Origin of the sequence: Pseudomonas sp. BSw22131 (assembly GCF_026810445.1) — a bacterium.
GTDB lineage: Bacteria > Pseudomonadota > Gammaproteobacteria > Pseudomonadales > Pseudomonadaceae > Aquipseudomonas > Aquipseudomonas huanghezhanensis.
In genome coordinates this window covers 5197501-5254366 of sequence record NZ_CP113949.1, presented here as the reverse complement: position 1 = coordinate 5254366, position 56866 = coordinate 5197501, and the positions used below count along the sequence as shown (strand labels likewise).

Sequence of the window (56866 nt, the reverse complement as noted above, 5' to 3'; positions counted from 1 at the left end):
GCAGCTTCCAGTGCGCGCCATGCGGCATTGCGGCCAGCCTGATCGCCATCGAAACAAAACAACACGTTCGGTACGACCCGAAACAGCTTTTTCAAGTGATCTTCGCTGGTAGCGGTACCTAGCGTTGCAACTGCGTTACGCAGGCCTTGTTGGGCGAGCGCGATGACATCCATGTAGCCCTCAACGACAATGATCTCGTCAAGGTTGCGGTTGTACTTTCTTGCCTCGAACAGGCCATACAGCTCCTGACCCTTATGGAACACCGGAGTCTCCGGAGAGTTCAGGTATTTTGGCTTGTCGTCCCCAAGAACCCGACCACCGAACGCAATCACACGGCCACGGCTGTCGCGGATAGGAAACATCACGCGGTCGCGAAACCGGTCATAGCGCTTGCCGGTTTCCACGTTTTCGATCAGCAAGCCAGCATCAATCATCGCTTTCTGTTGAAGCGTGTCGCTGCTCAGGTGCTTGTAAAGATTGTCCCAGCCTGGTGGCGCAAAGCCTAGACCGAAGTCCCGCGCGATTTCACCTGACAGGCCTCGGCCCTTCAGATACTCCACAGCGGATTTGCGCGTCGGGTGGCGCTTTAACGCAGCACGGTAAAAGTCGGCTGCGGCGGTGAGTAATGGGTAGAGCGGAGAGTCAGTAGGCTGTCTTGGCTTTTGGCCTTTGACACTTTGTTCACGCGGTACCTCCATGCCAGCTGCTTTCGCCAAGTCCTCAACCGCCTGGGGGAAATCCAGGTTGTCGTGGTCCATGAGGAAACCAAGCGCATTGCCGCCCGCGCCACAGCCAAAGCAATAGTAGAACTGCTTGTCAGGGCTAACGCTGAACGATGGGGTTTTTTCTTTGTGGAACGGACAGCAGGCGCTGAAGTTCTTGCCGGTTTTTTTTAATTGAACGCGTGAGCTGACAACATCGACGATGTCGGTGCGGTTCAGTAAGTCGTCAATAAAGCCTTGAGGAATCAGTCCAGCCATGGCGTTCTCATCATCAGGCGCTTCGCCAGAGAAATCGTGGCGAATCCAAAGCGTAACGACGGTTGCTTGGGCAGTGTAGACGTGGTCAACGCGGCCTGAGTCAGGCAAGACAGGTTTGACGGGGTTTGTCTAAGTCGCATCTGCGTCATCGACAGCCTCTGTCGGTGTTGCTTGAGGCTAAAACTGCAACTGCCGACAGCCCGGCTTTGAGGCCGGGCATGGCAGAAGCTTGCGACAGACGTCTGTATTAGTACAGGCGAACGGCGCGGCGCTGTTCGCGCTGAACTTTCTTGGCGTGACGCTTAACAGCAGCAGCTGCTTTACGCTTACGCTCCGAAGTCGGCTTCTCGTAAAATTCGCGGCTACGAACTTCAGCCAGAACACCGGCTTTTTCGCAGGAGCGCTTGAAACGACGCAGAGCTACGTCGAAGGGTTCGTTCTCTTTAACTTTGACGGCTGGCATCCAGAGCTACCTTCATTCATTACCGGGGTCAACGCTTGGTGCAAACACTGCACTAAGTACGTCGGTTTTTAAGGGTTGCGGATGTTAACCCCTCATTGCGCGGAATGCAAAGCCTCTGATCGAAAACCGCTGGTCGCAGGGATGAGCGGCGACTATTATGCGCGCCTTCGAATCTAGCCCCAACAAGGCGTACCCCATGTTAGTACTGGGATTGGAAACCTCCTGCGATGAAACCGGCGTAGCCCTGTACGACAGCGAACGCGGGCTTCTCGGCGATGCGCTGTTCAGTCAGATCGAGCAGCACCGGGTCTTTGGCGGCGTAGTGCCGGAGCTGGCATCGCGCGATCACGTCAAGCGCATGCTGCCCTTGATCCGGCAAGTGCTGGCTCAGGCGGACTGCGCCGTGACCGAGATTGATGGCATCGCCTACACGGCCGGGCCAGGGCTGGTGGGCGCATTGCTCGTGGGGGCTTCCTGCGCGCAGGCGTTAGCGTTCGCATGGGGCATCCCGGCCCTCGGCGTGCACCACATGGAAGGCCACTTGCTGGCGCCGATGCTTGAGGAAAACCCGCCCGAGTTTCCGTTCGTCGCTTTGTTGGTGTCAGGCGGCCATACACAGCTGGTTAGAGTCGACGGCATCGGTCAGTACGAGCTGTTGGGCGAGACGCTGGATGACGCGGCAGGTGAGGCGTTTGACAAGACCGCGAAGATGATGGGGCTGCATTATCCGGGCGGACCGGAAATCTCCCGCCTTGCTTTGAGCGGTGTGCCCGGACGCTTCCTTTTTCCTCGGCCGATGACAGATCGTCCCGGGCTGGAGTTCAGCTTCAGCGGCCTCAAGACCTCTGCCCTCAATACCTGGCAGCAGTGTCAAAGCGCTGGGGACGACGGTGAGCAAACCCGTTGCGACATCGCCTTGGCATTCCAGCAGGCGGTGGTGGACACGTTGACCATCAAATGCAAGCGTGCGCTCAAGCAGACAGGTCTCAAAAGGCTGGTCATCGCTGGCGGAGTTAGCGCGAACAAGGCGCTACGCCTGTCGCTTGAGGCAGTGCTCGGCAGCATGGGCGGCAATGTGTTTTATGCGCGTCCCGAGTTCTGCACCGACAACGGCGCGATGATCGCATTCGCTGGCTGTCAGCGGTTGCAGGCCGGCCAGCGAGAGAATTTGAGCATTACCGTGCAGGCACGATGGCCGATGGAGCAGTTGCCAGCGCTTTGATACGTATTGCTGATTGGGTGTGATGAGGGATTCAGAAATGCCGTTCGCGCCCGGCGAAGAGGTCGCGTAGATTGCTCCGATGGCGCCAGACGATCAGTAGCGTAAGCACGGTCATCGGCACCAATGCTCGCGGTTCTTGCCAGGCAAGCAACGGCAAAGTCAGTGGCGTGGCGATCAGCGCGGCCAGCGAGCTTGTTCGGGTCAGGTAGAACGTCAGCAACCAGGCCGCAAGTGCAAGCAGGGCAGCTGGCAGATACAGGCCTAGCAACACGCCGGCGGCCGTGGCGACACCTTTACCGCCGCGAAAGCGAAAGTACAGAGGGAACAGATGCCCGACCACCGCACACAAGCCGATCCAGGCTTGAAGCCGAGGGTTCAGGCCTGCCCAGCCTGCAATCAGCACCGGGATCAGACCTTTGCACAGGTCGCCGATCAGCGTGAGGATGGCGAGTTTTTTCCCCGCGAGGCGCAGCATATTAGTCGCGCCCGCGTTGCCTGAACCGCTGGCACGCGGGTCCGGGCTGCCAGTCAGGCGGCTCAACAAGATGGCAAAGGACAGGGAGCCAAGCAGGTAGGCAAGGAACGCAAGTAACCAAAACATGCTAACCATTCCGGGCGATGAAGCCCTGATTCTAACGGCGCATTGCGCCCTTGTCGTGCAGCGGAGAGAGCGGGTTGGACAGAGTGTTTATTGAAGGCCTGGAAGTCGACACGGTGATTGGCGCGTACGACTGGGAGCGCGGCATCCGTCAGTGCTTGCGACTGGACCTGAGCTTTGCCTGGGACAACCGGCCTGCCGCTGCGGGCGATGATCTGAGCAAGGCGCTCGATTACGCCAGCGTTTCGGCACGTATTCAGGCGTTCGCCGACGTTTCTCAATTCCAGCTGGTCGAAACCTTCGCCGAGCGCTTGGCTGAGGTGTTGATGAGTGAATTTCATATTCCCTGGCTACACCTCAAGCTGACCAAGCCTGGCGCCGTCCCGGCTGCCAAAGGCGTGGGCGTGGAGATCGAGCGCGGATGTCGCTGACACGGATTTATCTGGGCCTGGGTAGCAATATCGAGCGAGAAAAGCATCTGTGCGCAGGGCTCGATGCGTTGAGCGGCTTTTTGAAAGATGTCAGCTGTTCGCCGGTGTTTGAAAGCCATCCGGTGGGCATAAAAAGCGGTCCGTTCATCAATCTGGTTGTGTCGGCATTGACCGACATGCCACTCAACGAGCTGGATCGTCACCTGAAACTCATCGAAGCCGATAATGGGCGTTACGCCCCGGACCGCAGAGGTTTGCCGCTGGACATTGATGTGCTCTTGTACGGAGAGCAGGTCGGAAATTTCGACGGGCTGGTCTTGCCGCGTGCTGAAATTGTCAAAAACGCTTTCGTTTTGTGGCCTTTGTCGCTTGTTGCCCCTGACCTTGAACATCCGGGATTAGGAATCAGCTGCCATCAATTATGGGCCGAAGCGCAGATCGATCAGAAGCTATGGCCGGTGCCTTTCACTTGGCGGGGCGAGCAATTGACGCCGTCAGAGCTGATTGCCGAGATTAAGGACTAGCGAGGCAGGCATTATCGCGATCAAGCGCGTTCCCAGGATGCCTCGCGGTTTCCTGTCGCAGCGCGCTTGCCCGCGAAAGGTTTTGACTCAGTTGCTATAAGTCGCCTTGTAAACCTTCAGCGCATTCAGCCGTTCCAGCTTGAGTGCCTCCCCCAGTTCTTGCCCTTTGAAGCCCTTTTCCAGTAGCGGCTGCACCTGCACTTCGCGTGCGGTGGCGGCCGCGCCGCGCAAATATTCGGCTTGTGGATAACTGCGATCCTCCAGGCCTCTACGACCACGCGCATCCATTTCACAAGCCACGACAAACTCTTCGAAGCGTTGCGGTCTGCGATAGACATCGAATGTCTGAAGCAGATCAAGCAGGGTCGAGGGCTTGAGTTCCAGTGCACGGTGTCCGTGGGTGTGGTACTGGCCCACTAGCAGGGCCAATTCCTGACAGTCTCTCGGCACTTTGAACCGCGCGTTCACCGACTTGATCAGCTTCAGGCCGGTGTACTCATGGGCAATGTGTCTTGGCCAATCAGCCTCGGGTGTCACCCCCTTGCCCAAGTCGTGCAGCAGGCAGGCCCAGCGAACACTGAGGGGCTGGCGATGAATGGCAGATTGTTCAAGCACGCTCAACACATGCAGGCCGGTATCGATTTCCGGATGGTGCGCTTCTGGTTGCGGAACACCGAAGAGTGCGTCGACTTCCGGGATAAGCACTTTGAGGGCGCCGCAATCACGCAGCACGCGGATGAACACTTGTGGCTGGCTTTCCATCAGGGCGCGTGAGATTTCTTTCCAGCTGCGCTCGGGCGTGAGCGCTTGCAGTTCGCCGGATTCGCTCAGCTCGCGCATCAAGTCCAGAGTATCTGGAGCAATGGTGAAACCATCCGGAGCGTAGCGGGCTGCGAATCGGGCAACGCGAAGGACACGCAGCGGATCTTCTGCGAACGCCGGAGAAACGTGACGCAAAATCCGAGCTTCAAGATCTTGTTGGCCGTGATAGGGGTCAGTCAGTTTGCCGTCTTTGTCTTCGGCGATGGCATTGATGGTCAGATCCCGACGTATCAGGTCTTCTTCCAGCGTGACGTCCGGCGCTGCGTGAAACACGAAGCCGTTATAGCCATGTCCGCTTTTGCGCTCAGTGCGCGCCAGCGCGTATTCCTCTCCGGTCATGGGGTGTAGAAACACCGGAAAATCAGTCCCTACCGGACGATACCCTTTGATGAGCATTTCATCAGTGGTGGCGCCAACCACGACCCAGTCGACGTCTGCGACCGGTTTACCGAGCAGGCGATCACGTACAGCGCCGCCGACTTTATAAAATTGCATGAAAAAACCTCCGTGAGCGCGACAGGATAAACCTAACGTCACGCTCGCGGAGGTTAAAACGGCGCTGTTACTGGTTAAAGATGTACGACCGCCAAATCGAGCCTGGGATATTCACTTTCAGCGTGCTCGCTTCGTGGCGGAACATGATGGACTTTCATCACATGATCGCCTTGCAGGGTTTCCAGGTGGATATCGAACCCCCACAGCCGGTGCAAATGCTTGAGAACCTCGTCTGTGGAGTCGCCGAGCGGTTTGCGATCATGTTGTTGATGGCGCAGTGTCAGTGACCGGTCGCCCCGCCGGTCGATGCTGTAAATCTGCACATTGGGTTCCCGATTGCCAAGGTTGTACTGGGCCGCGAGGGTTTCGCGAATGATCTTGTAACCCGGCTCGTCATGGATCGCAGGCACCAGCAAGTCGTCTTTCTGGTCGTCGTCCATGATGCTGAAGAGCTTCAGATCGCGAATCACTTTTGGCGACAGGTATTGCAGGATGAAACTCTCGTCCTTAAAGCTGCTCATGGCGAACTTCACGGCTGTCAGCCAATCCGTGCCGGCAATGTCAGGGAACCACTTGCGATCCTCGTCAGTGGGCTTTTCACACATCCGCCGGATGTCCTGATACATGGCAAAGCCCAGCGTGTAGGGGTTAATACCGCTGTAGTAGGGGCTGTCGAAGCCAGGTTGATAGATCACGCTGGTGTGCGACGTCAGGAACTCCATCATGAAACCATCGGTCACCAGACCTTCGTCGTACAGGTCATTCATCAAGGTGTAGTGCCAGAACGTCGCCCAGCCTTCGTTCATGACCTGTGTCTGGCGCTGTGGGTAAAAGTACTGCGCGATCTTGCGAACGATCCTCACCACTTCACGCTGCCATGGCTCCAGCAACGGTGCGTGTTTCTCGATGAAATAAAGAATGTTCTCCTGCGGCTCGGCCGGGAAACGCGCGTTGTCCTCCTTGTTGTTCTTGTCGGCGCTTTTGGGGATGGTGCGCCACAAGTCATTGATCTGCTTCTGCAGATGCTCCTCGCGGTCTTTCTGCCGACGTCGTTCCTCTTCAGCAGAAATCGGGTACGGCCGCTTGTAACGGTCGACGCCGTAATTCATCAGTGCATGACAGGAGTCGAGCAGGTCTTCGACGGCATCGATGCCGTGGCGCTCCTCGCATTGCATGATGTACTGCTTGGCGAACACCAGATAATCGATGATCGAGCTGGCGTCGGTCCAGGTGCGGAACAGGTAGTTGCCTTTGAAAAAGCTGTTATGACCGTAACAAGCGTGCGCCACCACCAAGGCCTGCATGCAGATGGTGTTTTCTTCCATCAGATAGGCGATGCAGGGATCAGAGTTGATGACGATTTCGTACGCCAGGCCCATCTGTCCACGCGAGTAGGACTTTTCGGTGCTGAGGAAGTGTTTGCCGTAGGACCAGTGGTGATAACCCAGCGGCATCCCGACCGACGCATAGGCGTCCATCATCTGCTCTGCGGTGATGACCTCGATCTGGTTGGGATAAGTGTCCAGGGCGTAACGCTCGGCGATGCGACTGATTTCCCGGTCGTACGCCTGGATCAGTTCAAACGTCCACTCGGAACCCGTGGAGAGGGGTTGGCGCTTCTGCTCTCTAGCGGTCATGTCACTAACCTGCGCTGGAAGAGTTCACGGAATACCGGATAGATATCACCGGCAGAAACCAGCTGCTGCTGGGCAAAGGTATCGGCAAAGGCCTCACCGATGCGTTCGTACTCGAACCACAGCGCCTGATGTTCACGCGGTGTGATTTCGACATAAGTGTAGTACTGCACAAAGGGCATGATCTGCTTGATCAGAATGTCACGGCAGATGGGCGAGTCATCGTTCCAGTTATCGCCATCCGAGGCTTGAGCTGCGTAGATATTCCATTCGTTGGTGGGGTAGCGCTCGGCCATGATCTCCTGCATCAGCTTCAGTGCACTGGAAACGATGGTGCCGCCGGTTTCCCGAGAATAAAAAAACTCCTCTTCGTCGACTTCGCGGGCGCTGGTGTGATGGCGTATGAACACGACCTCGATCTTGTCGTAATTACGCTTGAGAAAAAGGTACAGCAGGATGAAGAAGCGTTTGGCGATGTCTTTGGTCGCTTGGGTCATCGAACCCGAAACGTCCATCAGGCAAAACATAACCGCTTTGGAACTGGGGTTGGGCTGCTTTACCAGCAGGTTGTATTTGAGGTCGAACGTGTCAAGAAACGGGACACGGCGAATACGCGCTTTGAGCTTTTCGGATTCAGCCTCCAGCTCTTGAATATCGCCGAAGTTATCGGGCTCTTCGCGCCGCATGCGCTCGAGTTCAGCTGTGACCTCTCTGAGTTTTGCGCGGCTGCTGCCGGACAGCGCAATCCTTCGGGCATGAGCCGAACGCAATGTGCGAATTATGTTGATGCGGGAAGGATTGCCCTCGTTGCTGATACCGGCGCGGACGGTTTTGAACGTGTCGGTGCCGGTGAGATTGCGCTTCACCAGGTTCGGCAGTTCAAGGTCCTCGAACATGAACTCAAGGAACTCTTCTTGAGTGATCTGAAAAGAAAACTCATCCATGCCTTCGCCGGAATTGCCTGCCTTTCCAGGACCTTTCCCACCGCCGCCTCCTTGTGGACGGGCGATATGTTCGCCAGAGGTGAACTCTTTGTTGCCCGGATGCACGACGGTTTGCTTGCCACCGCGGCCATGGTGCAAAACGGGCTCATCGATATCGCGACCGGGAATACTGATTTGCTCGCCATGCTCCATGTCAGTGATGGAGCGGCGACTGACGGCTTCTTCGACTGCTTTTTTGATGTGATCACGGTAACGGCGCAGGAAGCGCTGCCGATTCACCGTGCTTTTGTTTTTGCCATTAAGGCGTCGATCGATCACATAACCCATCTGGAGCCCTCCGGGCAGCTGCAAGTAGAAAACAGCTGCAAGCCGCAAGCGCAGGCCGGTCCGACTCGAAAAGCTGACCGGTCCAGCTTGCCGCTTGAAGCCTGTAGCTTACAGCTGCGTTACTGCGACTTCCGGACGCGCAGGTACCACTCGGAGAGCAGCCGTACCTGTTTGTCGGTGTAACCGCGCTCGACCATTCGGGTGACAAAATCGTTGTGCTTTTGCTGATCGTCCTTGCTCGCCTTGGCGTTGAAGCTGATAACCGGCAGCAGGTCCTCGGTGTTGGAGAACATTTTCTTCTCGATCACCACCCGCAGCTTCTCGTAGCTGAGCCAGGTTGGGTTCTTGCCGTTGTTGTTGGCGCGGGCCCTCAACACGAAGTTAACGATCTCGTTACGGAAATCCTTCGGATTGCTGATGCCTGCAGGTTTCTCGATTTTTTCCAGTTCTTCGTTCAGAGCCACTCGGTTCAGGATTTCTCCGGTTTCAGGATCGCGGTATTCCTGATCCTGAATCCAGAAATCTGCATACAGCACATAGCGGTCGAAAATGTTTTGTCCGTATTCGCTGTAGGACTCCAGATAGGCAGTCTGGATTTCCTTGCCGATGAACTCGATATAACGCGGAGCCAGATATTCCTTGATGAAGCGCAGGTAACGCTCGCGGGTTTCCGCCTGAAACTGCTCTTGCTCGATCTGTTGCTCCAGCACGTAAAGCAGATGCACCGGGTTCGCGGCGATTTCGTGCGGGTCGAAGTTGAAGACTTTCGACAGGATTTTGAACGCAAACCGTGTCGACAAACCGTTCATGCCCTCGTCCACACCCGCGCTGTCGCGGTATTCCTGGATCGACTTGGCTTTGGGGTCGGTGTCTTTCAGGTTCTCGCCGTCGTACACCCTCATCTTCGAGTAGATGTTGGAATTATCCGGCTCTTTCAGTCGCGACAAGACTGTGAATTGCGCCAGCATTTTCAAGGTATCTGGCGCGCAATGCGCCTTGGCCAGCGAGCTGTTGAACAGCAGCTTGTCGTAGATCTTTATCTCGTCACTGACGCGCAGGCAGTAAGGCACCTTCACGATGTAGATCCGGTCAATGAACGCTTCGTTATTCTTGTTATTACGGAAGCTGTGCCATTCCGATTCATTGGAGTGGGCCAGCAAGATGCCGGTAAAGGGAATCGCGCCCAAACCTTCGGTGCTGTTGTAGTTACCTTCCTGTGTAGCGGTCAGCAACGGGTGGAGCACCTTGATTGGCGCCTTGAACATCTCGACGAATTCCATCAGACCCTGGTTGGCCCGGCACAATGCGCCCGAGTAGCTGTAAGCGTCGGCGTCGTTCTGTGGGTACTCTTCGAGCTTGCGGATATCGACCTTACCGACCAGCGCCGAAATATCCTGGTTGTTCTCATCGCCCGGTTCGGTTTTAGCCACAGCGATCTGGTTGAGGATCGACGGATAGAGCTTCACCACCTTGAACTGGCTGATGTCACCTCCAAATTCGGCCAGACGTTTGGTTGCCCAAGGCGACATGATGGTGTTCAGGTACCGGCGCGGGATGCCGTAGTCCTCTTCGAGGATCGTCCCGTCTTCGGTGGGTTTGAAGAGGCCCAAGGGTGATTCGAAAACCGGGGAGCCCTTGATGGCGTAGAAAGGTATTTTTTCGACCAGCGATTTGAGTTTTTCAGCCAGAGACGATTTACCGCCGCCTACCGGACCGAGCAGATAAAGGATCTGTTTCTTTTCCTCGAGGCCCTGAGCGGCGTGGCGGAAGTACGAGACGATTTGCTCGATGCAATCTTCCATGCCGTGGAATTCTTCGAACGCGGGATAGCGCCGAATGACCTTGTTGGAAAAGATTCGTGATAGCCGCGAGTTGGTCGAGGTGTCGAACAATTCAGGCTCACCAATCGCCAGCAGCAGACGTTCAGCGGCCGACGCGTAAGCACTGCGGTCCTGTTTGCAGAGCTCGAGGTACTCCTGTAGCGAGAGCTCTTCCTGGCGTGTCGATTCAAAGCGTTGTTGGAAGTGGCTAAAAATACTCATGACGTCACCTCGCTCGATACGTGGAGCCGGCGGCGGATCGTCAGTTGATGCTGGTTAGCGACTGATCGCTCAGTGGCTAATTACCCCCCAGAACACCCTATAAATAACTACCGATGACCCACGCGCCGGTGTACCGGCTCTCCCCTGATTCGGATGGCCTGCGTCTTAGGATAGTTCGGAATCGAAGAGAGAAAGAAGGAATGCGTGTAATCGAACGCTAGCCGTTCGTCAGTTGGATGCGCGAGCCCACGTAGGACGCGGGATCGCGGGGAGAAAAATATTTTTTGTTTCAGCCTTAAGCGGTTTCGGCAGGAAACGTGGTTTTCCACAGCTCAAAACCACCGTCCAGGCTGTATACATCCGAGAATCCCTGGCCGACCAGATAGGCCGCCGCGCTCTGACTGGAGTTGCCGTGGTAGCAGACCACAACCAACGGTTTATCCAGGTCGGCTTCGCGGATGAAGTCGGCGATGGAGTGGTTATCCAGGTGATGGGAGTCGGGGATGTGGTTGCTGTCAAATGTCTGTTGGTCGCGTACATCTACCAGCACTGCGCCTTGTTCGCGCAGGGCTTGAGCCTGTTCGGGAGCGATGCGTTTGAAGTCGGTCATGGGGTAGGCTCCTCGGCCGCAATGATCCCGAGCAGTCGGGATCTGTGAAGAATGAATTCTAATGCCTGATTGCGTTTTGTTCCTGCGTGGTCAATGTACGAACCTTGCCCAGCTCGGCGTTGCCCTTGGCGTCGCATTCGCAGCGGTGCATCTGGCGCGTGTCGACATTGAGCATCGAAAGCGCGGCGCCCCATACGCAGCCGGTGTCCAGCGCATAGATGCCCGGCTCATCGCAGCGTCCCTCGAGGGCTGCCCAATGGCCAAAAATAATACTCAGGCCCTTGGTCTTGCGATCTTTGTGGCGGAACCAGGGTGCGTAACCCGGCGGCGCGGCATCGATGCCTTCTTTGGCTTTGAAGTCGAGTTTGCCGTCGCTGGTGCAGAACCGCATGCGTGTGAAGTAGTTGGTAATCACCCGCAGACGCGCAACGCCGTGCAGATCTTTGTCCCACTTGGCGGGCTCATTGCCATACATGCCATCGAGGAAAGGCTCAAACCGGTTATCGTCGCGCAACGCTTCTTCGACTTCTTCGGCGCACCGCAGCGCTTTTTTCAGGGTCCACTGCGGCGGGATGCCCGCGTGCACCAGTGCAATGTCGCGTTCAGCATCGTAATGCATCATTTTTTGCCGGCGTAGCCATTGGAGCAGCAGTTCTGCATCCGGGGCTTCGAGGATCTCGCGCAGTGTGTCGCCTTTTTTCAGGCGCTCGATGTTGCGGCCCGCGGCGAGCAAGTGCAGGTCGTGATTGCCGAGCACGCACACCACCGAGTCACGCATCGCGTAGATGTAGCGCAGGGTTTCCAGCGATTGAGGCCCCCGATTGATCAGGTCACCCACCAGCCACAGCTGGTCTTTGCCGGGTTCGAAACCGACGTGTTCGAGCAAGCATTCAAGAGGTGCAAGGCAACCCTGAAGGTCGCCGACTGCGTAAACCGCCATCAGTGCAGAGCCCCGGGCACCGCCAGCCGGAACGGCGCGATCACGGCATCGAAGCGTTTGCCATCTTCGGCAAGCATTTGATAAGTACCCTGCATGTTACCCACCGTGGTGGTCATGACGGTGCCACTGCTGTAGGTATGGCTTTGGCCGGCCTGAATCAATGGCTGCTGACCGACGACGCCGTCGCCGCGCACTTCTTCGACGTTGCCATCGCCATCGGTGATGACCCAGTGTCGGGCCAGCAACTTGGCAGGCAGCGAGCCGTTGTTGTGGACCGTGACGATGTAGGCGAAGGCAAAGCGGTTCTGCTCAGGCTGCGACTGTTCTTCAAGGAAGCGGGTAACGACGCTGACGTCGACCTGATAACGGGAATCGGACATGCAAGAGGCCTTAAAAGCGAGAGCGGAAAAAGCCGGAAAGAAGCCCGGTGTAGAGTCAGTCTAGGACATGTCGCGGCTAAAGAAACAATGAGAGCCGGGTGCTGACATCTCCTGACCCTCTTACTCGACCGCAGGCTTCTCGCTAAGTTTATCGGCCAGACGGACAAAAGCGGCAAGGTCCAGCTGTTCTGGACGCAATCCACCATCAACCCCGGCTTCGGTGATTTCTTCGCTGGTCAGCAGGGCTTTGAGTGTATTGCGCAGGGTCTTGCGGCGCTGGTTGAACGCTTCACGAACCACGCGCTCAAGCACTCGATGGTCCTTGGCCGGGTGGGGCAGGGTTTCATGGGGCACCAAACGGACGATGGCCGAATCAACTTTCGGCGGGGGGTTGAACGCTCCCGGACCCACGTTGAACAGGTGTTCCACGCGGCAGTGGTACTGAACCATGATCGACAGGCGGCCATAGTCTCCACCGCCGGGGGTCGCTGCCAGACGCTGGACGACTTCTTTTTGCAGCATGAAGTGCATGTCGCGGATCAGGCTGGCGTTTTGCAACAGGTGGAAAATCAGCGGCGTCGAGATGTTGTACGGCAGGTTGCCCACCACGCGCAGGCTGCCTGGCACGGCGTTGAGGCTGGTGAAGTCGAACTTGAGCGCGTCGCCCTGATGCAGATTGAAGTTCGGTTTGCTGCCGAATTGGTGCATCAGGATCGGGATCAGGTCCTTGTCCAGTTCCACTACGTCGAGTTGAGCGGTGCTGTTGAGCAGGCCCTCGGTCAGTGCGCCCTGGCCCGGGCCGATTTCCAGCATGCGGTCCTCAGGCTTGGCACGGATCGCGCGCAGGATCTTGTCGATCACACCTGCGTCGTGCAGGAAGTTTTGCCCAAAGCGCTTGCGCGCCTTGTGTTGGAATTGCTCGCTCATTAATGCGTCTCTGCCATCTGGTAGGCGGTTTCCAGTGCGACCTTCAGACTACCCGTGTCGATCTTGCCGCTACCCGCCAGATCCAGCGCGGTGCCGTGATCGACGGAGGTGCGGATGATCGGTAAACCCAGGGTCACGTTGACCGCTGCGCCGAAGCCTTTGTACTTGAGTACGGGCAGGCCCTGATCGTGGTACATCGCCAGCACCGCATCGCAGTGCTCCAGATATTTCGGGGTAAACAGAGTGTCGGCAGGCAGCGGGCCTCGCAAATCAAGGCCCTCGCTGCGCAGGCGCTCCAATGTAGGTTCGATAATGTCGATTTCTTCGCGGCCCAGATGCCCGCTTTCGCCAGCGTGCGGGTTGAGTCCGCAGACCAGAATCCGCGGATGCGCGATGCCGAACTTGTTCACCAGGTCGGCATGCAGGATACGGGTCACCCGCTCCAGACGGTCTGGCGTTATGGCGTCAGCGACTTCACGCAGGGGAAGATGCGTCGTGACCAACGCCACGCGCAGGTCACCGGTGGCGAGCATCATGACCACTTGCTCGGTGCTGGTCAGTTCGGCCAGAAATTCGGTGTGACCCGAGAAGGCGATGCCGCTCTCGTTGATCACGCCTTTATGGACCGGTGCGGTAATCATGCCGACGAAGTCGCCGTTCATGCAGCCTTCACCCGCACGGGTCAATGTCTGCAAGACGAACGAGCCATTGGCCTTGTCCAGCGTCCCTGCCGTCACCGGCGCTTGAAGCGGGGTGTCCCAGACATAAAGGCTGTGAGCAGGGGCGGGCACATCAGGCCAGGCGTCTGGCTTAACCGGCACAAGCGTGACGGCCACACCCAACAGCACGGCTCGCTCAGTGAGCAAGTCGCGGCTAGTGATAGCAATCAGGGGGTAGGGCTGAGGGTGCGCGGCGAGCAGCAAGCACAGGTCGGGACCAATGCCAGCGGGCTCGCCGGGTGTCAGTGCGAAACGCTTTGGTTTCACTGCGCAGCCTGGTCAGCGCCAGGGATTTTGATTTCAACGTAGGCTTCGTCACGAATCTGACGCAACCAGGTCTGCAGCTCTTCGTCGTATTTGCGGTTACGCAGTACGGACATTGCTTGTTGTTCACGCGCCTGATTGGTGCTGTCAGTTGCGCGACGGCCCAATACTTCAAGCACGTGCCAGCCATATTGCGTCTGGAAGGGCTTGGAAAGCGTGCCCTGCGGCGTTTCAGCCATGACTTCACGGAACTCGGGGACCAACGAGTTAGGATCAACCCAGTTCAGGTCGCCACCGTTGAGCGCCGAACCCGGATCTTCGGAGAAGCTCTTCGCCAGTTCGCCGAAGTCTTCGCCATTCTGGATACGGTCGTAAATCTTCTGCGCCAGAAGCTTGGTTTCGGCCTCGGTGCGGATTTCACTTGGCTTGATCAGGATGTGACGCACATGCACTTCGTCGCGCATCTGGGTCTGGCCTTCGCCGCCGCGTTTTTCCAGCAGTTTGAGGATGATGAAACCACCCGGCGTGCGCGCAGGAGGCGTTACTTCGCCAGCGCGCATGGTGCTGAGCATGTCACCGAAAGGCGGTGGCAGTTGGGCAGCTTTGCGCCAGCCCATGTCGCCGCCTTCCAACGCGCTTTCGCTCGCAGAGGAAGCGATTGCCATCTGACCGAAGTCAGCGCCTTGCTGGAGCTTGCCGTAGATGTCTTTTGCCTTGGCAGCGGCTGCCTGGATCTGGGCAGACGTCGCGCTATCAGGCGTAGGAATCAGGATGTTGGCCAGGTGAAACTCTTCGGAAAATTGCGCTTTGCCCAAATCCGAAGCAAGGAAGTTTTTGACTTCCTGTTCCGATACCTGAATGCGCTCGGCAACCCGGCGCTGACGCACCCGGCTGATGATCATTTCCCGACGAACCTGCTCGCGAGCGCTCTGGTACGACAAACCGTCGTGAACCAGAGCGGCCTTGAACTGCTCGATACTCATCTGGTTGCGCTGAGCGATGGTGCCGATGGCCTGGTTCAGCTCCTCATCTGTGATGCGAATGCCTGAGCGTTCGCCGATCTGCAGTTGAAGGTTTTCCAGAATCAGTCGGTCCAGTACCTGCGATTGCAAAGCGCTTGGGGGCGGTACGCCCTGGCCACGCTTGGCAATCGTCTGCTGGACTTCGCGGATACGCTGGTCCAGCTGGCTTTGCATGACCACGTCGTTGTCGACGATGGCGGCAACTTTGTCGATGGAGCGCACTTCAGCGTGCGCCACCGAACCGATGAGTAAAGCGCCCAACATCAGGGGGCGCAGACAATCAGAAAGCTTGGTCTTCACGTTCACGATAACCTTGGATGCCTTGGTCGAGGAAGCTCTCTACTTTCTGGCCAACAACGCCACCAAGTCCCTTCAACACAATTTGTAGGAAAATGCCGCGGTCGCCTTTTTCGTTCTGAGGCGCTTCCTGGGTGTTCTCGTCGTAGTCAACCCAGTAGCGATTGATCAGGCGGAGCTTCCAGCAGCAGTTGTCGTATTCAAAGCCACCAAAGGCTTCAAGGGTACGGTTACGGTTGTAGTCGTACTGCCAGCGGCTGATCGCACTCCATTGAGGAACGATTGGCCAGATGACCGAGAAGTCATGCTGCTGGATCTTGTAGTAGTCCTTGATGTAACCCGGTTGTCCTGGGGTACCAAAGTCGCCACCGCCAACGCTCCAGCGACCTGTGGTCTGGTCGTAGCGAACCTGGTCATTACGGTAGCGATAGCCAGCGTTGATGATCTTGCCCGGGTTGTCTTCAGGCTGGTAGTGAACCATCGCGCTGCCGGAACGGGTGCTGTGGCTATCCGGATCCCAGTTGAAATCCGACGAAGCGCGCCAGTCACGGTTGAAGCGATATTCGTATTCCAGCGCGTACGGCGAAACATTCGCTCTGGCGTCCTGACGGTCTTCGAAGCTGATGCCCGGCAGTTGCACTTTGCGGTCCGCGAAGTACAGGGCTTGGCCGATACTGAATCGCTGACGCTCAAAGCCGTTGTCTTCGATCCAGCGGTTGGTCACGCCCAGCGACAGTTTGTTTTCGTCGCCGATGCGGTCGGAGCCGACGAAGCGGTTGTCGCGGAACAGCGAGGCGTAGTTGAAGGTTGTTTCACCCGAGTCGAAAATCGGGATGTCATCCTGGTTTTTCTCCGGCACGTACAAGTAGTACAGGCGCGGCTCGAGCGTTTGACGATAGTCCTTGCCGAACCATTGAGTGTTGCGGTCGAAATACAGGCCGCTGTCTACGCTGAAGATTGGAACGCCGCGGTCCTGCGAGGTGTTGAACGTTTCACCTGGCAGCAACGTGCTCTTGCCCTGGCTGTCCAAATCAAGATCGTATTTGGTGTAGACGTATTTCAACTTCGGCGTGACAAAGCCGTAAGAGGCGGTCAGCGGCAGGCTCATTGACGGAGCGAGGTTCAGTCGATCGCCATTGGCGCGCGCAAGACCCGCAACGTTTCTGTCCAGGCGAGGGCTGACGATGCCATCCTGGTCGGTGTAATTGCCGGTTCTCAAATCACGATCAAACCGAACGGCTTCCGTTTCGTAACCAAACTTCAGGCCCCCAGGGCTGTAAGGCAGCGTGCCGTCCAGCGTTAACTGAGGCAGCCGGCCGTAAGGGGTGATCTGCGTGACGGTTGCCAGCTCATATTGCTGCGCGTTCAGGCGTGCGACGTAGCTGTCACCCCGGTAAGTCAGGTCAGCTTGCTGATTGACATAGTCGTGAACGCCGATGCCTTCCTGGCCCGTCTTCAAATCCTTGAAGTAGTACGGGTCGCTGATGTCGGTGAAGTCGACATGCGTCGCCCAGCGCGAATCGAGACCGCCCTGGTGCTGCCAGTTGATCATCCAGCGCTTGTCGGTGTAATCAGACTGCAGCTTGCGATCGTCGTCTTCGTCGTTCAGGTAACCGCCGCCGAACTGACCTTCGCTGCTTTTGGTCAGGTAGCGGAACTCGCCTTCCATCAACAAGCCGCGTTTGGCCATGTAGGTGGGGTACAACGTGGCGTCGTAGTTAGGCGCCAGGTTGAAGTAGTAAGGCGTGAGCAACGACAGGCCAGTATCGCTGCTGGCACCGATGGTGGGTGGCAGGAAGCCTGACTGGCGACGGTCGTCGATCGGGAAGTAGATGTACGGGGTGTACAGAATCGGGATGTCTTTGACCCGAAGCGTGGCGTTGGTCGCCGTACCGAAACCGGTGGCCGGGTTCAGCGTGATGTTGTTGCCCTTGATGGTCCAGGCGTTGCTGTTCGGTTCGCACGTGGTGTACGTACCGTCCTTCAGCCGGATGATCGCGTTCTCTGCACGTTTTGCGTACAGCGCGTTGCCTCGGATGTTGGATTTGTGCAGAACGTATTCAGCGTTGTCGATCTGGGCTTCGCCCGTGTCGAGCTGGACCTCGGCATGATCGCCGACGATCAGGGCACCGTTATCGCGCAGACGGACATCGCCGTTCAGCTCGCCACGGTTCTCGGCCTGATGCAGCGAAGCTTCCTGAGCTTGAAGCTGCATGCTGCCCTGACGCATGACGACATCACCGGCCAGGGTCGCGACCTGTGCTTCTTGCTCATAGCGTGAAGCCTTGGCACCGATAAAGGTGGGGGCGTCGCTTTTGGGCGTCTTGTCGTCCATGCCAGGACGAATAGGCTCGATGTAAGCGCCGGAGCAGTACGGACCGGTTTCGGCCAGTTGTGCTGCGGTCAGTCGCTCGCGGGGAACCCAGTCGAGGTGGCTGTAATCGGCACTGCGCGATCTCAGGCCACGGCCCTTGGCCTCGGTGACCAGAGTCGTCTTGGGCACGACTTCACCACCGGAAGCAGTACCGGATTCGATCACTGTGCCATTGGAGCTGACACTGGTCGCGCTGTGCACAGGCCGTGGAGGCAACTGCGCAGCGGTTGCTTTTGGTGCGCAATCCCAGGAGCCTGCGGCGGATACCGAGCAGTCAAACTGTTCTGCCGCCACCGCGTATTGGGTGGCTAAAGGTTGCATGGCCAGCAAACTGCCGGTTACAAGCAACGGAAATTTTTTACGAAACGCGGGGGATTTCAATGCCATCTTATTAATCCGGGCTTCCTGCGCGCCATCTGCCCGCGGGGGGGCCGCACGCCTCTCGATGGGCTGAAAAAGATGTCGGATAATAAAGCATGACCCGCTTGACGGCTAGCGCCGTCGGAGACCCTTGTAATGCCAGATCAAGATGTACGCCTGCAACACCTGAAAGTTTGGCTTGATGAGCAACTTTCAATCCTCTTTGCTGCGCAAAATTGGGGCCCGATACCCCCGGCCACGTTGACTGCGGCCAGTAGCGACGCGAGTTTTCGTCGATATTTTCGGTGGGAGGGCGAAGGCCGGACTTTTATCGTCATGGACGCTCCGCCCCCCCAGGAAAACTGCAAACCGTTCGTTGATATCGCTCATTTGTTGAGCGAGTCAGGAATTAATGTTCCAAAAATTTATGCCGAAGACCTGACACAAGGCTTCTTGCTACTGAACGATCTCGGTCAGAAAACGTTTCTCGACGTGATCAATGAACAGAACGCCGATCAATTATTTGCCGATGCCATTGATGCGCTGCTGGCGTATCAGCAACTGCCCATGGATGCACCGCTGCCCAGCTACGATGTTGCGCTGCTGAGCCGTGAGCTTGAGTTGTTCCCGGAGTGGTACGTGAAGCGTCATCTGGGCATCGAGTTCGATCAGGCGCAGCAAGCGAGCTGGGAGCAGATCAGTAATCTATTGATCGAAAGTGCCCTGGCGCAGCCTAAAGTGCTGGTGCATCGAGACTTCATGCCACGCAATCTGATGCTCAGTGAGCCCAATCCCGGCGTGCTGGACTTTCAGGACGCGGTGTATGGCCCGGTGACTTATGACATCACGTGCCTGTTCAAGGACGCGTTTTTGAGTTGGCCGGAGGAGCGTGTCCAGGGCTGGCTAAAAGGTTACTGGGGGCGTGCTTTGGCATTGGGTTTGCCGGTGCAGGCCAGTGTCGATGAGTTTCTGCGGGCCAGCGATTTGATGGGCGTACAGCGACATTTGAAGGTGATCGGGATTTTTGCGCGCATCTGCCACCGTGATGGCAAGCCGCGCTATGTGGCCGACGTGCCGCGCTTCTTCGCCTATATAGAAGCGGTGCTGACGCGTAGACCCGAATTGGTTGAACTCGGCAATTTACTGACCAGCCTCGGTCAGCCCGAATTACGCCAGCACAAATAACAATCGGCAGGAGGCTCTCGACGTGAGCGAGGCCCGAACTGTTTTAAAGAGGGATGCATGAAAGCCATGATTCTTGCTGCAGGCAAAGGCGAACGCTTGCGTCCGCTGACCCTGCACACCCCCAAACCGCTGGTTCGTGCAGGCGGTGTTCCGCTGATCGAATACCACCTGCGCGCTCTTCGCAGCGCAGGTTTTGAGGACGTGGTGATCAACCACGCCTGGCTTGGCCAGCAAATCGAAGATTATCTGGGTGACGGCAAGCGACTTGACCTGAACATCCATTACTCCCCCGAAGGTGAGCCGCTCGAAACCGGTGGCGGGATTTTCCGTGCGTTGCCGCTGTTGGGCGATGGGCCATTTCTGGTGGTCAACGGCGATATCTGGACAGACTGCGACTTCACTGCACTGAACGCGCCGATCTCCGGACTGGCGCACTTGGTGTTGGTAGACAACCCGGCACATCACCCGCACGGCGATTTCGCCTTGGTGGACGGCCAGGTGCATGACGATGCCGAACTGCCGCGGCTGACTTACAGCGGCATTGCGGTGCTGCATCCGCTGCTGTTTAAAGGTTGCGCAGACGGCGCTTTCAAGCTGGCGCCGTTGCTGCGTGAGGCAATGGCTAAAGGGTTGGTGACCGGGGAGCACTTCACCGGGCGTTGGGTGGATGTCGGGACGCATGAGCGGCTTGCCGAAGTCGAACAACTGCTCGCGGTGAAGCCCTAGATGCTGTGGCCATGCACGCTGATAGGTGGCGGTCTGGGTTATGGCATCGCCAGCATTCCAGGCGCGATGCTCGGCGCCTTGTTGGGACAAGCTCTCGACAGGCGCCTGGCGCTGCACACTTGGGCGCATCTGCGAGAACGGCTTGGGGGACGTGCCGTACCCCGTGACGACGAGCTGATTTTCATCCTGCTAGGGCGGCTGGCCAAAAAAGATGGCCGCGTGGTCGATGGGCACATTCAGCAGGCGCGCGTTGAAATGCGCCGTCTGGACCTGAGTGAGCCTGCGCAACGCCGGGCGATTCAGGCGTTCAATCGAGGCAAGGACGGGCGCGACAATTTGCGCGGTTTTCTGGCGCGCCTCAAATCCCAGCCTCATGCCGCCGAGGGCCTCTTGCGGGCTTGCTGGCGGATGGCGTGGGCGGACGGAAAGGCGTCTCGGGGGGAGCGTGAACTGATTGTGCTCTGGGGTAAGTGGCTGGGCTGGCCGGCTGACAAGGTTCAGGCGCTGTCGGCTTCCGAAGATGGTACACAACCAAAGAAACCGCTCCCCAGCACCGGCAACGAATATCAAGACGCATTGCGTCTGCTCGGGGTCAAGGCAGATGCGGAGCCCGCCCAGATCAAGCGCGCGTATCGACTGCTGTTAAGCCGTCATCACCCCGACAAAGTGGCCGGGACGGGCGCGACGCAGCGGCAGGTGCGTGATGCAACAGAACGCACGCGTGAGCTTCACAACGCCTACGGAGTCATACGGCAACGGCGCGGATTCAGGTGAGTTAAGGCGTTGAATCTGTAGAAGCCAGCGTGTTGGCCAGACGCACTCGTGGCTTGAACCCGATCCGGCGCCTCGCGAATGAATTTGCTCCTACAGAAAGGGGCAGCGATCTATTGACTCTCCAGCCATCCCCGCACGCGTCGGGCAAGTTGTTCTTGCTCGGCGGCAGTGTTTCCCGGAATCGCATTGAGGGTGATTTGGGTGAATTTTCCGCCTTTCACTCGCTTGCTGGCGTTTAGCCGATCCTGCGCCTGCTTGCGTGGGACCGGTCGATCCTTGTCCACAAAGTCTGCGGTGGCGACTTTTAGCGTCGGCAGTATTTCGGGCAGGGTGGGCACATCGCGTCCGGTTTCCTGCGCAGCGACCCATACCAGTTTCTGAACCGCAGGCGATGCCTTTTCACTCATGAAGCGGGCAGCCCAATACGCGCCGCTGCCATGCCCCAACAGCACAATAGTGCGTGCTTTGTTTTGCTGGGCGAACGCAACGGCGCTGTCAATGCGGGCGAAGATGCGATCGGCATTGGCTTTGGATTGCTCGGCAACGGCCGCAGCGTTGGCGGCTGTGGCGGCAGCTTCTGCCTCCGCAGTTGCAGTCGGGTCTGGCGCTTTGTCAGAGGCGCCTTTGGGTTTTTCCTTGTCAGCGGCAGCGTCGCCCGAAGCCGGCGCAGCGTCGGCCGCGCGTGCGATAACGCCGTCTTCCATGGCATCCGGCAGTGTCAGGCTCAAGCTCGCCCAACCCGTGTCTGGCAACTTGCGGCGTAGCGGCCCGACGGCGTTCGGCCAGTCAGCCGTTTCTCCGGTGCCGGGAATCACAATCACCGCGCCTTTGGGATCGTCGGTATTGGCTGGCTTCCATAGCGCAAGGAAGGTTTCGTCACCAGCCTGGAGTTTCTGCTGCTCGCCTTGAGGCAATTGGCGCTCGAGCGCTAAAGCATCTTCCTGACTGCGTGACGGAAACGCCTGACGCTCGGCGGGTGCGTCAGCCGCTGCCGCGTCGGCGCCTGGTGCCGGATCGGCTGCCAGAACTGGCTGCGCAAGCGGTAGTATCAGCGTCAGGCAAATCGCGGGAAACATTGCGCGAATGGTGTAGGACATCGGATATTCCAAAGCCGGAAACAATCCCGGCAGCCTAATGGGTTAGCGAATGTTTGTCAGGTCAGCGTACGGTCAGACCGATGCTGCGCAGCGGACCCAAAAACCCGGCACCTCGAAGGGCCGGTAGAAGGACTCACGCAATGGGAATAACACGTTGATCATCCGCTCGTTGCACCTTTGGGTTATCGGCCGCCGAGGCTGGCTCTTGATGGCGCTGGCTATGCTCGCTGCGCCGCCGTGGGTCATGGCCGAGGCTGAGGCACCGGGTTCCGAAGCATTGACCAGTGCCCAGCGCGACTGGCTGAATCAGCGCGGCTCGCTGCGCATCGGCATCGTGCTGCAAGCGCCCTACGCGCAATTTGACCGGCGTGCACAACAGCTTTCAGGTGCCAACGCCGATGTCATCAACCTGCTGGCGAAGACGTTTCAGACCGAGCTGCTGTGGCGCAATTTCCCCGATCAGTCGGCGCTGGAAGAGGCACTGGTCAGAGGCGAGATCGATCTTGCGCCGGGCCTGATACAGACGCCGGCGGGGTTGCGACTGTGGCTGTTCTCCGACCCGTACATGCGCGTACCGCAATTGCTGGTGGGCGAGCGTGACGGTTCCGGCACCGTGGACCTTGAAAAGCTCGATTCGCGGGTGCGGGTTGCCGTGCGAATGCCGAGCGTGACTGCCGATTACCTGCGTTCCAATTACACGCATCTGAATTTGCAGGGTGTACCGCTTGAGCGTCAGGCGCTGCAGTTATTGTTGAGCCAGCAGGCGCGTTATGCCGTGATCGACGAGGCCCAGCTCAGTCGTCTGTCACGCGAAGGGGAGTTCGCTGGCCTGGCCGTGGTCGGTGATGTCGGCTTCCCGCAGTTACTGCGCATTGCCTCCCGGCGTGATTTGCCGCAACTGTCCGACATCATCAGCCGAGCCCTGAAGCTGATTCCGGCAAAAGATCTGGAGCAGGTCCATGCGCAGTGGCTGCAGCCCAAGTACCCACAGCTGAGTGAATCCCCAGGGCTGTGGAAAAACCTGACGCTTCTTTTGCTGCTGGTGTCGGGCGTGTGCATCGTCATTCTGGTGGGGCAACGCCGCCAGCAGCACACACTGGAGCGGGACTTGCTCGCCGCACGTGAGGACATCACTCAACGTCAGGCTGGCGAGGAGTCGTTACGGCTGGCGCAGTTTTCGATTGATCAAAGTACCGTCGGCATCTTGTGGGTCAACTGGGACAGCCATGTGCGTTACGCCAATCAAGCGGCTGAAAGCATGCTCGGGTACGCGCCGGGCGGCGTCGTCGACCGCCCGCTGATTGACTTCGAACCGGGCCTGAACATGGATCGCTGGCTCAACCTGTGGAAGCGCGCGCGGTCCACCGATGAGGCTCCTCAAACCTTCGAGAGCAACTGCCTCCGGGCTGACGGCAGCACATTACCCGCCGATGTTTCCCTGAGTTTTTTGCGCTTTCGCGAGGCGGAATATCTGGTGGTGTTCATCACCGATGTCACCGAACGGCGTCGTTCCCTGGCAGCGCTGCAAGAAAGCGAGTCGCGCTTGCAGGGCCTGGCTGAGCAATTGCGTGAGCTGTCGGCGCATCTCGAAACCGTTCGGGAAGAAGAAAAGGCGCGCATTGCCCGGGAAGTTCACGACGAGCTGGGTCAGATGCTGACCGTTCTCAAGCTGGAAACGTCGATGTGTGAGCTGGCCTACGCCGATCTGGACCCTGGCCTGCGTGATCGCTTGAATAGCATGAAGCGCTTGATCGCTCAGCTGTTCCAGCTGGTGCGCGATGTGGCGACGGCGTTGAGGCCGCCAATCCTTGATGCAGGGATCGCGTCGGCAATCGAATGGCAAGCCAGGCGTTTCGAAGCGCGCACGCACATACCGTGTCTGGTTGAAGTGCCGGACAATTTGCCCGCGCTGGCGGATGCCACGGCGATTGGTCTGTTCCGGATATTGCAGGAGGCGCTGACCAATGTGATGCGGCATGCCGAGGCGCACACGGTTGAACTCAAGCTACGCCTTGATGATGGCGTGCTGTGCATGACCATCGCCGATGACGGCCAGGGTTTCGAGCAGAGCCTTGAAAGGCCGGTGTCTTTCGGCCTGGTCGGGATGCGCGAGCGTGTGCTGATCATGGGCGGACGATTGCAACTGGACAGCACGCTGGGTGAGGGGACAACCTTGCGCATCTGCATCCCGCTGGAACCGGCCAATCAGGAGCAAGTGAAGTGATTCGTGTATTGGTTGCAGAAGATCACACCATCGTGCGCGAAGGCATCAAGCAATTGATCGGCCTGGCCAAGGATTTACTGGTGGTCGGCGAAGCCAGCAATGGCGAGCAACTGCTTGAGACGCTGCGTCATGTGCCGTGTGAGGTGGTCCTGCTGGACATTTCCATGCCCGGCGTCAACGGGCTGGAAGCGATTCCGCGGATTCGTGCCTTGAACAATCCGCCTGCGATTCTGGTGCTGTCGATGCACGACGAGGCACAGATGGCAGCGCGAGCCTTGAAAGTTGGCGCCGCGGGCTACGCCACCAAGGACAGCGACCCCGCGCTGCTGCTGACTGCGATACGGCGGGTGGCGGCGGGCGGGCGTTATATCGACCCGGACCTCGCTGACCGCATGGTGTTCGAGGTGGGCCTGACCGATAACCGGCCGCTGCATTCACTGCTGTCGGAGCGTGAGTTTTCGGTGTTCGAGCGTCTGGCACAGGGCGCCAACGTCAACGACATCGCGCAGCAGTTAGCGCTCAGTAGCAAAACCATCAGCACCCATAAGGCGCGGCTGATGCAGAAGCTCAACATCACCTCGCTGGCGGAGCTGGTGAAATATGCGATGGAGCATAAGTTGGTGTGATAGCGGGGCGTGCCTGAAAACGACCTTGCGCACTGTCCGTACTGACGTCATCGCGGGCAAGCGCGCTCCTACAGAAAAACGTGCGCCCCTGTAGGAGCGCGCTTGCCCGCGATAGCTTTCGCTCAGTCACCCGAAATCTTCCAGAATAACCATATCCATCCCCGCCATCCGTGTAGGGCAATCCCTACCCCTAACCTTCCGCGCTCCTTAGACGAATCTCTCCTACGCCCCGATTTCCAAGGTCTGTAGCCTAATCTAGGCTCTTTCCCACGGTTGATTAAGCAAAGGTGTGGGAAATGAGCAATGTCGATGCAAGCGCTGGGGCAAGCGATGTGCTGGTCAGCTTTCGTGGTGTGCAAAAGAGCTACGACGGCGAATCCCTGATCGTCAAAGACCTCAACCTGGACATTCGCAAAGGCGAATTTCTCACCCTGCTCGGTCCGTCCGGCTCAGGCAAAACCACCAGCCTGATGATGCTTGCCGGTTTCGAAACGCCTACCGCTGGCGACATCCTGCTGAGCGGCCGGTCGATCAACAACGTTCCGCCGCACAAACGCGACATCGGCATGGTGTTTCAGAACTACGCGCTGTTCCCGCACATGACGGTAGCCGAGAACCTGGCATTCCCGCTGTCGGTGCGCGGCATGAGCAAAACCGACGTCACCGAGAAGGTCAAACGTGCGCTGGACATGGTGCAGCTCGGCACGTTCGCCCATCGCTACCCGGCGCAGTTGTCCGGTGGTCAGCAGCAGCGTGTGGCGCTGGCGCGTGCTTTGGTGTTCGAGCCACAGCTGGTGCTGATGGACGAACCCCTTGGTGCCCTCGACAAGCAACTGCGCGAACACATGCAGATGGAGATCAAACACATCCATCAGCGCCTGGGCGTGACAGTGGTCTACGTGACCCACGACCAGGGCGAAGCGCTGACCATGTCTGACCGTGTGGCGGTGTTCCATCAGGGTGAAATTCAGCAAATAGCGCCGCCGCGCACGTTGTACGAAGAGCCGAAAAACACCTTCGTTGCCAACTTCATCGGCGAGAACAATCGCATTAGCGGTACGTTGTTCAGTCACGACGGCGACCGCTGCGTGGTCAGCCTGGCGCGTGGCGAGAAGGTCGAGGCGTTGGCGGTCAACGTTGGCCAGACTGGCGATGCGGTGACGCTGTCGATTCGTCCCGAGCGCGTGAACCTCAACGGTCGCAGCGAAAGTTGTGTGAACCGGTTCTCTGGTCGCGTCGCTGAATTCATCTACCTGGGCGACCACGTGCGTGTGCGTCTGGAAGTGGCTGGCAAGACTGATTTCTTCGTCAAGCAACCCATCGCCGAGCTTGATCCGGCGCTGAGCGTCGGCGACGTGGTGCCTATCGGATGGCAGGTCGAACATGCCCGCGCGCTCGACCCGTTGCAGGGCGCTCACTGATTTACCCGCTCCAGTACGCAAGAAAAAAGCAGCATCCAGAGGCGAATCCATCGCCCCCCTAACACTTGACCAACACCGCTCGTGGAGAGAACAACACATGTTGAAAACATTGAAACTCACCGCCCTCACGCTGGGCATGATGTGCGCAGCGCAGGTCATGGCGGCTGATCTGACGATTATTTCCTTTGGTGGCGCGAACAAGACCGCTCAGGAAAAAGCCTTCTACGCCCCGTGGGAAAAGGCCGGCAGCGGCAAGATCATCGCTGGCGAATACAACGGCGAAATGGCCAAGGTCAAAGCCATGGTCGACACCAAGAGCGTGACCTGGGACCTGGTGGAAGTTGAATCGCCAGAACTGTCTCGCGGCTGCGACGAAGACATGTTCGAAGAGCTCGATCCGGCCATGTTGGGCAAAAGCGAAAACTACGTACCGGGCGCAATCCAGACGTGCGGCGTGGGTTTTTTCGTGTGGTCAACCGTGTTGGCTTACAACGCCGACAAGCTGAAGTCCGCCCCAACGGGCTGGTCTGATTTCTGGAACACCGAGAAATTTCCGGGCAAGCGCGGCCTGCGCAAGGGCGCCAAGTACACCCTGGAGTTCGCTCTGATGGCTGACGGCGTGGCGCCAAAAGATGTCTACAAAGTGCTGTCCACCAAAGAAGGCCAGGACCGCGCGTTCAAGATGCTCGACAAGCTCAAGCCAAGCATTCAGTGGTGGGAAGCAGGCGCACAGCCGCCGCAGTACCTGCAGTCTGGCGACGTTGTGATGAGCTCGGCCTACAACGGCCGTATCGCTGCCGTGCAGAAAGAAAGCAACCTGAAAGTGGTCTGGACCGGTGGCGTCTATGACTTCGACGCGTGGGCGATTCCGAAGGGCGCGAAAAACGCAGCCGAAGCGAAGAAATTCATCGCCTTCTCCCTGGCGCCTGAGCAGCAGAAGACCTATTCCGAGAACATCGCCTACGGCCCGGCCAACAAGGAAGCGGTCAAGCTGCTGAGCGCTGAGACCTTGAAAAACATGCCGACCACCGAAGAGAACATCAAGGATCAAGTACAGATCGATGTGAAGTTCTGGGCTGACTTCGGCGAGACCCTGGAGCAGCGCTTCAACTCTTGGGCTGCCAAGTAAGCCGCTCAGTTAAACGGGTTGGTGTGAGTTAGATCCGGGTGCGCTTTCTGTCTTGTCCCAAACGGGCAGCGCAGCAAGCGCGCCCTTCGTTCAAAGATTTCGGAGTTCGCTATGGCCACCGCCGTGCCCCTCACTGAAGGCGCCAGCCCAACCTTGAAACAACGCCTGGCCCGTGCCGAGCGCGTTAATCGCTGGAAGGCTCAGGCGTTGATCGCGCCGCTGGCGATTTTCCTGTTGCTGGTGTTTCTGGTGCCGATCGCCGCGCTGCTCTACAAAAGCGTCAACAACCCGGAAGTGGTGAGCGGCATGCCACTGACTGTGATTGAAGTGGCCAAGTGGGATGGCAAGGGTTTGCCCAGCGAGTCGGTCTATAAGGCGTTGAGCCTGGACCTGGCTGAAACCCGCAAAAACTCAACGTTGGGCGATTTGTCCAAACGTCTGAACATGGAACTGGCGGGCTATCGCAGTCTGTTGGCGAAAACCGCTCGTGCGTTGCCCTTCAAGGATGAGCCTGCTTCTTATAAGGATGCACTGGAAACCCTCGACGAGCGCTGGGGTGATCCCGCGTACTGGCAGGCGATCCGCCGAAATACGTCCAGCTACACCCCCTATTACTTGCTGGCCGCTGTTGACCATCGCATTGATGACCTCGGCGAACTGGCACCTGCAACACCTGATCAGGCGATCTACGTCGACATCTTTGCCCGCACCTTCTGGATGGGCCTGGTGATCACCGCGATCTGCCTGCTGCTGGCCTATCCATTGGCTTACCTGCTGGCGAACATGCCTGCGCGTCAAAGCAATCTGCTGATGATTCTGGTGCTGCTGCCGTTCTGGACATCGATCCTGGTGCGCGTCGCGGCCTGGATCGTGTTGCTGCAATCGAGCGGGCTGATCAATGGCGCGCTGATGGCGATGGGCATCATCGATAAGCCGCTGGAATTGGTGTTCAACCGGGTCGGCGTATATATCTCGATGGTCCATATCATGTTGCCGTTCATGATCCTGCCGATCTACAGCGTGATGAAGGGCATCTCTCCCACGTACATGCGCGCAGCGATTTCCCTGGGCTGCCACCCGTTCGCAAGCTTCTGGCGTGTGTATTTCCCACAGACTTACGCGGGCATCGGCGCAGGCTGTCTGTTGGTGTTCATTCTGTCGATTGGCTACTACATCACGCCTGCCTTGCTCGGCAGTCCGAACGACCAGATGGTCAGCTACTTCGTGGCCTTCTACACCAACACCAGCATCAACTGGGGCATGGCCACGGCACTGGGCGGCTTGCTGCTGCTGGCAACGGTTGTGCTGTATCTGATTTATAGCTGGTTGGTCGGCGCCAGCCGCCTGCGTCTGAGCTGAGGAGCGTCATCATGTTGAGTCCCTACACCTCGCCCATCGAACGGGTCTGGTATTACGCGCTGCGGGTCATCTGCGGTCTGGTGTTGCTGTTTCTGGTGCTGCCAGTGCTGGTCATCATTCCGTTGTCGTTCAACTCGGGCAGCTTTCTGGTGTATCCGCTGCAAGGGTTTTCGCTGCACTGGTATCAGGACTTCTTCGGCTCTGCGGAGTGGATGCGGGCCCTGAAGAACAGCCTGATCGTTGCGCCTGCTGCAACCGTTCTCGCAATGGGTTTCGGCACGCTGGCGGCGATTGGCCTGACGCGCAGCGACTTTCCCGGCAAATCGCTGGTGATGGCGCTGGTGATTTCGCCGATGGTCGTACCGGTGGTGATTGTGGGCGTCTCCAGCTACCTGTTCTTTGCGCCGCTCGGGCTGGGCAACAGCTATATTTCGCTGATTCTGGTGCACGCGGTGTTAGGCGTCCCGTTTGTGATCATCACAGTGTCGGCGACCTTGCAGGGCTTCAATTACAACCTGGTACGCGCCGCGGCGAGCCTGGGCGCTTCGCCAGTGACGGCGTTTCGTCGCGTTACGCTGCCGCTGATTGCACCGGGTGTGATTTCCGGTGCGCTGTTCGCCTTCGCCACCTCGTTCGATGAGGTGGTGGTGACGCTGTTCCTCGCCGGCCCCGAGCAAGCGACCTTGCCTCGGCAGATGTTCAGCGGCATCCGCGAAAACCTCAGCCCGACGATTGCCGCTGCGGCCACCTTGTTGATCCTGTTTTCGGTGGTGTTGCTGCTGACGCTGGAATGGCTGCGGGGGCGCAGCGAGAAGTTGCGTACGGCGGTGGAGTGATCACTGCCTGAACCAACGCTATCGCGAGCAAGCTCCCTCTCATCAAACATCAGATATGTCGTTGATTTAACAGGCCCCAAAATCTCGCTTCTGCCCTTCGGACAGAATTAAAAACAGAAGCGCGTTCTGCCGAGGTTTGCTGCGCGAAAGCGTAGCGTCTGGACGACGGGGGATCTCCTACAGGTTTTGTTTCATTCTCAGGTCCAACGCCGGCTACACCGTTTAAACTCAACTCCCTTGCGACCCCTCTCACGCGTGGAGCCTGCGGTGAACGTCAATGACGCCAGTTTCGAAGAGTTGCTCAACGCCTTGCACGACGGCGTCTACATCACCGATGGCGACGGCAAAACGCTGAAGGTCAATCACGCGTACGAGCGGCTGACCGGGTTGAACGGCAATGACTTGTTGGGTCGGCCGATGCAGGAACTGGTCAAGGAAGGCGTTATCTCTCAGTCCGCCTCACTGCGCGTCCTGCAGGAAGGTCAGCCGGTTTCGGTGATGCAGAGCCTCAGCCAAGGCAAGAAACTGCTCGTCAGCGCAACGCCGATTCTCGACGAACAGCGGCGTATCCGCTATGTCGTCAGCACCGTGCGCGACATGACCGAACTGCTGCGCATGAAGCACGAACGCGACGAGCTTCAACAGCTCAAACAGCTGCGCAACAGCACCGCCAAACTTCACGCCGGCCAGCGCGAAAACCTGCTGCATTCGCCCCTGATGGCCGATCAGGAAGTCTCGGGTCGAGTGTTTGGCCTCGCGCGTCAGGTCGCCGCCAGCTCGGTGAAAGTCCTGCTGCAAGGCGAAACCGGAGTCGGCAAAACCCTCGTTGCGCAATTCATCCACAACGCCAGCCCTCGCGCCAAAGAGCCGTTTCTGGCGCTCAATTGTGGCGCCCTGCCAGAGAACCTGATCGAAGCCGAATTGTTCGGCTACGCCCCCGGCGCTTTCACCGGCGCGGGGCCCAAAGGCAAGCGCGGCTTGCTGGAGCTGGCGCACCACGGCACGTTGTTTCTCGACGAAATCGGTGACCTGCCGCTGGCCGTGCAGGTCAAGCTGCTCAAGGTCATCGAAGAAAACCGCTTCATCCCCGTCGGTGGCCTGGAGCTTAAGGAAGTCGACGTGCGCATCATCAGCGCCACCCATCACGACCTGAAGCAACGTGTGGCGCAAGGGCACTTTCGCGCCGACCTGTTCTATCGTCTCAACGTGGTGCCGATCAACATCCCGGCCTTGCGCGAGCGCAGCGAAGAAATCCCGCCGCTGCTGCATTACTACCTAGACAGCTTCAACACCCGCTATCAGCGCCAGGTGCAGTGGAGCCTCGAAGCGCTGGACCTGCTGTGCGAATACGCCTGGCCCGGCAACATCCGCGAGCTGATCAACATCGTCGAGCGTCTGGTGGTGACCAACCAGAGTGGCACCATTGAGGCGCTGGACATGCCCGAGGAAATTCTCAATCTCAATCCTCGGAGCATCGACGATAGCCGCTTGCCCTTGCGCAAAGTGCTGGAGAATGCCGAACGTTCAGCCATCCGTGCGGCGCTGCAATTGCACAAGACCACCCGACTGGCTGCCAAGGCGTTGGGTGTCAGCCAGGCAACAGTGGTGCAGAAGATGAAACGCTGGGAGCGTTCTGATTAGGATTTCAATCAAGGCACGTCAAATCGATCATTAAGCTGATCAAAGCGCGCAAGCCAAGCCTTCTATTTTCAGCCTAAGCCCTGCCAGCCGGGGCTTTGTGCGCATTGGCACAGCTTTCGCTAACTCATCTGTCACGTCTTCCTTAAAAACAACGCATACAGGACGAGCCCGATGAGCATTTCTGCCTCCAAAATCAGTGCCTTCAAAATCGCCAACAAATTGATTACCGGCGCTGGCGCCGTTGAACAGCTGGCCGCTGAACTGACCCGCCTCAACGTACAAAACCCATTGATCGTCACCGACGCCATTCTGGTCAAATCCGGCACCGTGGATCTTGCGCTCGCGCAGCTGGGTGGTCGCCGTTACGGGATCTTCGATCAGGTCAAACCCGAGCCTGAAATCTCCATTGTCGAGGACTGCACCCGCGCCTATCGCGAAGGCGGTCACGATGGTTTGATCGGTCTGGGCGGCGGCAGCGCGATCGACATCGCCAAAGGTGTTGCAGCCTTTGCCAATCACGAAGGCCCGCTGACCGAGCTGTTCGGCGTCGATCTGGTCAAGCGCAAAGGCCCGGCGCTGATCGCGATTCCGACCACGGCTGGCACCGGTTCGGAAGTCACCAACGTCGCGATCTTTTCGGATAAACAAGCGCAGCTGAAAAAAGGCATCGTCAGCGATTACCTGCTGCCGGACGTCGCTTTGGTCAGCCCGCTGATGACCCTGACCTGCCCGCGCAGCGTGACGGCTGCCAGCGGGGTCGATGCGCTGGTGCACGCCATCGAATCCTACTTGTCGGTCAACGCCTCGCCGATCACCGACGCCATCGCCCTGGGCGCCATCAAGCTGATCGCCAAGGCGCTGCCCAAGGCCTACGCCAACCCGTCAAACCTGCAAGCCCGTGAAGACATGGCCACTGCCAGCCTCATGGCCGGCATGGCATTCGGCAACGCGGGCGTCGGCGCGGTGCACGCGCTGGCGTACCCGCTGGGTGGTCGTTTCAATATTGCTCACGGTGTCAGCAATGCTTTGTTGCTGCCGTATGTCATGGCCTGGAACAAGATGGCCTGCGTCGAGCGCTTCCGTGATATCGCCGAAGCGATGGGCGTGCGTACCGCGCATTTGAGCGACAAGGATGCAGCCGATCAGGCCGTTCAGGCGATGAAGGATCTGTGCGTTGCTGTGGATATCCCATCTGGGATGCGCAGCTTCAATGTACCGGAGGATGCGATCCCGGCTATGGCGGAGGAGGCGAGCAAAATCGACCGCCTGATGCGCAACAACCCGCGCAAGCTGACTGCCGCCGACATCGAGAAGATCTACCGCGCCGCTTACTGATTCGTCACCCGACACGTAACACCGCTCGGCCCGTGAGGTCGGGCGTTTGCCATTACAAGACTAATAAAACAGGTGCATTCAATGTCCGACCTCCCACACGCAGGAGGCGAAAGCCCGTACATCCCTGTCGGCCCGTTCAAGGTGCGACTGCCGTTCATTCACTACAAATTCGAAATGCCGGACTACCTACAGGGCCTGTTGATGTGTGCCGTGGATCTGGCAGCCATCCCCTTGATGACCGAGCTGCTGGGCATGCCGTTTGAAGTCGCGCTGGCGGTTGTGATGCTCAACGGTCTGCTGTATCTCACGCACCATTTGCTGGGCGACCCTACCGTGCCAGGCTGGATCACGCCGGCTGTGCCGCTATTGATGGCGTATTGCGCGCAGTTTCCGATGGGGCCGGAGCGGGTCCACGCGTTGATTGCGTTTCAATTGATGCTCGGGGTGTTCTCGATTGCGCTGGGGGCGACGGGCATGGCGAAGAAGGTGGTCGAATACGTGCCGCCAGCGATCAAGTCCGGGATCATTGTCGGCGCCGGATTGAGTGCGGTGATCGCAGTGTTTCAGGTCGGCGGCAAGTTCAACGTGCTGCCGTGGACCATCTCGATCGCAGTCGGTCTGGCGTTCTACCTGATCTTCTCCCAGCACTTCAATGAGCTGAAACAGCGCAACCGCTTCTGGTGGAATTTCGCGAAGCTTGGGATCTTGCCGATCATCCTGCTCGCCGTGGTTATTGCGCCTTTGTTTGGCGAAGCGCCATGGCCAACCATTCAGTGGGGCATCAGCAAGCCGGACTTCGCCGGGCTGTGGAGCAACTACACGGTATTTGGTCTCGGCATGCCGCCGCTTTCGATGTTCATCTCGGCGCTGCCGACCATGCTGGCGGTCTACATCATTGTCTTTGGCGACGTGTTGAGTGCGAAATCGCTGCTCGATGAGGCGGAAAAAGTCCGCACCGATGAGGTGGTTGATTACAACCCGGACCGCGCGCATCTGATCTTCGGCGCGCGAAATGCCTTCATGAGCATCTTCGGCCCGGATGTCGCCATGTGTGGCCCGAAATGGGCGGCGATGTTGGTGGTAGTGATTGAACGCTTCAAAGGTGGTCCGAAGGCCATGAAGTCGATCATTGGCGGCGTCGGCTCATTCCGTTGGGGCACCAATACCGGTTTGCTGTTGCTACCGGTCGTGACACTGGTGCAGCCGATTCTAGGCGTAGCGCTGTCACTGACGTTGCTGATTCAGGGCTATGTCAGCGTCCGGCTCGGGATTCTCGAAGCGCGCAGTCAGCGTGACCTCGGTATCGCGGGTGTGATCGGCGCGGTGCTGGCGATCAAGGGAGCGAGTTGGGCCTTTGCCATTGGTGTGGTGTTGTGCCTGCTGATCTACGGCAAGAACTTCTTCAAGGGCGAGAACGACGGGACGTTCAGCAAGGACTTGAAAGCCGCCGATGCCAAGCCGGTGGTGAAGGCCAAGCGGTTAGAAGAAGAGGCGTTGGTTGATTGATCTGTAGGAGCCAGCTTGTTGGGGAGGCGTAGTCAATGGTTGTACCAGTGCCGACGTCTCGCGAATAAATTCGCTCCTACAGATGAGCGCGATCTGTTGTAAGAGCGCGCTTGCCCGCGAAGGGGTCTTTGACTGCCCCTATGGTTCAGGATCAAAAACCGCATTCATCTGCCACCCAACCCCATTCCAATCCCTTGGAGTACAATGCGCGCCACCGTGATTTCGCTCAGAAAAGGTGCGTCATGCAGCCCTTCGTTATTGCTCCGTCGATTCTTTCCGCCGACTTCGCCCGTCTGGGCCAGGAAGTCGACAACGTCCTCGCCGCTGGCGCCGACACCGTCCATTTTGACGTGATGGACAACCACTACGTACCTAACCTGACTATCGGTCCGATGGTCTGTTCGGCGCTGCGTAAATACGGCATCACCGCACCCATCGACGTGCATTTGATGGTCAGCCCGGTTGACCGCGTCATCGGCGACTTCATTGAAGCTGGCGCCACCTACATCACCTTCCACCCGGAAGCGACGCAGCACATCGACCGCTCCCTGCAACTGATCCGCGAAGGTGGTTGCAAGGCAGGCTTGGTGTTCAACCCGGCTACACCGCTGAACCTGCTGGAATACGTGATGGACAAGGTCGACATGATCCTGCTAATGAGCGTCAACCCGGGATTTGGCGGCCAGAAATTCATCCCAGGCACTCTCAATAAACTGCGCGAAGCCCGTGCGTTGATCGACGCGTCCGGCCGTGATATCCGTCTTGAAATCGACGGCGGCGTCAACGTCAACAACATCCGCGAAATCGCCGCTGCGGGTGCCGATACGTTTGTTGCAGGCTCAGCGATCTTCAATGCGCCGGACTACAAAGAGGTCATTGATAAAATGCGTGCAGAACTGGCGTTGTCCCGCGCATGAGCGGCTTCGAGCAACTATTCCCGGGTCGCCTGCCCAAACTGATCATGTTCGATCTGGATGGCACATTGGTCGACTCGGTGCCTGATCTGGCGGCAGCTGTGGATAAAACCCTGCTCGAACTCGGTCGCCCGGCAGTCGGCATCGAGTCGGTGCGTGACTGGATCGGCAACGGCGTGCGCGTGTTGGTGCGCCGTGCGTTGGCCAACAGCATCGACCACAGCGGCGTGGATGAAGCATCCACCGACGCGGCGCTGGCGATTTTCATGGAAGCCTACAGCGATAGCCATGGGCTGACGAAGGTCTACCCAGGTGTTCGCGAAACCCTCAAGTGGCTGCAAAAGAATGGCGTGCAAATGGCCCTGATCACCAACAAGCCGGAGCGCTTTGTCGCCCCGCTGCTGGACGAGATGAAGCTGGGGCGATTCTTTCGCTGGATCGTCGGCGGCGACACGCTGCCTCAACAGAAGCCTGATCCGGCGGCGTTGTTTTTCGTGATGAAAATGGCCAATTCCCCAGGCTCGCAATCGCTGTTCGTGGGGGACTCACGCAACGACGTGCTGGCGGCCAAAGCAGCTGGCGTGGCGTGTGTTGCGTTGAGCTATGGCTATAACCACGGTCGACCGATTGCCGAAGAATGCCCGGCGTTGGTGATTGATGATTTGCGCAAGCTAATTCCCGGTTGCCTGGACTTGGGGGCTGAGATAACGTTGCCCCACGCTCAACCTCCCTCCTTTAGAGAATCCATCGTGGTGGTCACTCGCAAACTCTGGATGAAAGTCATGAAGGCCCTGGCCCGCTGGCGTTGGCGCGCCTGACTTGAATCTGGCCGGACGCCCGGCACGTTTGCACTCCTGACCGTTTTTATCCTCTCACCACGAGGCTGCTCATGAACCGTGAAAAATTCCTGCGTTTGGCTGCTGAAGGCTACAACCGCATTCCGCTTGCCTACGAAACCCTGGCCGACTTCGACACCCCGCTGTCGATCTATCTGAAACTCGCCGACGAGCCAAACTCCTATTTGCTGGAGTCTGTACAAGGTGGCGAGAAGTGGGGCCGTTATTCGATCATCGGCTTGCCGTGCCGTACGGTAATGCGCGCCCACGAGCACCACATCAGCGTGACCCTGGATGGCGTTGAAATCGAAAGCCTCGAAGCCGAAGACCCTTTGGCTTTCGTCGAAGAATTCAAGGCGCGTTACAACGTCCCGACCATTCCCGGCCTGCCGCGCTTCAATGGCGGGCTGGTCGGCTATTTCGGTTACGACTGCGTGCGTTATGTGGAAAAGCGCCTCGGTGCTTGCCCCAACCCTGATCCACTGGGCGTGCCGGACATCCTGTTGATGGTCTCCGACGCCGTCGTCGTTTTCGACAACCTGGCCGGCAAGATGCACACCATCGTGCTGGTTGATCCGGCCCAGCCAGACGCGTACGAAGGTGGCTTGGCACGTCTTGAGACACTGATGGAGAAATTGCGTCAGCCGATCACGCCGCGCCGAGGCCTGGACCTTAGCCGGCCGCAAGCTGCCGATCCTGTATTCCGCTCCAGTTTCACCCAGAGCGACTACGAAAAAGCTGTCGATACCATCAAGGAATACATCCTCGCTGGCGACTGCATGCAGGTGGTCCCGTCGCAGCGGATGTCCATCGACTTCAAAGCCGCCCCGATTGATCTATATCGCGCGCTGCGTTGCTTCAACCCGACGCCTTATATGTACTTCTTCAACTTCGGTGACTTCCATGTCGTCGGCAGTTCGCCGGAAGTGCTGGTGCGCGTCGAAGACAACCTGATCACCGTGCGCCCGATTGCAGGTACTCGCCCTCGTGGCGCGACCGAGGAAGCGGACTACGCGCTGGAAGTGGACTTGCTGTCTGACGACAAGGAAATCGCCGAGCACTTGATGCTGATTGATCTAGGCCGTAACGACACCGGTCGTGTGTCGGAAGTCGGCTCGGTGAAACTCACCGAGAAGATGGTGATCGAGCGTTACTCTAACGTGATGCACATCGTTTCCAATGTCACCGGCCAACTGAAAAGTGGGCTGACGGCAATGGACGCGCTGCGAGCGATTTTGCCGGCAGGCACATTGTCGGGAGCGCCGAAGATTCGCGCGATGGAAATCATCGACGAGCTGGAGCCGGTCAAGCGCGGCGTATACGGCGGAGCAGTGGGCTATCTAGCGTGGAATGGCAACATGGACACCGCGATTGCGATCCGCACCGCTGTTATCAAGGATGGCGAGCTGCACGTTCAAGCGGGTGGCGGCATCGTCGCGGACTCGGTGCCCGCGCTGGAATGGGAAGAGACGCTGAACAAGCGTCGGGCGATGTTCCGCGCTGTGGCGCTGGCCGAGCAAACGCCGGAAGGCTAATGAGGCAACTGTAGGAGCGCGCTTGCCCGCGAACGGGGTGGGTCAGACGACTAATTCGCCACAGGCAAACCGCCATCGCGGGCAAGCGCGCTCCTACAGATCGGTTCAGAAGTCCAGACTCAGCGCCAGATTCAATCCTTGCTGCGTCACATCATCATTTTTGCGCCAGCTGTAACCTGCGCGCAGGGTCAAATCTTTCGCCAGTTGCTGACTCACACCAAGGCTGGCTCGATTCAGGCTGCGTTGCGGCTCATATCCCTTCAGATTGAAATCGATCCCCGGCACGCTGTTCAGTGCAATCGTCACGTCCTGCTGATCGTTATCGAACTCCCGCTCATGGGCAACCTCGCCGAACACCTGCGTTCGCGGGGTCACGTCGAACTTGCCCTGCAAGCCTGCGCCGAGCCGTTTCGAGCGACGGACCTGGTCGTCGAATGACAACGCTGTTGAGCGACTGCCTTTCTCCGAATAGCCATCGACCTCTATGTGCGAATAGTCAGCACTGATGAATGGTGAGAAATGCCAGCGACTGGCCGGCTCGGCAATATCGAAACCCACCCGGCCACTGAGTGCCCATAGGTTGCCATCGGTACCGCCTTTCTCGGCGCCTTCGCTGACACCGAGCGCGAACTTGCGCTTGAGGTTGTCGTAATCCTGCTTGCCGCCCGAAGCAGCTAAATCGGCCCACCAGTGATTCGCCTGAAATTGCACAAATGCCGTCGCGATGTAGCTGTTGAGTTTGTAGTCCGAATCCCGCGGTCCCGCTTCCAGCGTCTGCCGATAAGCACCCGCCACCAGACCTGCACGCCAGTCCTCGGCAAAACGGTAGCTACCGCCGACCGTGACGTTGTAGCCATGCCCATCAGCGTTAGCGGAATTACCTTGCGCATCGAAATCCATTTTCTGACCGCCACCTGCGACGATACCGCGCCACTGTCCGACGCCCTGCCAGTTGCTCCAGTCCGCCAGCCACTGGCTGCGCAGTTCATCTTGTTGCGCGCGCAGTGTGCCGGTGGCCATTTCCGGCAGCAGGGTGATTTCCCATGGCGCCGACAGGATTGAATAGCCGTAGTCGGCGATCAGTAACTGGCCCGCAACGGTCGGATGAACGCCGTCGTTGAACAGCAGTTTGGTCGGGTCTGGCGTGGCGCTGTTGATCCCGAACGTGGCGTTTTCCCGACAGCTATTACCGCTGAAGCACGTACTCACCAGGTTCTGATTAGCCGCCAGGCGATAGCGCGCCGGGTCTGCCACGACTTCGCTCAGTAAACCGGGGACGTTGAGCGGGATGATTTGCGCGTCGACCTGGCTGAGCCGTGCAATCAGCTGTTGATTGAAAACACCACTGAGCAACGTCGAGGGTTGCTGAAGGGGCGTACCAAAAACGGCGGGCGTCAGGCCGATGTCCGGCAGCAACCAGACCATGATGTACCGCGCGCCTGCTTGCTGCAGAGCTTGAGCGCCGTTGGCGAGATTGTTCGCCGCCGCCACGGCCTGACCCGCGCTCAGCACCCGGCCCTGCAAGAAATCATTACCGCCGCCGGTCAGGTAGTACAACGCGTTCGGATCGGCCTGGAAGTTGTTGGCCACCAGATAACCCGGCCGCTCGCGCAAGACTGTTTCAATTCCAGTGGTGCTATCAGTGGTGGCGACCTGGGATTGTGTCGTGATGGCCTCCAGTATCTGGTCGGTCCTGTCGCCGCCCACGGCCCAGTTGTTGCCGTCGCCCAGCCCCAGCGCCTGACGAACCGGTGAGGTGGATGACGCAAGATCGCCCGGTGCAACGCCTAGCATTCCACCCAGCAATGTTGACGAGTTCAGGCCGTAGATTTCACCGCTGCCATTTCGATACGCAGGACCGGTCCTATTGGTGAAGCGAAGAGTCGCGCCTTGTGGACCGCCAACATCGGGGAATTGCCCTGCATCGGCTAGGCTGTCGCCAAACACAACCATCGTGGAATAAGGGGAGGAGGCTGCCGTCGCAGATGAGCAGGCAAGTGTTAACAGGCACGCCGCGAACGGCAATGAGAGAGAGAGCTTGGGCATCGCGTAGTCCTTGTTTTTATATTGAGTCCGTACGACAAGGTAGCAGCCACCCGCAAGGTCGCCAGCAGCGGGCGCGTTTGGCACGAAGATTCTGTGCCGTACGAGGGGGCCCAACTGCATGGTGTGAGGACGAATCACACGCCGATCACCTGCGCCGCCTGCCGCCGGGACACTGTGATATTGCACGGTATGCGTCGGTACGCTACTGTGCCGCAACGTATAAATGAGACCTTTCCTGTGTCTATTGTCAGCAAATTCTTGATGTGCGTTATCAAGGCTCACGCCCGTTGGCGTTGGCGCGCCTGACTATTTCCCTGCCGGCCATGCCGGACCTGTATTGATATGCCTTCTGAAGTTCTGGATTGACCGCCTCGCCCGATAACCTCCGGCGACCACAATGGCGGATAAAACTGCGAGCATGAAACAGGCAAGGCATCGTTGAAGTCAGACATTCAAAAGGTTGAGCACACATGCTGCTGATGATCGATAACTATCATCAGTGTCCATGCGCATCCGTTGGCGGCCAATAAGGCCCGCATTTGCTCGGTCAGACATCCCCTTCCATCCGTATCCGTCCGCGCTTAAGCGCCGACATCCTAAGAAAATGCGGGTATCATTTCGCCGATACCCCATACCCTCATGGCCCTCACCGATATCAAAATACGCCAGGCAAAGCCTGGTGCAACAGCTATCAAGTTGACCGACAGCGCCGGATTGTTCCTGGAGATCCGGCCGAACGGCTCCAAGCTTTGGCGCTACCGGTTTCGAATCGCCGGTAAGGAAAACACAGGCTGCCGCGCGCGTAGTGTTGTAGCGTTAAGGCCTACAGATGGCGAGCGGATCACGGCGATGGCGGGTGATGTAAAGCTCTTCTCCAGAAACAAAAAAACCAGCATTGAGGGGGTGCAGGTGAGGATTGCTGTTATCGCGGGTTATCGCGAGCCAATGGTGTCTGGCTTGTTTATTTAGAAGGGCTGTATCGCACAGCCCATCTCGATAGCTTCTCAGCGGGGGTTTTTTTTGAAAACCAAATCGATTACTTCACCAACTGTCAGGATATCTTTACCTTCGTCTTCAGCTATCTTAATGCCGAACTCCTCTTCCAAGGCGATCGCTATCTCTACTACGTCGAGTGAGTCAGCACCCAAGCTGTAGATGCCCGATGTCTCAGAAACGTTCCTTTCATCCACAGCAAGGTATTTAGCGATAATTTTCTTAGTCCTGGAAGCAACCTCGGCCTTGTCCATAGCACACCTCTTTTTTCGTTGATTGAGTACAACATTCCGAATTCTCCCCTCGATAGCCTTGCCGGACAACTGTCAGAAATGACAGGTTTTGCTCAAACCCTTGCCATTTCGATGACCGGCACTGTGTTGTAAATCAGGCATTCAGGTTTTAACCCGCACTCATGAGCTTGCGCGCGATCCACTCCGCGACCTGCGGCACAACGGCGTTTCCGGCACTGAAAGCCTCCGCAAGGTTGGCCGCATCCAGTCCGAGGCAAAGCCCATCAGTTTCAGACGCTCGCTGCCGCTTAACCATCTGATCCCATCTGTTCGGCTCAGAGACGAAAGTGGTACAGCCCAGAGCGATCTGTGATCCGGCTTTGTTTGCCAGGAGAGTATTGGCAGCCCAGGCATCCGCCGGCACTGGCCAGGGTGTCGCGCTAGACGCTGGAGATATTGCGTCCACTGGCGCGGCGTCAGCCAGCAAGTCCATGGGGGGCATTTGTCCACGACCTGCGACCAGGAATAGGCGACGACGCTGCTGGGGGACTCCGAAATACTGAGCATTAAGCACTCGCCAGAGTCCCACATACCCGCAGTCCGCAAGGGCCCTGATGACTGTCTCAAAGTCTTCGCTATCGTTGACTGCGAGCAGGTTAACGACATTCTCAAGCACCACCCAGCGGGGTTGTATTTCCTTGAGGATGCGTATGACTTCCCAGAATAAACCGCTGCGCTCGCCACGCAGGCCGCGCTTGTCTTTGTTGGTGGATCGGGCGCCGGCGAGGCTGATGTCCTGGCAGGGGAATCCGCCAGTGACGCCGTCGACAGGGGTGAGGTTGTGGGCGCCGCACTCTCGGACGTCGTCAAATCGCTGTGCGTGGGGAAATCGATCGGCAAGGACAGCCCGGTTAACGGGGTTGAGTTCCACTTGCCAGGCGGTGCTGAAGCCTGCATTTTCGAATCCAAGGTCAAAGCCTCCTATGGCTGCGAACAGGCTTCCAATGGTGGGCATCCAGATGTTCCTGTGGTGGGATGCTCATGGCGTTCTGGCAGGAGGCTCGGGGCCTTCAGGTGATTAAGCGTCCGACAGCGCGGGCACTTGATTTGCAGTTCGGTGAAGCCGCTGGCCGCAGCGAGCTTGCGGGCGCATTGGCCACAGCGTATTTCAATCATCTAGGCAAACCTTTGGCATCTGATAGGCTCTCTGTCGCTCGCGCGTGAGCAGAGGGCCTTGGCTGGTTTGCAGGTTGGTGCTGCGGACTGGCGGTCAGCTCAGGTGCTCGAACACCTGGGCTGGCCGTCCTCTTTCTTTACCGGGCGTAGCGGGTTTCCGGCGGGGCCGGCCATTGGATGTCTGACGGGAAGCCCTCCTGGTCCTCGATACGGTTGAGCTCGATTCGATAGCTCTTCCATTGCAACAGGGCGGCTTTTTCCTGCGCAGTGGCCTTGTCTAACTCAACCGCATCCTCCAACGGCGCGATACGTATCGCGGCTTTGCCCAACAACTCGTCGACACCGGCCAACGCCTGGTGTGTTTCTGCGGCAGTCTTCGCCTGGGCATCCAACTGCCAGTGATCGTTCTGCCAGACGTGATACGGGCCAGGCCATGTTATGCGGGCGTAGACCGGGGGCAGCTCCCCGGGCAGAGTCCATTCGAGCCTGGCGCCGGTCTCGGTGTGAAACACCGTACCGCGCTGATCGGGCACCTGTTGTGCCGACTCGTTGCACCACACCCACACCTCACCGGGCGCCGGATCTGGCAACACAGCTTCAAGCTCCCGTGCATTGCCAGGCAACTGGATACCCATTCCAGGGACAACAGCGCATTCGACCGGCCCGACCATCAGGGTTGTTTCTTCAATTAGGTAGATAGCCATTTCTTCAGTTCTCAGATCATTTTTATGCGGCCCGGGTACGCAATGTTGCGCGGCCTGAAGCGTATCCATGTGTTGATCGGGTAAATGCCATCAATGGCAGCAGTGCCCATGATCAGGTTATCCGTGACCCTGGGATGAAGCTCAGAGGAGCCTGACGGAACGCGCGCGCCCGGGGGCATTTGTCCTCCTGGTCCCCCATTGCTGATACGCCCGTCGTCACTTGCGAACGCAGTGCCAATCGCAAAAACACCCTCGGAAAGATCTGAGCCGCTCCACTCCTGAGCCGTCGTCCGGATCCACGTGCCGTCCTGCCATGAACCCGCCAGCCGCGAACTGTCCACCCCACGGCTTTCGTCGAGGACACGGAGCATTTCGCCGCGTATCTCGGGGGCTCTGAAGGTGAGCTTGCCATCACCGCTCGTCCAGTCACCTTCGTTCCCGGCACGGGCGGCTTCGGATACCGTCATTGCGGACTTCTGCGCGTGGTCCCATAGCCACGGCCATTCAGCGCGTACCAGCAGTGGACCATTTGGTGCGCCATAGCCACGGGGTGGAAACTCAACGGTGGTTTCCATCACCGGGCGCCCGAGCGGCGTGCTGTCATACCGTCCGATCGGCCACCAGCTTCCGTTGGCAGACACAGGCGAATCTCGGAGTCGGCTCGGGAAAAGGGTAAGTTTTTTATTCTGGGGGCGTAGGCTTGCGCAACTGCCCGTATTTGCTGGGCTGGAGAACTAACACTGAGGGGTTATGAATAGTAATGGTCACAGTTATTTTTCCATAACTGTATGTTTTTGAAGAACTTTATTTTCTGACGTAGCTAACGTCTATAAGGGTTAGTAAATTCACTATTCATAACCTAAACGCTAACTTAAGCAGCCTATCTCAAAGGCCCAAAAAACGAAGGTCTCAGGCCAGTGCAGTGGAAACAAGCAAAAAGTATGTGAGCACTGACGCACAGAGACTATACGTTGAAAACTGTATTTCCTTGTAGGCGCTTTGAAGCCAGTCAGTTTTTGCAACTAGCTTATGTCTAGCGAGGATATGAGCATCCTGACAAGACAACGCCATCGCGTGATACCTAGTGACTATGTCTTTGTCTGCGGCTAAATCATTCACATCCTCGCCTATTTCCACCCTCGGGCTGTCCGCTAGCTTAAGGCTGTTGAAAATCCTGAACCAAGCTGAGAACAGCGCCACGAAGGTCACAACTGACAAAATTACAAACACCCATCCGCCCCACCCAGCTGAGGCCAATGGCAGTACGCGCCTCGCTGCTGTATTGATGAGAGCGGTGTAAGCGGCAATCCCGGAAACTCAAAATGCTCAGAAAACGGCTCGCCTTCTCATCGAGTTTTTTGTAACGATCAAGCTCCTCGTCCAGCGCTTTTTTTGAAAGCTCATACAAGAATTTGTATTTCTCCATTTCGTCCTCGCAAGACCCCGCATCAGGAACGACTGCAACCGCACGCTTATTTGAATGGTCGGTACCCGTAAATTGGGTGGCTTCGCAGATCAATGTCGGTTATCAGGTTGTATCGTACAATGATATTGCACCGTGTGATTCGGTAAGCTAATGTCCCGAAACGTATAGATGAGATCCCTCTCGTGACTACAGTCAGCACACTCTTGATTCGCGCCACCAAGGTTCACGCCCGTTGGCGCTGGCGCGCCTGACTTTTCTCTAGCCAGATCTTCCGGCCGCCGTAACGCCTTGCCTTCAGCCCGTGATCCATGCCGCCAGAAAAGCGCTTCGCAGCGTCTGAAAAAGCGGGTAGTAATGCGGGTATTTATTTTGATAGGCTTGAATAAAAGTCAACAAATTCAAGAGGTTAATCGCAAAATGCTGCTGATGATCGATAACTACGACTCTTTTACCTATAACGTCGTGCAGTACCTGGGCGAGCTGGGCGCCGACGTTAAAGTGATTCGCAACGACGAACTGACCATCTCTGAAATCGAGGCGCTGAACCCTGAGCGCATTGTCGTTTCCCCCGGCCCTTGCACCCCGAATGAAGCCGGTGTTTCGCTGGACGTGATCAAGCATTTTGCGGGCAAGCTTCCGGTCCTCGGTGTCTGCCTCGGCCATCAGTCCATTGGCCAGGCGTTTGGCGGTGACGTGGTCCGCGCGCGTCAGGTGATGCACGGCAAGACCAGCGATCTCATTCACGAAGACCAAGGCGTGTTCGAAGGTTTGAAGCACCCGCTGACGGTGACGCGATATCACTCGTTGGTGGTCAAGCGCGAAACCTTGCCCGAGTGCCTGGAAGTCACTGCCTGGACCCAGCTTGAAGACGGCTCGGTCGATGAAATCATGGGCCTGCGTCACAAGACGCTGAACGTCGAGGGCGTGCAGTTTCACCCCGAGTCGATTCTTTCCGAGCAGGGCCATGAGCTGTTTGCCAACTTCCTCAAGCAAACCGGCGGCACCCGTCAGGGTTAAGGACACGCAATGGCTATCGATATCAAAACCGCGCTGGGCCGGGTTGTTAATCAACTGGATCTGAGCACGGAAGAAATGAGCGACGTCATGCGCGAGATCATGACCGGCCAATGCACCCAGGCGCAGATCGGCGCGTTCCTGATGGGCATGCGGATGAAGAGTGAAAGCATCGACGAGATCGTCGGCGCGGTCTCGGTCATGCGGGAGCTGGCGGACAAGGTTGAACTTAAAACCCTTGATGGCGTGGTCGACATCGTCGGCACCGGCGGCGACGGTGCGAACATATTCAACGTTTCAACGGCGTCTGCCTTCGTCATTGCGGCCGCCGGCTGCACAGTTGCCAAACACGGCAATCGAGCGGTATCAGGCAAAAGTGGTAGCGCGGACTTACTGGAGGCGGCAGGTGTTTACTTGAACCTGACCCCGGTACAAGTGGCGCGCTGCATCGAGAGTGTCGGCATCGGGTTCATGTTCGCTCAAACGCACCACGGCGCCATGAAACATGCAGCCGGGCCGCGTAAAGAGTTGGGGCTGCGCACGCTGTTTAACATGCTCGGCCCGCTGACCAATCCTGCCGGGGTCAAGCATCAGGTGGTCGGCGTTTTCAGTCAGGCGTTGTGCCGTCCATTGGCAGAAGTATTGCTGCGCATGGGCAGCAAGCACGTTTTGGTGGTTCATTCTCAGGACGGGCTGGATGAGTTCAGTCTCGCTGCGCCGACGTTTGTAGCGGAACTCAAGAACGGCGAAGTGACCGAATACTGGGTGCAGCCCGAAGACTTAGGTATAAAGAGCCAGAGCTTGTTCGGTCTGGTGGTTGAAAGCCCCGCTCAATCGCTGGAGTTGATCCGCGATGCGCTGGGCCGACGCAAGACGGAACAGGGTCAGAAAGCGGCGGAGATGATCGTGCTCAACGCGGGTGCCGCGCTCTACGCCGCCGATCATGCGTCTTCGTTGAAGGAAGGTGTGGCGTTGGCCCACGACGCGTTGCACACCGGATTGGCTCGGGAAAAACTGGAAGAGCTGGGTGCCTTTACCGCGGTATTCAAGCAGGAGAATGAAGAATGAGTGTACCGACGGTTCTGGAAAAGATTCTGGCCCGCAAGGCTGAAGAGATCGCTGAGCGCCAGGCGCGTGTCAGCATGTCTGACCTGCACAGCCTGATCGCGATGGCCGACGCGCCGCGCGGTTTTGCTCAAGCGCTGATTGACCAGGCCAAGCGCAAGCAGCCGGCGGTCATCGCTGAAATCAAAAAAGCTTCGCCAAGCAAAGGCGTTATCCGCGAGCATTTCATGCCCGCCGAGATTGCCAAAAGTTATGAAACAGGCGGCGCAACGTGCTTGTCCGTGTTGACCGACATCGACTTCTTCCAGGGCGCGGATGCGTACCTCAAGGAAGCACGCTCGGCCTGTTCGCTGCCGGTGATTCGCAAGGACTTCATGATCGATCCTTACCAGATCATCGAGTCGCGCGCGTTGGGTGCTGATTGCATTCTGTTGATCGTTTCTGCGCTCGATGACGTGAAATTGGCAGAGCTGGCTTCGGTCGCCAAAGACGTAGGGCTGGATGTGTTGGTTGAAGTGCACGACGGCGACGAACTCGAGCGCGCGTTGAAAACGCTCGATACGCCACTGATCGGCATTAACAACCGCAACCTGCACACCTTCGAAGTCAGCCTCGAAACCACGCTTGATCTGTTGCCACGTATTCCACGTGATCGGTTGGTGGTTACCGAAAGTGGCATCCTGAACCGCGCAGATGTCGAACTGATGGAAATCAGCGATGTTTATGCCTTCCTGGTTGGCGAGACATTCATGCGTGCTGAAATCCCGGGAATGGAGTTGCAGCGTTTGTTTTTCCCTGAGAAGGCTCTGCCGGTCAAGGCCAAGACACCGGACTGAGCCGTTATCAACAGGGATTTGCGTATGACCGTCCGGATCACCGACGTCTGCACCGAAGCAGGCTTGGAAGCCGAGCAGGACTTGCTTGCTTCTGTCTGCGCCGGTGATGCCGATTACGGTTTGCTGTTCTGGCGTCCGAACGATCAAGCATTGGTCATGCCGCGTCGGCTGAGTCGCCTCTCGGGCTTCACTGAGGCCTGCGAAACCCTTTCCGATATCGGTTGGCCAGTGCTCCTGCGCGAAAGCGGGGGCGAGCCGGTGCCTCAATCTTTCGCCACGCTCAACGTTGCATTGGTGTACGCACAGCCTGCATTGGATTTGGATAAAGACCGCATCGAAACCGCGTATCTACGCCTGTGTTCGCCGATACTTGATGCACTTAGAGTGTTGGGCGGCGATGCGTCGCTGGGCGAGGTGGAAGGCGCGTTTTGCGACGGTCGGTTCAACGTCAATCTCAATGGTCGTAAGATGGTCGGCACCGCGCAGCGCTGGCGCCAGAGCCAGGGCGGCAAACGGCCAGTGGTGTTGGCTCACGGTGCCATTCTGCTGGATAACCAGCGCGCCGAAATGGTGAGCGCCGTTAACCGTTTCAATCAGCTATGCGAGCTGGACCAGCGTTGCAGTGCTGGGAGCCATATCGCGCTCAACGAAGTGTTTGAGTCGGCAGAGTTTCTGTCGTTGGTCGGCAAGGGGTACGAGCGTCTAATTTCCGAACTGTAGAAAATGTTTCATCGCAGATGCCGCTCAGCGTGTGCCGAACACCACCATGGTCTTGCCTCTGACATGTACCAGTTTCTGTTCCTCAAGGGCCTTGAGGACACGTCCAACCATCTCTCGTGAACATCCCACGATACGGCCGATTTCCTGACGCGTGATTTTGATCTGCATCCCGTCGGGGTGGGTCATGGCGTCCGGTTGCTTGCACAACTCCAGCAAGCTGCGCGCGACACGTCCCGTCACATCGAGAAACGCAAGATCGCCTACCTTTCGTGTGGTGTTGCGCAAACGCTCAGCCATCTGCCCACCAATTGCGTGCATCAGTTCAGGATCCTGAAGACTGAGTTCGCGGAACCTGGCGTAGCTGATCTCGGCAATCTCGCATTCCGTTTTGGCGCGCACACAGGCGCTTCGCTGAATGTCGGCACTGGGCGGCTGGAACAGTCCTAACTCGCCGAAGAAATCTCCGGTGTTGAGGTAGGCAACGATCATCTCCCGGCCGTCCGTGTCCTCAATCGAAATCGTCACCGAACCTTTGATAATCAGGTACAGCGACTCAGAGTGATCACCAGCAGCGATGATGTTGGTTTTTGCAGCACAACGGCGCCGTTGGGCATGAGGAAGGAGCTTGTCGATTATTTTGGGTTTGGTGGTAAGGCTCATGGCAACCATGGCTGTATCCCGTCAAAAAACTGCGCCCTTGAGGCATTCTTAGTGGTATCGGCAGTGTTTATGATTTCCCGCAGGCTCTGCCGATCATTTCTCGATGTTTTCAGAAATCTCCTACATTAGCTGCGCGCCGCTACCCGGGGTCATCCAGCGCGCTCGTGACCCTGTGCTAAGCTGACCGCCTTTTTCAGGCAGTGGAGTGGTGGCGATGAAGGCACGCATCCAATGGGCGGGCGAAGCCATGTTTCTGGGCGAATCCGGCAGCGGTCATGTAGTGGTGATGGACGGACCTCCGGAAAGCGGCGGTCGTAATCTTGGCGTACGGCCAATGGAGATGGTGCTGATCGGCCTCGGTGGTTGCAGCAACTTTGACGTGGTGAGCATTCTGAAGAAAGCGCGTCAGCCAATCGAAAGCTGCGAGGCGTTTCTGGAAGCTGAGCGTGCGACCGAAGACCCGAAGGTTTTCACAAAGATCCACCTGCATTTCGTGGTCAAGGGTCGGGGTCTGAAGGAGACCCAGGTCAAGCGTGCCATTGAGTTGTCGGCCGAGAAGTATTGCTCCGCCTCCATCATGCTGGGCAATGCGGGTGTCGAAATCACCCACGATTACGAAATCATCGAGCTGGGGTGAGCCAGCCATAGGCGGAACACGTCGGCTGAATGAAGAAAGGCGCCTGATTGGGCGCCTTTCTCGTTTTTGCGTGTGCGGTTACACCATCAAATTCGGTACGCGCTCTTGGTCATGACCTTGGCCAATATGCTCATGCCGAACTTCACGGGTGCCGGAAAGCGAAAGCCTCCCGCGTCCAGCGCACTTTCCGCATGGTGGGCTTCGTCAGCATGCATCTGTTCAAGGATCGCGCGTGATTTCTTGTCTTCAACCGGCAGTTGGACCAAGTGCTCGTTCAAGTGTTTGCACACCTGATGTTCTGTCGCAGCGACGAAACCCAGGCTGACCCTGTCGCTGATCAATCCGGCAACAGCGCCCATCCCGAACGACATGCCGTAGAAAAGCGGGTTCAGCACGCTGGTATGGCTGCCCAGTTGATGGATGCGTTGTTCGCACCAGACCAGATGGTCTACTTCTTCCTCGGCGGCGTGCTCCATCGCCTTGCGCACCTGAGGCAACTTGGCGGTCAGTGCCTGGCCTTGATAGAGCGCCTGCGCACAGACTTCGCCGGTGTGGTTGATGCGCATAAGGCCTGCGACGTGTCGGGTGTCGACATCGCTCATTTTGGTGTCGGGCTGAACAATGGCGGGGGAGGGACGATGGGCGTGCGCGCTGGAAGGCAGCAGCGTCTTCATCGCAGCGTCGGCCTGCAGCAGCAAGCGGTCTATAGGGGAGTAGTGACGTTCGGTAGCCATGGGCACCTCCGGATAATTCCACGGCGGCCAGTCTACCGCAATCGTGAAGGCAAAACGTGAAGCGCAACAGCTCGCCGGGCCCGTCAACCTGCACCGGCGGCCATGTGCGCCTGGACGTGCAACTCAGCCCGGGGGCCAGGTCATCTGGCGCTTGCCGAGCACGTGCATGTGAATGTGATAGACGGTCTGTCCGCCTTTCTCGTTGGTGTTCATGACCACTCGAAAGCCGTCTTCGCAACCAAGCTCTTTGGCCAGACGCTGAGCGGTGTACAGGATATGACCCAGAAGACCTTTGTCTTCCTCAGTGACGTCGTTGAGTGTTGGTATGACTTTTTTCGGGATGACCAGAAAGTGTACCGGCGCTTGCGGGGCTATGTCGTGAAAGGCCAGCACCTGGTCGTCTTCGTAAATGATCTTCGCCGGGATTTCGCGGTTGATGATCTTTGTGAACAGAGTCTCCACAGCATCTTGCTCCGTTTTCAGTTGTTGATTGGCCTGAGTGTAATGAGCGAGCCGGATCGTGCCAGCCGTTTTCGTCTACAGCGCTCAGGGCGTGAGTCTTGATTTGAGGATCGAGCCCCAGATTTTTCGGCTCATCCAGCGTGTACCTAATTTAGGCGCGCGGGTGATCAACCTGTTGCGCCAGCCCGGGATGATCACTGCGCGGTTCTTCTCCAGCGCTCGCACGGTATACAGCGCGACTTCTTCAGCGGTCAGGGTGTTGGCGTTGGTGAATCTGTCGGCTTCAAGTTGCGCTGTGCGGAAAAATCCGGTGCGGGTCGGGCCGGGGCACAGGACTGAAATTTTTACGCCGGTCTTTTTGAGTTCTTCACGCAGGCCTTCCGAAAAGTGCAGCACATAGGCTTTGCTCGCGGCATACGTACTCATCCATGGGCCGGGTTGAAATCCCATGATCGACGCGACATTGAGTATTTGCCCGCCGCCCTGGACCGCCATCAGATTGCCGACGGTGTGGCACAAGCGGGTAAGGGCGAGCACGTTGATATCCAGCAAGTCCTGTTCCTGCGCCCACTCCTGAGCTAGAAAAGGCCCACTGTTGCCAATGCCTGCGCAATTGACCAGCAGATCAATCTTGCGCTCGCCGTCTTCCAGTTCTAGCAAAAAACCCGAAAGCCGCAGTGGCTCGCCCAGATCGCAAGCACGAAACAACACTTCGACACCGAAGCGTTGGGTGAACTCAAGGGCGATGCTCTCGAGCATATCCCGTTGGCGGGCCACGAGGATCAGGCTGCGACCCCGGCGAGCCAGTGCTTCGGCCATGGCCAGGCCAATACCACTGGATGCGCCTGTGATCAGGGCGTAACGGGTCATGCAGTTCTCCAGTTCGGGTGTTGCGCGCAGCGAAGCAGCGTCCTTGCTGATAGGGTGTTAACGATCATCGTCGGAAGATTCGGCAGAGCTGGAAGGATCGGCAGGCTGCGAAGCGTCGCTATCGGAATCTTCATCGTATGGCAGAGCCTGTTCATATTCGCTGGTGGTGATCTCCACTTCATCTTTGAACGTCTGAACCCCGCCCATCAGCACACCTAAAAACGTAATAGCGATGACCACCAACCATAGTGAGGCCAGAATTTTCACCGACCTGCTGTTAGGCGGCTGCGGAGCGCCGTATTGGTTGGCGCCGTTGTTGCCTGGCACCACCATCATCAGAAACGGAAAAAAACTGCCCACGAAAGGCACCAGATTGAGCAACAGCAGCCAGGCAGACCAACCCGCGTCGTGCAGGCGCTGAGCGCCGATCTGAATGCTGATGACGATCAACGCGACAACCGCAATCGACCCCAACAGGCCGCCCGCGATCAGCGACATATTCATGATCGTCATGCAAAGCGCACCCACGACCAAGGCCACCAACATCAGCACCATGCTCCACGCCAGATAGCGCAGGCGTCCGATGCGTCCTTGCACGGTAAACACGTTTAATTCGCCGACGCCTGTCCAGTCGCTCGCCGGAGCAGCGCGCGGCGGCGCATAAGGCGAGGAGGTCGAAGATTCAAAGCGAGGCTGCTCAACAGCCGGTTCTTCGATTTCTTCCAGCGTGAGGGCGATGGGTGCTTCGCTTTCTATCCGGGCCTGAACCCCGGCGCCGTTCAGCGCACCCAGGTAGCGCTCCGCTTCCTCGTGAGTCAGACCGCGCTTTACCGTCACGGGCCTACCGTAGAAAAGTCGGTCGATTGCCGCGACGTCACTTTTAAACAACTGGGCCAGATTGAGCTTTGCGGTTTGCGGCTCGACGCCCTCGCGCAACTCCCCTTCGAAAACGATTTTGAAGTGTTCTGCCATTCTCGGCTTCCTTGTCTGGGGTTGATTACGCGTTCATCGAATGTCTGTCATCAAAACGGTTTGACGACGACCAGAATGACCACTGCCAGTAGTATCAAAACGGGTATTTCATTAAACCAGCGGTAGAACACATGGCTGCGGCCGTTTTCACCGCGCGCGAAGCGTTTGACCTGCGCGCCACATACGTGGTGGTAGCCAATCAGCAAGACCACCAATGTCAGTTTGGCGTGCAGCCATCCTTGGGACATATAGCCAGGTACCAGAATGACCAGCCAGATGCCGAATACCAGGGTCGCGATCATCGCGGGGCCCATGATGCCTCTGTAGAGCTTGCGCTCCATCACGCAAAAGCGCTCGCGGCTAACGGCATCTTCGCTCATGGAGTGGTAAACAAAGAGTCGGGGCAGATAGAAAAGGGCTGCAAACCAGCAGACCATCGAGACAATGTGAAGCGCTTTTATCCACAGATAGAGCATTTTTTGGTTTCCCAGGTTCACGGTGAGCCAAATAGTAGTGGGTTGTGAGTCCGTACGTCACGTTCGCGGTTGTCCCGAAGGCTGTACGCTCCTATTATCGACCGCTTTCCAGTTGGATCGTTAAGGGGCAGTTCATGGTCAAGGTCGGTATCGTCGGCGGCACGGGTTACACCGGCGTCGAGTTGCTGCGTCTTCTCGCACAGCATCCAGAGGCGCAAGTGGTGGCAATTACTTCGCGCTCCGAGGCAGGACTGCCAGTCGCTGATATGTACCCGAACCTGCGAGGCCATTATGACGGTCTGGCGTTCAGCGTGCCGGATGCCAAGGTGCTGGGTGCCTGCGACGTGGTGTTCTTCGCCACCCCGCATGGCGTGGCGCACGCATTGGCTGGCGAGTTGTTGAAGGCGGGCACCAAGGTTATCGACTTGTCCGCCGATTTTCGTCTGGCCGATCCGGTGGAATGGGCCAAGTGGTACCACCAACCGCACGGCGCGCCTGAATTGCTTGATGAGGCGGTCTATGGTCTGCCAGAGGTTAATCGCGAGAAAATCCGCGGCGCGCGTTTGATCGCGGTCCCGGGTTGCTATCCCACGGCCGCTCAGCTCGGCTTTCTGCCGTTGCTCGAAGCGGGCCTGGCTGACCCAAGCCGCTTGATTGCCGACTGCAAATCCGGTGTCAGCGGGGCAGGGCGTGGTTTGAGTGTGGGTTCGCTTTACGCCGAGGCCAGCGAAAGCTTTAAGGCATATGCCGTAAAAGGTCATCGTCACTTGCCTGAAATCAGCCAGGGATTGCGTCGCGCAGCAGGCGGCGATGTAGGCCTGACGTTCGTGCCGCATCTGGTGCCAATGATTCGTGGCATTCATGCAACGTTGTATTCGACCGTTGTCGACAGATCGGTTGATCTGCAAGCGTTGTTCGAGAAGCGCTACGCCGACGAGCCGTTCGTTGATGTAATGCCTGCCGGCAGTCATCCGGAAACCCGTAGCGTGCGTGGCGCCAATGTTTGCCGCATTGCTGTGCACCGCCCGCAGGATGGGGATCTGGTTGTGGTCTTGTCGGTCATCGACAACCTGGTCAAGGGAGCGTCTGGGCAGGCCGTGCAAAACATGAACATCATGTTTGAGCTGAATGAGCGTCTGGGCCTGTCTCATGCGGGGATGTTGCCGTAACGACGGCCTCAAGCCGTTAGCTACAAGCGGATGGCCTTTGCTTTCAGCTTGTCGCTTACCGCTGCTCGCTAATAGTTGACCGATTTTCTAGGAGAAGCGGATAATGCGCGTCATTACGCATTACGACGGCTTAACGCCGGGAGAAACTTAGCATGAGCGTCGAATCTTTCACTCCTACCGCTCTGGAATTCACCCACGGTGCAGCGCACAAGGTGAAAACCCTGGTCGATGAAGAGGGCAATGATCGCCTCAAGTTGCGTGTGTTCGTGACGGGCGGTGGCTGCTCTGGTTTTCAATATGGCTTTACGTTCGATGAAGACGTTGCCGACGACGACACGATTGTTGAGCGCGAAGGCGTCAGTCTGGTGGTTGATCCTATGAGCTTCCAGTATCTGGCAGGCGCAGAGGTCGATTATCAAGAAGGGTTGGAGGGTTCACGTTTCGTGATTAAAAATCCTAACGCTGCTACCACATGTGGTTGTGGCTCGTCGTTCTCTATCTGATTGTCGAAAGCTGGAACTGAAAACGCCGCGCAGATGCGCGGCGTTTGTGTGTGTGGTTTAGTGACTCAGGCTGGGAAGATCGCGCCGAGTACCCGCAGCCCCTTGGCGCCCGTTACGCTTGGCCGGTTGGCCGGTACGCCTTCCAGCGCGCAGTGCGCAAGCCAGGCAAATGCCATGGCTTCTACCCAGTCTGGATCAACACCAAACTCAGCCGTGCTGCTCACTTTGGTCTCAGGCAGTAGTGCTGCCAAACGGTCCATCAATGCCTTGTTATGCGCGCCGCCACCACAGACCAGCAGTTCTTTGGTCTCGGCCTGTGCCGATTGAAGCGATTCGGTGATGCTCAGGGCGGTGACTTCCAGCAGCGTAGCCTGAACATCTTCGGGTTTCAGCGTGGGCAACTGGAACAGATGATGGCGAACCCAGTTCAGGTTGAAGACTTCACGGCCCGTGCTTTTAGGGCCTCGGGTCTGAAAGAACTGATCGCTCATCAGAGATTTCAGCAGAGCTGGATCGACTTTGCCGCTGGCAGCCCATGCGCCATCTTTGTCGTAACTGTGTCCGCGCTGGGCTTGTATCCAGGCATCTAGCAAGATGTTTCCGGGGCCAGAGTCGAATCCTGAAACCGGTTTGTCGATCTCAATCAGGCTCAGGTTACTGAAACCACCGATATTGAGGACTGCACGGTGATCCTTGTTGTCATCAAACAGGGCTTCATGAAAAGCCGGTACCAGTGGGGCGCCTTGGCCGCCAGCCGCGATATCGCGCTTGCGAAAGTCGCTAACCACTGTGATGCCGGTCAGTTCTGCCAGCAGCGCCGGGTTGCCAATTTGTACGGTGAATCCCCTCGCCGGTTCGTGACGAATTGTCTGGCCATGGCTACCTATTGCGCGGATCTCGCCAGCAGAAACGTTCTGCTGATCCAGTAGCGCGAGAACACCTTGGGCAGCCAATCGCACCCACTTCTGCTCTGCAATACCCGCACGGGCGAGTTCGTCCGGGCCGCTTGCGCACAAGCCAAGCAGCTCTGCGCGCAGGTCATCGGGCATGGGGATGTAATAGGTGCCGAGCAGACGCGGTCGGTCATCCTGTTGAACGAGTGCGAAGTCGAGTCCATCAAGACTGCTTCCAGACATAACACCTACATATAGAGTCATAGGTCAGCGCTTACTCGAGGCCAGCATGGTGGCCTTTTCCTGGTCCATGCGAGCCATCAGGGGTTGGCTTTCTTGCATGAACCGCTGTTTTTCGGACTTGGCTATCGGATCCGCCATAGGCAGCTTCTGCCCAAGCGGATCTACGTGTACACCGTTTACCTGGAACTCATAGTGCAAATGAGGACCGGTCGACAGCCCTGTTGTACCAATATAGCCGATGACTTGACCTTGTCTGACGCTAGTTCCGGTTTGTACGCCTTTCGCAAAACCCTGCATATGGCCGTACAGCGTTCGATACGTATCGCCGTGCTGAATAATCACTGTATTGCCATAGCCGCCACGACGTCCTGCCAGGATTACCTTGCCATCGCCCGTCGCCTTGATAGGCGTACCACGGGGCGCTGCGTAATCCACGCCTTTGTGGGCGCGGATCTTGTTCAAAATCGGATGTTTGCGGCCCATGGAAAACATGGAGCTTATGCGTGCGAAGTCAACGGGTGTGCGAATGAATGCCTTGCGCATGCTGTTGCCATCAGCGGTGTAGTAATTGGTGTTGCCCTGCTTGTTGGTGTAGCGAACTGCCGAGTAGGTCTTGCCACGGTTGGTGAAGCGCGCCGACAGAATATTGCCGGTGCTGACCGTCTTGCCATTCACCACTTTCTGTTCGTAGATCACATCAAATTCGTCGCCCTTGCGGATGTCCTGCGCGAAGTCGACGTCGTAACCAAAGATCTTGGCCATGTCCATCGTCATGCTGTGGGACAGTCCGGCTCTCTGCGCGGATAGGGAGAGCGAGCTGTTTATTACGCCGTGAACGTAAGCTGTGCGCACATTTGGTTTGCTGACATCACGGGTGAAGATATAGCCCTTGTCAGTTCGCGAAACGCTGATGCTTTCAAGGTCATTCAGCTTGCTGTGGAGCTGCTTCAGATTACCGTCCGGAGATAGCTCGAACTGCAAAACCTGGCCTTTTTGCAACTGGCTGAATTGCTTGGCCTGCTTGTCGCTGGTCATTACCTCATGAACAGCCGTCGCTGGGAGGCCGACTTTTTCGAAAAGCGTAGAAAGTGTGTCGCCTTTCGCAACGACTACTTCTTTATGGTTAGCCGTTTTTGGCGCGGCTGCGTTGATCTGCTTTGCGGTCTCTGGCCCGGCCGCGGCGGTGGTGTCTGGCTCGCTTTCGCCTTCCTCGATCTGAGCGAATGGAGAACCTGCTGGTGACTCTGTGGCTTGAGACTGTTCTTGAGCGTCTTGTTCTGACTTGAGTTGGTCGACCGGTGTTTCGAGGTCGAGCGCTATGTTGGTTCTCTTCGCTTCTACGTCGCTGGAAGGGAAGACCAGAAGAGCCAGGCTGAGCAATGCTGCGATACCGCTTGCAGCCAGCAGGTGGGTCTTCGGATAAAGCGGGGGCGCTTTAGGCGGAGTGTCGTTCATAGGTAATTTTTGACTTTATATAGATGAAAAGATGAAATGGAAAAGATGAATGACATGATG

54 protein-coding genes and 2 pseudogenes (1 of these 56 cut by a window edge) are annotated in these 56866 nt (G+C 57.8%); 26 read left to right on the top strand and 30 right to left on the bottom strand.

Annotated elements, in window-relative coordinates:
- Window positions 1–980: the 5' portion of a DNA primase gene (dnaG, locus tag OYW20_RS23765; protein ID WP_268798302.1), read on the bottom strand. It extends 988 nt beyond the left edge of the window; 980 of the gene's 1968 nt are visible here — the first part of the coding sequence; the start codon lies at window positions 978–980; the stop codon falls past the left edge of the window.
- A gap of 247 nt (window positions 981–1227) precedes the next feature.
- Window positions 1228–1443 (bottom strand): 30S ribosomal protein S21, encoded by a 216-nt coding sequence (rpsU, locus tag OYW20_RS23760; RefSeq protein ID WP_002551877.1) that lies wholly within the window; start codon window positions 1441–1443, stop codon window positions 1228–1230.
- A 196-nt stretch (window positions 1444–1639) separates the two neighbouring features.
- Here rpsU and tsaD point away from each other — a divergent pair, with 196 nt between their 5' ends.
- Entirely contained in the window at window positions 1640–2665 is a 1026-nt protein-coding gene (gene tsaD, locus OYW20_RS23755; protein WP_268798301.1) for a tRNA (adenosine(37)-N6)-threonylcarbamoyltransferase complex transferase subunit TsaD, read from the top strand.
- Window positions 2666–2696: 31 nt separating this feature from the next.
- Here the strand turns inward: tsaD and plsY are convergent, their stop codons facing one another.
- Window positions 2697–3266, bottom strand: coding sequence for a glycerol-3-phosphate 1-O-acyltransferase PlsY (gene plsY / locus OYW20_RS23750; protein WP_268798300.1), 570 nt, complete (start codon window positions 3264–3266; stop codon window positions 2697–2699).
- Window positions 3267–3340: 74 nt separating this feature from the next.
- Here plsY and folB point away from each other — a divergent pair, with 74 nt between their 5' ends.
- Window positions 3341–3694, top strand: a complete 354-nt coding sequence (folB, locus tag OYW20_RS23745; protein ID WP_268798299.1) for a dihydroneopterin aldolase — start codon at window positions 3341–3343, stop codon at window positions 3692–3694.
- On the top strand, window positions 3685–4218 hold the full coding sequence (gene folK, locus OYW20_RS23740; protein WP_268798298.1) for a 2-amino-4-hydroxy-6-hydroxymethyldihydropteridine diphosphokinase: 534 nt from the start codon (window positions 3685–3687) through the stop codon (window positions 4216–4218). The genes folB and folK overlap by 10 nt, the downstream gene beginning before the upstream one ends.
- A gap of 87 nt (window positions 4219–4305) precedes the next feature.
- On the opposite strand, the gene OYW20_RS23735 is transcribed toward folK, so the two are convergent.
- The 11 genes from OYW20_RS23735 to OYW20_RS23685 all read right to left on the bottom strand — a co-directional run bounded on the left by OYW20_RS23735 (window position 4306) and on the right by OYW20_RS23685 (window position 18402).
- Window positions 4306–5535 carry a multifunctional CCA addition/repair protein gene (locus OYW20_RS23735; RefSeq protein WP_268798297.1) on the bottom strand — a complete coding sequence of 410 codons (1230 nt, stop codon included), beginning with the start codon at window positions 5533–5535 and terminating at the stop codon, window positions 4306–4308.
- Window positions 5536–5609: 74 nt separating this feature from the next.
- On the bottom strand, window positions 5610–7172 hold the full coding sequence (locus OYW20_RS23730) for a SpoVR family protein (protein WP_268798296.1): 1563 nt from the start codon (window positions 7170–7172) through the stop codon (window positions 5610–5612).
- Entirely contained in the window at window positions 7169–8440 is a 1272-nt protein-coding gene (locus OYW20_RS23725) for a YeaH/YhbH family protein (protein WP_268798295.1), read from the bottom strand. Before OYW20_RS23725 ends, OYW20_RS23730 begins: the two co-directional genes overlap by 4 nt.
- A 119-nt stretch (window positions 8441–8559) precedes the next feature.
- Window positions 8560–10482, bottom strand: a complete 1923-nt coding sequence (locus tag OYW20_RS23720; protein ID WP_268798294.1) for a PrkA family serine protein kinase — start codon at window positions 10480–10482, stop codon at window positions 8560–8562.
- A gap of 295 nt (window positions 10483–10777) precedes the next feature.
- On the bottom strand, window positions 10778–11092 hold the full coding sequence (gene glpE, locus OYW20_RS23715) for a thiosulfate sulfurtransferase GlpE (RefSeq protein WP_268798293.1): 315 nt from the start codon (window positions 11090–11092) through the stop codon (window positions 10778–10780).
- Between the two features lie 58 nt (window positions 11093–11150).
- Entirely contained in the window at window positions 11151–12032 is an 882-nt protein-coding gene (locus tag OYW20_RS23710) for a symmetrical bis(5'-nucleosyl)-tetraphosphatase (RefSeq protein ID WP_268798292.1), read from the bottom strand.
- Window positions 12032–12412 (bottom strand): Co2+/Mg2+ efflux protein ApaG, encoded by a 381-nt coding sequence (gene apaG / locus OYW20_RS23705; RefSeq protein WP_268798291.1) that lies wholly within the window; start codon window positions 12410–12412, stop codon window positions 12032–12034. The genes OYW20_RS23710 and apaG overlap by 1 nt, the downstream gene beginning before the upstream one ends.
- Window positions 12413–12532: 120 nt before the next feature.
- Window positions 12533–13339 carry a 16S rRNA (adenine(1518)-N(6)/adenine(1519)-N(6))-dimethyltransferase RsmA gene (gene rsmA, locus OYW20_RS23700; RefSeq protein WP_268798290.1) on the bottom strand — a complete coding sequence of 269 codons (807 nt, stop codon included), beginning with the start codon at window positions 13337–13339 and terminating at the stop codon, window positions 12533–12535.
- A complete protein-coding gene (gene pdxA, locus OYW20_RS23695; protein ID WP_268798289.1) occupies window positions 13339–14325 on the bottom strand; it encodes a 4-hydroxythreonine-4-phosphate dehydrogenase PdxA in 987 nt (328 codons plus the stop codon). Before pdxA ends, rsmA begins: the two co-directional genes overlap by 1 nt.
- Window positions 14322–15644: a peptidylprolyl isomerase SurA gene (gene surA / locus OYW20_RS23690; RefSeq protein WP_268798288.1), complete on the bottom strand. Its 1323-nt coding sequence runs from the start codon at window positions 15642–15644 to the stop codon at window positions 14322–14324. The genes pdxA and surA overlap by 4 nt, the downstream gene beginning before the upstream one ends.
- Window positions 15625–18402, bottom strand: coding sequence for an LPS-assembly protein LptD (locus tag OYW20_RS23685; RefSeq protein WP_268798287.1), 2778 nt, complete (start codon window positions 18400–18402; stop codon window positions 15625–15627). Before OYW20_RS23685 ends, surA begins: the two co-directional genes overlap by 20 nt.
- 129 nt (window positions 18403–18531) lie before the next feature.
- On the opposite strand from OYW20_RS23685, the gene OYW20_RS23680 reads away from it, so the two are divergent.
- From OYW20_RS23680 to OYW20_RS23670, 3 genes are read left to right on the top strand one after another with little or no spacing between them, the layout of a single operon-like run.
- Window positions 18532–19560, top strand: coding sequence for an aminoglycoside phosphotransferase family protein (locus tag OYW20_RS23680; protein WP_268798286.1), 1029 nt, complete (start codon window positions 18532–18534; stop codon window positions 19558–19560).
- 57 nt (window positions 19561–19617) lie between these two features.
- Window positions 19618–20286 carry an N-acetylmuramate alpha-1-phosphate uridylyltransferase MurU gene (gene murU, locus OYW20_RS23675; RefSeq protein WP_268798285.1) on the top strand — a complete coding sequence of 223 codons (669 nt, stop codon included), beginning with the start codon at window positions 19618–19620 and terminating at the stop codon, window positions 20284–20286.
- On the top strand, window positions 20287–21060 hold the full coding sequence (locus OYW20_RS23670) for a TerB family tellurite resistance protein (protein WP_268798284.1): 774 nt from the start codon (window positions 20287–20289) through the stop codon (window positions 21058–21060).
- 110 nt (window positions 21061–21170) lie between these two features.
- Here the strand turns inward: OYW20_RS23670 and OYW20_RS23665 are convergent, their stop codons facing one another.
- On the bottom strand, window positions 21171–22157 hold the full coding sequence (locus OYW20_RS23665; protein ID WP_268798283.1) for an alpha/beta hydrolase family protein: 987 nt from the start codon (window positions 22155–22157) through the stop codon (window positions 21171–21173).
- A gap of 208 nt (window positions 22158–22365) precedes the next feature.
- Here OYW20_RS23665 and OYW20_RS23660 point away from each other — a divergent pair, with 208 nt between their 5' ends.
- The 12 genes from OYW20_RS23660 (at window position 22366) to trpE (ending at window position 37519) form a co-directional block, all read left to right on the top strand.
- A complete protein-coding gene (locus OYW20_RS23660; protein ID WP_408005435.1) occupies window positions 22366–24381 on the top strand; it encodes a PAS domain-containing sensor histidine kinase in 2016 nt (671 codons plus the stop codon).
- On the top strand, window positions 24378–25007 hold the full coding sequence (locus tag OYW20_RS23655) for a response regulator (RefSeq protein WP_268798282.1): 630 nt from the start codon (window positions 24378–24380) through the stop codon (window positions 25005–25007). The genes OYW20_RS23660 and OYW20_RS23655 overlap by 4 nt, the downstream gene beginning before the upstream one ends.
- Before the next feature lie 296 nt (window positions 25008–25303).
- Window positions 25304–26428: an ABC transporter ATP-binding protein gene (locus tag OYW20_RS23650; RefSeq protein ID WP_268798281.1), complete on the top strand. Its 1125-nt coding sequence runs from the start codon at window positions 25304–25306 to the stop codon at window positions 26426–26428.
- 97 nt (window positions 26429–26525) lie between these two features.
- The gene (locus tag OYW20_RS23645) at window positions 26526–27557 is read left to right on the top strand and encodes an ABC transporter substrate-binding protein (protein ID WP_268798280.1); all 1032 of its coding nucleotides are present in this window, start codon (window positions 26526–26528) and stop codon (window positions 27555–27557) included.
- A 111-nt stretch (window positions 27558–27668) separates the two neighbouring features.
- A complete protein-coding gene (locus OYW20_RS23640) occupies window positions 27669–28916 on the top strand; it encodes an ABC transporter permease (protein WP_268798279.1) in 1248 nt (415 codons plus the stop codon).
- 11 nt (window positions 28917–28927) lie between these two features.
- A complete protein-coding gene (locus OYW20_RS23635; RefSeq protein WP_268798278.1) occupies window positions 28928–29752 on the top strand; it encodes an ABC transporter permease in 825 nt (274 codons plus the stop codon).
- 267 nt (window positions 29753–30019) lie between these two features.
- Complete coding sequence (locus tag OYW20_RS23630) at window positions 30020–31393, top strand: sigma-54 interaction domain-containing protein (protein WP_268798277.1); 1374 nt, start codon at window positions 30020–30022, stop codon at window positions 31391–31393.
- Window positions 31394–31564: 171 nt separating this feature from the next.
- On the top strand, window positions 31565–32728 hold the full coding sequence (locus tag OYW20_RS23625) for an iron-containing alcohol dehydrogenase (protein ID WP_268798276.1): 1164 nt from the start codon (window positions 31565–31567) through the stop codon (window positions 32726–32728).
- A gap of 81 nt (window positions 32729–32809) precedes the next feature.
- A complete protein-coding gene (locus OYW20_RS23620; RefSeq protein ID WP_268798275.1) occupies window positions 32810–34234 on the top strand; it encodes a hypothetical protein in 1425 nt (474 codons plus the stop codon).
- A 242-nt stretch (window positions 34235–34476) separates the two neighbouring features.
- Entirely contained in the window at window positions 34477–35151 is a 675-nt protein-coding gene (rpe, locus tag OYW20_RS23615; RefSeq protein ID WP_268798274.1) for a ribulose-phosphate 3-epimerase, read from the top strand.
- Window positions 35148–35966, top strand: coding sequence for a phosphoglycolate phosphatase (locus tag OYW20_RS23610; protein ID WP_268798273.1), 819 nt, complete (start codon window positions 35148–35150; stop codon window positions 35964–35966). The genes rpe and OYW20_RS23610 overlap by 4 nt, the downstream gene beginning before the upstream one ends.
- Before the next feature lie 71 nt (window positions 35967–36037).
- Complete coding sequence (gene trpE, locus OYW20_RS23605) at window positions 36038–37519, top strand: anthranilate synthase component I (protein ID WP_268798272.1); 1482 nt, start codon at window positions 36038–36040, stop codon at window positions 37517–37519.
- 105 nt (window positions 37520–37624) lie between these two features.
- Here trpE and estP read toward each other — a convergent pair whose 3' ends face one another.
- A complete protein-coding gene (gene estP / locus OYW20_RS23600) occupies window positions 37625–39565 on the bottom strand; it encodes an esterase EstP (RefSeq protein ID WP_268798271.1) in 1941 nt (646 codons plus the stop codon).
- Between the two features lie 639 nt (window positions 39566–40204).
- On the opposite strand from estP, the pseudogene OYW20_RS23595 reads away from it, so the two are divergent.
- Window positions 40205–40354: pseudogene (locus OYW20_RS23595) on the top strand (Arm DNA-binding domain-containing protein); the annotation flags it as partial.
- A gap of 215 nt (window positions 40355–40569) precedes the next feature.
- Here the strand turns inward: OYW20_RS23595 and OYW20_RS23590 are convergent.
- The 6 genes and pseudogenes from OYW20_RS23590 to OYW20_RS23565 all read right to left on the bottom strand — a co-directional run bounded on the left by OYW20_RS23590 (window position 40570) and on the right by OYW20_RS23565 (window position 44097).
- Window positions 40570–40812, bottom strand: a complete 243-nt coding sequence (locus OYW20_RS23590; protein WP_268798270.1) for an acyl carrier protein — start codon at window positions 40810–40812, stop codon at window positions 40570–40572.
- 148 nt (window positions 40813–40960) lie between these two features.
- Complete coding sequence (locus OYW20_RS23585; RefSeq protein ID WP_268798269.1) at window positions 40961–41806, bottom strand: DNA cytosine methyltransferase; 846 nt, start codon at window positions 41804–41806, stop codon at window positions 40961–40963.
- Window positions 41773–41967: a Com family DNA-binding transcriptional regulator gene (locus tag OYW20_RS23580; protein WP_268798268.1), complete on the bottom strand. Its 195-nt coding sequence runs from the start codon at window positions 41965–41967 to the stop codon at window positions 41773–41775. Before OYW20_RS23580 ends, OYW20_RS23585 begins: the two co-directional genes overlap by 34 nt.
- A 137-nt stretch (window positions 41968–42104) precedes the next feature.
- The gene (locus tag OYW20_RS23575; RefSeq protein WP_268798267.1) at window positions 42105–42671 is read right to left on the bottom strand and encodes a tail fiber assembly protein; all 567 of its coding nucleotides are present in this window, start codon (window positions 42669–42671) and stop codon (window positions 42105–42107) included.
- A gap of 11 nt (window positions 42672–42682) precedes the next feature.
- A pseudogene (locus OYW20_RS23570) lies at window positions 42683–43306 on the bottom strand (phage tail protein); the annotation flags it as partial.
- A 521-nt stretch (window positions 43307–43827) separates the two neighbouring features.
- A complete protein-coding gene (locus OYW20_RS23565; RefSeq protein WP_268798265.1) occupies window positions 43828–44097 on the bottom strand; it encodes a hypothetical protein in 270 nt (89 codons plus the stop codon).
- Window positions 44098–44514: 417 nt separating this feature from the next.
- Here OYW20_RS23565 and OYW20_RS23560 point away from each other — a divergent pair, with 417 nt between their 5' ends.
- From OYW20_RS23560 to OYW20_RS23545, 4 genes are read left to right on the top strand one after another with little or no spacing between them, the layout of a single operon-like run.
- Window positions 44515–45114: an aminodeoxychorismate/anthranilate synthase component II gene (locus OYW20_RS23560; protein WP_268798264.1), complete on the top strand. Its 600-nt coding sequence runs from the start codon at window positions 44515–44517 to the stop codon at window positions 45112–45114.
- A gap of 15 nt (window positions 45115–45129) precedes the next feature.
- Window positions 45130–46179, top strand: coding sequence for an anthranilate phosphoribosyltransferase (gene trpD, locus OYW20_RS23555; RefSeq protein ID WP_268801218.1), 1050 nt, complete (start codon window positions 45130–45132; stop codon window positions 46177–46179).
- Window positions 46176–47012, top strand: coding sequence for an indole-3-glycerol phosphate synthase TrpC (gene trpC, locus OYW20_RS23550; RefSeq protein WP_268798263.1), 837 nt, complete (start codon window positions 46176–46178; stop codon window positions 47010–47012). Before trpD ends, trpC begins: the two co-directional genes overlap by 4 nt.
- Window positions 47013–47036: 24 nt before the next feature.
- Window positions 47037–47732 (top strand): lipoate--protein ligase family protein, encoded by a 696-nt coding sequence (locus OYW20_RS23545; RefSeq protein WP_268798262.1) that lies wholly within the window; start codon window positions 47037–47039, stop codon window positions 47730–47732.
- Window positions 47733–47756: 24 nt separating this feature from the next.
- On the opposite strand, the gene crp is transcribed toward OYW20_RS23545, so the two are convergent.
- Window positions 47757–48401: a cAMP-activated global transcriptional regulator CRP gene (gene crp / locus OYW20_RS23540; protein ID WP_268798261.1), complete on the bottom strand. Its 645-nt coding sequence runs from the start codon at window positions 48399–48401 to the stop codon at window positions 47757–47759.
- 205 nt (window positions 48402–48606) lie between these two features.
- Between crp and OYW20_RS23535 the strand changes: the two genes are divergently transcribed.
- Window positions 48607–49029 carry an OsmC family protein gene (locus tag OYW20_RS23535; RefSeq protein WP_093468752.1) on the top strand — a complete coding sequence of 141 codons (423 nt, stop codon included), beginning with the start codon at window positions 48607–48609 and terminating at the stop codon, window positions 49027–49029.
- Window positions 49030–49115: 86 nt separating this feature from the next.
- Here OYW20_RS23535 and coq7 read toward each other — a convergent pair whose 3' ends face one another.
- The 5 genes from coq7 to hemJ form a co-directional block, all read right to left on the bottom strand.
- Window positions 49116–49763, bottom strand: a complete 648-nt coding sequence (gene coq7, locus OYW20_RS23530) for a 2-polyprenyl-3-methyl-6-methoxy-1,4-benzoquinone monooxygenase (protein ID WP_268798260.1) — start codon at window positions 49761–49763, stop codon at window positions 49116–49118.
- 123 nt (window positions 49764–49886) lie between these two features.
- A complete protein-coding gene (locus OYW20_RS23525) occupies window positions 49887–50225 on the bottom strand; it encodes a histidine triad nucleotide-binding protein (protein WP_268798259.1) in 339 nt (112 codons plus the stop codon).
- 84 nt (window positions 50226–50309) lie between these two features.
- On the bottom strand, window positions 50310–51095 hold the full coding sequence (locus OYW20_RS23520) for an SDR family NAD(P)-dependent oxidoreductase (RefSeq protein ID WP_268798258.1): 786 nt from the start codon (window positions 51093–51095) through the stop codon (window positions 50310–50312).
- 57 nt (window positions 51096–51152) lie between these two features.
- Window positions 51153–52067 (bottom strand): DUF805 domain-containing protein, encoded by a 915-nt coding sequence (locus OYW20_RS23515; protein ID WP_268798257.1) that lies wholly within the window; start codon window positions 52065–52067, stop codon window positions 51153–51155.
- Between the two features lie 50 nt (window positions 52068–52117).
- Entirely contained in the window at window positions 52118–52543 is a 426-nt protein-coding gene (gene hemJ / locus OYW20_RS23510) for a protoporphyrinogen oxidase HemJ (RefSeq protein ID WP_268798256.1), read from the bottom strand.
- Between the two features lie 134 nt (window positions 52544–52677).
- Between hemJ and argC the strand changes: the two genes are divergently transcribed.
- Together argC and erpA are read left to right on the top strand one after the other, a co-directional pair.
- A complete protein-coding gene (argC, locus tag OYW20_RS23505; RefSeq protein WP_268798255.1) occupies window positions 52678–53712 on the top strand; it encodes an N-acetyl-gamma-glutamyl-phosphate reductase in 1035 nt (344 codons plus the stop codon).
- Window positions 53713–53864: 152 nt separating this feature from the next.
- Complete coding sequence (gene erpA, locus OYW20_RS23500) at window positions 53865–54215, top strand: iron-sulfur cluster insertion protein ErpA (protein WP_268798254.1); 351 nt, start codon at window positions 53865–53867, stop codon at window positions 54213–54215.
- A gap of 65 nt (window positions 54216–54280) precedes the next feature.
- Here the strand turns inward: erpA and OYW20_RS23495 are convergent, their stop codons facing one another.
- Window positions 54281–55372, bottom strand: a complete 1092-nt coding sequence (locus OYW20_RS23495) for an anhydro-N-acetylmuramic acid kinase (RefSeq protein ID WP_268798253.1) — start codon at window positions 55370–55372, stop codon at window positions 54281–54283.
- A 3-nt stretch (window positions 55373–55375) separates the two neighbouring features.
- A complete protein-coding gene (locus tag OYW20_RS23490; RefSeq protein ID WP_268798252.1) occupies window positions 55376–56806 on the bottom strand; it encodes a peptidoglycan DD-metalloendopeptidase family protein in 1431 nt (476 codons plus the stop codon).
- Window positions 56807–56866: the final 60 nt, after the last annotated feature.

Bases quoted from the DNA above. Each gene is read 5' to 3' on its own strand.
- rpsU (WP_002551877.1), bottom strand. From the start codon at position 1,443: ATGCCAGCCGTCAAAGTTAAAGAGAACGAACCCTTCGACGTAGCTCTG.
- tsaD (WP_268798301.1), top strand. From the start codon at position 1,640: ATGTTAGTACTGGGATTGGAAACCTCCTGCGATGAAACCGGCGTAGCC.
- plsY (WP_268798300.1), bottom strand. From the start codon at position 3,266: ATGTTTTGGTTACTTGCGTTCCTTGCCTACCTGCTTGGCTCCCTGTCC.
- folK (WP_268798298.1), top strand. From the start codon at position 3,685: ATGTCGCTGACACGGATTTATCTGGGCCTGGGTAGCAATATCGAGCGA.
- OYW20_RS23735 (WP_268798297.1), bottom strand. From the start codon at position 5,535: ATGCAATTTTATAAAGTCGGCGGCGCTGTACGTGATCGCCTGCTCGGT.
- OYW20_RS23730 (WP_268798296.1), bottom strand. From the start codon at position 7,172: ATGACCGCTAGAGAGCAGAAGCGCCAACCCCTCTCCACGGGTTCCGAG.
- OYW20_RS23725 (WP_268798295.1), bottom strand. From the start codon at position 8,440: ATGGGTTATGTGATCGATCGACGCCTTAATGGCAAAAACAAAAGCACG.
- OYW20_RS23720 (WP_268798294.1), bottom strand. From the start codon at position 10,482: ATGAGTATTTTTAGCCACTTCCAACAACGCTTTGAATCGACACGCCAG.
- glpE (WP_268798293.1), bottom strand. From the start codon at position 11,092: ATGACCGACTTCAAACGCATCGCTCCCGAACAGGCTCAAGCCCTGCGC.
- OYW20_RS23710 (WP_268798292.1), bottom strand. From the start codon at position 12,032: ATGGCGGTTTACGCAGTCGGCGACCTTCAGGGTTGCCTTGCACCTCTT.
- apaG (WP_268798291.1), bottom strand. From the start codon at position 12,412: ATGTCCGATTCCCGTTATCAGGTCGACGTCAGCGTCGTTACCCGCTTC.
- rsmA (WP_268798290.1), bottom strand. From the start codon at position 13,339: ATGAGCGAGCAATTCCAACACAAGGCGCGCAAGCGCTTTGGGCAAAAC.
- OYW20_RS23685 (WP_268798287.1), bottom strand. From the start codon at position 18,402: ATGGCATTGAAATCCCCCGCGTTTCGTAAAAAATTTCCGTTGCTTGTA.
- OYW20_RS23680 (WP_268798286.1), top strand. From the start codon at position 18,532: ATGCCAGATCAAGATGTACGCCTGCAACACCTGAAAGTTTGGCTTGAT.
- murU (WP_268798285.1), top strand. From the start codon at position 19,618: ATGAAAGCCATGATTCTTGCTGCAGGCAAAGGCGAACGCTTGCGTCCG.
- OYW20_RS23670 (WP_268798284.1), top strand. From the start codon at position 20,287: ATGCTGTGGCCATGCACGCTGATAGGTGGCGGTCTGGGTTATGGCATC.
- OYW20_RS23665 (WP_268798283.1), bottom strand. From the start codon at position 22,157: ATGTCCTACACCATTCGCGCAATGTTTCCCGCGATTTGCCTGACGCTG.
- OYW20_RS23660 (WP_408005435.1), top strand. From the start codon at position 22,366: ATGGCGCTGGCTATGCTCGCTGCGCCGCCGTGGGTCATGGCCGAGGCT.
- OYW20_RS23650 (WP_268798281.1), top strand. From the start codon at position 25,304: ATGAGCAATGTCGATGCAAGCGCTGGGGCAAGCGATGTGCTGGTCAGC.
- OYW20_RS23645 (WP_268798280.1), top strand. From the start codon at position 26,526: ATGTTGAAAACATTGAAACTCACCGCCCTCACGCTGGGCATGATGTGC.
- OYW20_RS23640 (WP_268798279.1), top strand. From the start codon at position 27,669: ATGGCCACCGCCGTGCCCCTCACTGAAGGCGCCAGCCCAACCTTGAAA.
- OYW20_RS23635 (WP_268798278.1), top strand. From the start codon at position 28,928: ATGTTGAGTCCCTACACCTCGCCCATCGAACGGGTCTGGTATTACGCG.
- OYW20_RS23625 (WP_268798276.1), top strand. From the start codon at position 31,565: ATGAGCATTTCTGCCTCCAAAATCAGTGCCTTCAAAATCGCCAACAAA.
- OYW20_RS23620 (WP_268798275.1), top strand. From the start codon at position 32,810: ATGTCCGACCTCCCACACGCAGGAGGCGAAAGCCCGTACATCCCTGTC.
- rpe (WP_268798274.1), top strand. From the start codon at position 34,477: ATGCAGCCCTTCGTTATTGCTCCGTCGATTCTTTCCGCCGACTTCGCC.
- OYW20_RS23610 (WP_268798273.1), top strand. From the start codon at position 35,148: ATGAGCGGCTTCGAGCAACTATTCCCGGGTCGCCTGCCCAAACTGATC.
- trpE (WP_268798272.1), top strand. From the start codon at position 36,038: ATGAACCGTGAAAAATTCCTGCGTTTGGCTGCTGAAGGCTACAACCGC.
- estP (WP_268798271.1), bottom strand. From the start codon at position 39,565: ATGCCCAAGCTCTCTCTCTCATTGCCGTTCGCGGCGTGCCTGTTAACA.
- OYW20_RS23590 (WP_268798270.1), bottom strand. From the start codon at position 40,812: ATGGACAAGGCCGAGGTTGCTTCCAGGACTAAGAAAATTATCGCTAAA.
- OYW20_RS23585 (WP_268798269.1), bottom strand. From the start codon at position 41,806: ATGCCCACCATTGGAAGCCTGTTCGCAGCCATAGGAGGCTTTGACCTT.
- OYW20_RS23580 (WP_268798268.1), bottom strand. From the start codon at position 41,967: ATGATTGAAATACGCTGTGGCCAATGCGCCCGCAAGCTCGCTGCGGCC.
- OYW20_RS23575 (WP_268798267.1), bottom strand. From the start codon at position 42,671: ATGGCTATCTACCTAATTGAAGAAACAACCCTGATGGTCGGGCCGGTC.
- OYW20_RS23565 (WP_268798265.1), bottom strand. From the start codon at position 44,097: ATGGAGAAATACAAATTCTTGTATGAGCTTTCAAAAAAAGCGCTGGAC.
- OYW20_RS23560 (WP_268798264.1), top strand. From the start codon at position 44,515: ATGCTGCTGATGATCGATAACTACGACTCTTTTACCTATAACGTCGTG.
- trpC (WP_268798263.1), top strand. From the start codon at position 46,176: ATGAGTGTACCGACGGTTCTGGAAAAGATTCTGGCCCGCAAGGCTGAA.
- OYW20_RS23545 (WP_268798262.1), top strand. From the start codon at position 47,037: ATGACCGTCCGGATCACCGACGTCTGCACCGAAGCAGGCTTGGAAGCC.
- crp (WP_268798261.1), bottom strand. From the start codon at position 48,401: ATGGTTGCCATGAGCCTTACCACCAAACCCAAAATAATCGACAAGCTC.
- OYW20_RS23535 (WP_093468752.1), top strand. From the start codon at position 48,607: ATGAAGGCACGCATCCAATGGGCGGGCGAAGCCATGTTTCTGGGCGAA.
- coq7 (WP_268798260.1), bottom strand. From the start codon at position 49,763: ATGGCTACCGAACGTCACTACTCCCCTATAGACCGCTTGCTGCTGCAG.
- OYW20_RS23520 (WP_268798258.1), bottom strand. From the start codon at position 51,095: ATGACCCGTTACGCCCTGATCACAGGCGCATCCAGTGGTATTGGCCTG.
- OYW20_RS23515 (WP_268798257.1), bottom strand. From the start codon at position 52,067: ATGGCAGAACACTTCAAAATCGTTTTCGAAGGGGAGTTGCGCGAGGGC.
- hemJ (WP_268798256.1), bottom strand. From the start codon at position 52,543: ATGCTCTATCTGTGGATAAAAGCGCTTCACATTGTCTCGATGGTCTGC.
- argC (WP_268798255.1), top strand. From the start codon at position 52,678: ATGGTCAAGGTCGGTATCGTCGGCGGCACGGGTTACACCGGCGTCGAG.
- erpA (WP_268798254.1), top strand. From the start codon at position 53,865: ATGAGCGTCGAATCTTTCACTCCTACCGCTCTGGAATTCACCCACGGT.
- OYW20_RS23495 (WP_268798253.1), bottom strand. From the start codon at position 55,372: ATGACTCTATATGTAGGTGTTATGTCTGGAAGCAGTCTTGATGGACTC.
- OYW20_RS23490 (WP_268798252.1), bottom strand. From the start codon at position 56,806: ATGAACGACACTCCGCCTAAAGCGCCCCCGCTTTATCCGAAGACCCAC.